The 57671-nt window shown below is 42.4% G+C and carries 49 protein-coding genes and 1 pseudogene (1 of these 50 only partly in view); 13 read left to right on the top strand and 37 right to left on the bottom strand.

The annotated features are described in order from the left end of the window. The 6 genes and pseudogenes from E2R31_RS03365 to E2R31_RS03395 all read right to left on the bottom strand — a co-directional run. A pseudogene (locus tag E2R31_RS03365) lies at positions 1–518 on the bottom strand (CPBP family glutamic-type intramembrane protease); the annotation flags it as partial. Between the two features lie 115 nt (positions 519–633). Further along, complete coding sequence (locus E2R31_RS03370; RefSeq protein WP_132972821.1) at positions 634–1497, bottom strand: Rgg/GadR/MutR family transcriptional regulator; 864 nt, start codon at positions 1495–1497, stop codon at positions 634–636. Between the two features lie 109 nt (positions 1498–1606). Continuing rightward, positions 1607–2617, bottom strand: a complete 1011-nt coding sequence (tsaD, locus tag E2R31_RS03375) for a tRNA (adenosine(37)-N6)-threonylcarbamoyltransferase complex transferase subunit TsaD (protein WP_132972823.1) — start codon at positions 2615–2617, stop codon at positions 1607–1609. Next, positions 2607–3044, bottom strand: a complete 438-nt coding sequence (rimI, locus tag E2R31_RS03380; protein WP_132972825.1) for a ribosomal protein S18-alanine N-acetyltransferase — start codon at positions 3042–3044, stop codon at positions 2607–2609. The genes tsaD and rimI overlap by 11 nt, the downstream gene beginning before the upstream one ends. Further along, complete coding sequence (tsaB, locus tag E2R31_RS03385) at positions 3041–3724, bottom strand: tRNA (adenosine(37)-N6)-threonylcarbamoyltransferase complex dimerization subunit type 1 TsaB (protein ID WP_132972827.1); 684 nt, start codon at positions 3722–3724, stop codon at positions 3041–3043. The genes rimI and tsaB overlap by 4 nt, the downstream gene beginning before the upstream one ends. Before the next feature lie 332 nt (positions 3725–4056). After that, the gene (locus E2R31_RS03395; RefSeq protein WP_061454149.1) at positions 4057–4272 is read right to left on the bottom strand and encodes a hypothetical protein; all 216 of its coding nucleotides are present in this window, start codon (positions 4270–4272) and stop codon (positions 4057–4059) included. A 289-nt stretch (positions 4273–4561) separates the two neighbouring features. Between E2R31_RS03395 and E2R31_RS03400 the strand changes: the two genes are divergently transcribed. Further along, positions 4562–4795 (top strand): DNA-dependent RNA polymerase subunit epsilon, encoded by a 234-nt coding sequence (locus tag E2R31_RS03400; RefSeq protein ID WP_000639582.1) that lies wholly within the window; start codon positions 4562–4564, stop codon positions 4793–4795. 1 nt (position 4796) lies between these two features. Further along, on the top strand, positions 4797–6479 hold the full coding sequence (rnjA, locus tag E2R31_RS03405) for a ribonuclease J1 (protein WP_132972829.1): 1683 nt from the start codon (positions 4797–4799) through the stop codon (positions 6477–6479). Between the two features lie 37 nt (positions 6480–6516). Here rnjA and mnmG read toward each other — a convergent pair whose 3' ends face one another. The 6 genes from mnmG to E2R31_RS03435 form a co-directional block, all read right to left on the bottom strand. Beyond that, a complete protein-coding gene (gene mnmG, locus E2R31_RS03410) occupies positions 6517–8430 on the bottom strand; it encodes a tRNA uridine-5-carboxymethylaminomethyl(34) synthesis enzyme MnmG (RefSeq protein ID WP_132972831.1) in 1914 nt (637 codons plus the stop codon). 8 nt (positions 8431–8438) lie between these two features. Then, positions 8439–8894: an NUDIX hydrolase gene (locus E2R31_RS03415; protein ID WP_165941782.1), complete on the bottom strand. Its 456-nt coding sequence runs from the start codon at positions 8892–8894 to the stop codon at positions 8439–8441. A gap of 140 nt (positions 8895–9034) precedes the next feature. Then, on the bottom strand, positions 9035–10156 hold the full coding sequence (gene mnmA / locus E2R31_RS03420) for a tRNA 2-thiouridine(34) synthase MnmA (protein WP_001282954.1): 1122 nt from the start codon (positions 10154–10156) through the stop codon (positions 9035–9037). A 164-nt stretch (positions 10157–10320) separates the two neighbouring features. Continuing rightward, entirely contained in the window at positions 10321–10527 is a 207-nt protein-coding gene (locus tag E2R31_RS09965; RefSeq protein ID WP_125827663.1) for a hypothetical protein, read from the bottom strand. A 501-nt stretch (positions 10528–11028) separates the two neighbouring features. Further along, positions 11029–11658 (bottom strand): ABC transporter ATP-binding protein, encoded by a 630-nt coding sequence (locus E2R31_RS03430; protein ID WP_132972835.1) that lies wholly within the window; start codon positions 11656–11658, stop codon positions 11029–11031. Next, positions 11655–13763, bottom strand: a complete 2109-nt coding sequence (locus E2R31_RS03435) for a bacteriocin-associated integral membrane family protein (protein ID WP_132972837.1) — start codon at positions 13761–13763, stop codon at positions 11655–11657. The genes E2R31_RS03430 and E2R31_RS03435 overlap by 4 nt, the downstream gene beginning before the upstream one ends. A 182-nt stretch (positions 13764–13945) precedes the next feature. Between E2R31_RS03435 and E2R31_RS03440 the strand changes: the two genes are divergently transcribed. After that, complete coding sequence (locus tag E2R31_RS03440; RefSeq protein WP_132972839.1) at positions 13946–14809, top strand: helix-turn-helix domain-containing protein; 864 nt, start codon at positions 13946–13948, stop codon at positions 14807–14809. 50 nt (positions 14810–14859) lie between these two features. On the opposite strand, the gene apf is transcribed toward E2R31_RS03440, so the two are convergent. Further along, entirely contained in the window at positions 14860–15504 is a 645-nt protein-coding gene (apf, locus tag E2R31_RS03445; protein WP_061454159.1) for an aggregation-promoting factor, read from the bottom strand. 240 nt (positions 15505–15744) lie between these two features. Here apf and sdaAB point away from each other — a divergent pair, with 240 nt between their 5' ends. Genes sdaAB through E2R31_RS03460 form a run of 3 tightly spaced genes read left to right on the top strand, consistent with a single transcriptional unit; the run spans position 15745 to position 17948 of the window. Next, positions 15745–16416 carry an L-serine ammonia-lyase, iron-sulfur-dependent subunit beta gene (gene sdaAB, locus E2R31_RS03450; RefSeq protein ID WP_125837440.1) on the top strand — a complete coding sequence of 224 codons (672 nt, stop codon included), beginning with the start codon at positions 15745–15747 and terminating at the stop codon, positions 16414–16416. A gap of 8 nt (positions 16417–16424) precedes the next feature. Beyond that, positions 16425–17297, top strand: a complete 873-nt coding sequence (sdaAA, locus tag E2R31_RS03455) for an L-serine ammonia-lyase, iron-sulfur-dependent, subunit alpha (RefSeq protein ID WP_038805886.1) — start codon at positions 16425–16427, stop codon at positions 17295–17297. 21 nt (positions 17298–17318) lie between these two features. Next, positions 17319–17948 (top strand): HAD hydrolase-like protein, encoded by a 630-nt coding sequence (locus E2R31_RS03460; protein ID WP_132972841.1) that lies wholly within the window; start codon positions 17319–17321, stop codon positions 17946–17948. A gap of 95 nt (positions 17949–18043) precedes the next feature. Here E2R31_RS03460 and E2R31_RS03465 read toward each other — a convergent pair whose 3' ends face one another. Beyond that, positions 18044–19894, bottom strand: coding sequence for a nucleoside-diphosphate sugar epimerase/dehydratase (locus E2R31_RS03465; protein WP_132972843.1), 1851 nt, complete (start codon positions 19892–19894; stop codon positions 18044–18046). Positions 19895–19972: 78 nt separating this feature from the next. Then, a complete protein-coding gene (locus E2R31_RS03470; RefSeq protein ID WP_132972845.1) occupies positions 19973–20803 on the bottom strand; it encodes a glycosyltransferase in 831 nt (276 codons plus the stop codon). A 208-nt stretch (positions 20804–21011) separates the two neighbouring features. On the opposite strand from E2R31_RS03470, the gene E2R31_RS03475 reads away from it, so the two are divergent. The 6 genes from E2R31_RS03475 to E2R31_RS03500 all read left to right on the top strand — a co-directional run bounded on the left by E2R31_RS03475 (position 21012) and on the right by E2R31_RS03500 (position 28288). After that, complete coding sequence (locus tag E2R31_RS03475; RefSeq protein ID WP_132972847.1) at positions 21012–22178, top strand: CynX/NimT family MFS transporter; 1167 nt, start codon at positions 21012–21014, stop codon at positions 22176–22178. A gap of 203 nt (positions 22179–22381) precedes the next feature. Next, complete coding sequence (locus tag E2R31_RS03480; RefSeq protein WP_243701285.1) at positions 22382–25276, top strand: DUF2971 domain-containing protein; 2895 nt, start codon at positions 22382–22384, stop codon at positions 25274–25276. A gap of 155 nt (positions 25277–25431) precedes the next feature. Beyond that, positions 25432–25758, top strand: coding sequence for a PadR family transcriptional regulator (locus tag E2R31_RS03485; protein WP_084852814.1), 327 nt, complete (start codon positions 25432–25434; stop codon positions 25756–25758). Beyond that, positions 25745–26338: a DUF1700 domain-containing protein gene (locus E2R31_RS03490; RefSeq protein WP_132972849.1), complete on the top strand. Its 594-nt coding sequence runs from the start codon at positions 25745–25747 to the stop codon at positions 26336–26338. Before E2R31_RS03485 ends, E2R31_RS03490 begins: the two co-directional genes overlap by 14 nt. Further along, the gene (locus E2R31_RS03495; protein ID WP_132972851.1) at positions 26331–27263 is read left to right on the top strand and encodes a DUF4097 family beta strand repeat-containing protein; all 933 of its coding nucleotides are present in this window, start codon (positions 26331–26333) and stop codon (positions 27261–27263) included. The genes E2R31_RS03490 and E2R31_RS03495 overlap by 8 nt, the downstream gene beginning before the upstream one ends. Positions 27264–27325: 62 nt before the next feature. Beyond that, a complete protein-coding gene (locus E2R31_RS03500) occupies positions 27326–28288 on the top strand; it encodes a DUF6574 domain-containing protein (RefSeq protein ID WP_000191323.1) in 963 nt (320 codons plus the stop codon). A 62-nt stretch (positions 28289–28350) separates the two neighbouring features. Here E2R31_RS03500 and E2R31_RS03505 read toward each other — a convergent pair whose 3' ends face one another. From E2R31_RS03505 to E2R31_RS03560, 12 genes are all read right to left on the bottom strand, one after another. Beyond that, positions 28351–29211 carry a DUF4299 family protein gene (locus tag E2R31_RS03505; RefSeq protein ID WP_132972853.1) on the bottom strand — a complete coding sequence of 287 codons (861 nt, stop codon included), beginning with the start codon at positions 29209–29211 and terminating at the stop codon, positions 28351–28353. 121 nt (positions 29212–29332) lie between these two features. Next, positions 29333–30319, bottom strand: a complete 987-nt coding sequence (gene trhO, locus E2R31_RS03510; RefSeq protein ID WP_038805892.1) for an oxygen-dependent tRNA uridine(34) hydroxylase TrhO — start codon at positions 30317–30319, stop codon at positions 29333–29335. A gap of 132 nt (positions 30320–30451) precedes the next feature. Then, positions 30452–30748 carry a bacteriocin immunity family protein gene (locus E2R31_RS03515; protein WP_165941783.1) on the bottom strand — a complete coding sequence of 99 codons (297 nt, stop codon included), beginning with the start codon at positions 30746–30748 and terminating at the stop codon, positions 30452–30454. A 56-nt stretch (positions 30749–30804) separates the two neighbouring features. Next, positions 30805–31494, bottom strand: a complete 690-nt coding sequence (locus tag E2R31_RS03520) for a CPBP family intramembrane glutamic endopeptidase (RefSeq protein WP_132972857.1) — start codon at positions 31492–31494, stop codon at positions 30805–30807. 160 nt (positions 31495–31654) lie between these two features. Beyond that, on the bottom strand, positions 31655–33139 hold the full coding sequence (locus E2R31_RS03525; protein WP_132972859.1) for an ABC transporter substrate-binding protein: 1485 nt from the start codon (positions 33137–33139) through the stop codon (positions 31655–31657). Positions 33140–33247: 108 nt separating this feature from the next. Further along, positions 33248–34171: a carbohydrate ABC transporter permease gene (locus E2R31_RS03530; RefSeq protein ID WP_000818344.1), complete on the bottom strand. Its 924-nt coding sequence runs from the start codon at positions 34169–34171 to the stop codon at positions 33248–33250. Between the two features lie 13 nt (positions 34172–34184). Further along, entirely contained in the window at positions 34185–35114 is a 930-nt protein-coding gene (locus E2R31_RS03535) for an ABC transporter permease (protein ID WP_084925398.1), read from the bottom strand. A gap of 206 nt (positions 35115–35320) precedes the next feature. Further along, positions 35321–36439 (bottom strand): DUF4767 domain-containing protein, encoded by a 1119-nt coding sequence (locus E2R31_RS03540; RefSeq protein ID WP_132972861.1) that lies wholly within the window; start codon positions 36437–36439, stop codon positions 35321–35323. A 112-nt stretch (positions 36440–36551) separates the two neighbouring features. After that, entirely contained in the window at positions 36552–38432 is a 1881-nt protein-coding gene (locus E2R31_RS03545) for a beta-N-acetylhexosaminidase (RefSeq protein ID WP_125453736.1), read from the bottom strand. Further along, on the bottom strand, positions 38426–39295 hold the full coding sequence (locus E2R31_RS03550) for an ROK family protein (protein ID WP_165941784.1): 870 nt from the start codon (positions 39293–39295) through the stop codon (positions 38426–38428). The genes E2R31_RS03545 and E2R31_RS03550 overlap by 7 nt, the downstream gene beginning before the upstream one ends. A gap of 98 nt (positions 39296–39393) precedes the next feature. After that, complete coding sequence (locus E2R31_RS03555) at positions 39394–42039, bottom strand: alpha-mannosidase (RefSeq protein WP_132972865.1); 2646 nt, start codon at positions 42037–42039, stop codon at positions 39394–39396. A 55-nt stretch (positions 42040–42094) separates the two neighbouring features. Then, positions 42095–43375, bottom strand: coding sequence for a glycoside hydrolase family 125 protein (locus E2R31_RS03560; RefSeq protein ID WP_132972867.1), 1281 nt, complete (start codon positions 43373–43375; stop codon positions 42095–42097). Between the two features lie 170 nt (positions 43376–43545). Between E2R31_RS03560 and E2R31_RS03565 the strand changes: the two genes are divergently transcribed. Beyond that, positions 43546–45633, top strand: a complete 2088-nt coding sequence (locus tag E2R31_RS03565) for a GH92 family glycosyl hydrolase (protein ID WP_132972869.1) — start codon at positions 43546–43548, stop codon at positions 45631–45633. A gap of 36 nt (positions 45634–45669) precedes the next feature. Here the strand turns inward: E2R31_RS03565 and E2R31_RS03570 are convergent, their stop codons facing one another. From E2R31_RS03570 to dltA, 10 genes are all read right to left on the bottom strand, one after another. Continuing rightward, positions 45670–47349 (bottom strand): alpha-L-fucosidase, encoded by a 1680-nt coding sequence (locus E2R31_RS03570; protein WP_165941786.1) that lies wholly within the window; start codon positions 47347–47349, stop codon positions 45670–45672. A 530-nt stretch (positions 47350–47879) separates the two neighbouring features. After that, positions 47880–49385, bottom strand: coding sequence for a zinc ABC transporter substrate-binding lipoprotein AdcA (gene adcA, locus E2R31_RS03575; protein ID WP_132972873.1), 1506 nt, complete (start codon positions 49383–49385; stop codon positions 47880–47882). 9 nt (positions 49386–49394) lie between these two features. Continuing rightward, positions 49395–50201 (bottom strand): metal ABC transporter permease, encoded by an 807-nt coding sequence (locus E2R31_RS03580; protein ID WP_000950023.1) that lies wholly within the window; start codon positions 50199–50201, stop codon positions 49395–49397. Next, positions 50194–50898: a metal ABC transporter ATP-binding protein gene (locus E2R31_RS03585; protein ID WP_001269483.1), complete on the bottom strand. Its 705-nt coding sequence runs from the start codon at positions 50896–50898 to the stop codon at positions 50194–50196. The genes E2R31_RS03580 and E2R31_RS03585 overlap by 8 nt, the downstream gene beginning before the upstream one ends. Beyond that, on the bottom strand, positions 50898–51338 hold the full coding sequence (gene adcR, locus E2R31_RS03590) for a zinc-dependent transcriptional regulator AdcR (RefSeq protein ID WP_001249324.1): 441 nt from the start codon (positions 51336–51338) through the stop codon (positions 50898–50900). The genes E2R31_RS03585 and adcR overlap by 1 nt, the downstream gene beginning before the upstream one ends. A 148-nt stretch (positions 51339–51486) precedes the next feature. Further along, the gene (gene nt5e / locus E2R31_RS03595; protein ID WP_132972875.1) at positions 51487–53538 is read right to left on the bottom strand and encodes a cell surface ecto-5'-nucleotidase Nt5e; all 2052 of its coding nucleotides are present in this window, start codon (positions 53536–53538) and stop codon (positions 51487–51489) included. Between the two features lie 142 nt (positions 53539–53680). After that, positions 53681–54949 (bottom strand): D-alanyl-lipoteichoic acid biosynthesis protein DltD, encoded by a 1269-nt coding sequence (dltD, locus tag E2R31_RS03600; RefSeq protein WP_038804739.1) that lies wholly within the window; start codon positions 54947–54949, stop codon positions 53681–53683. Next, complete coding sequence (gene dltC / locus E2R31_RS03605) at positions 54942–55181, bottom strand: D-alanine--poly(phosphoribitol) ligase subunit DltC (protein ID WP_000351970.1); 240 nt, start codon at positions 55179–55181, stop codon at positions 54942–54944. The genes dltD and dltC overlap by 8 nt, the downstream gene beginning before the upstream one ends. 13 nt (positions 55182–55194) lie before the next feature. Continuing rightward, complete coding sequence (dltB, locus tag E2R31_RS03610; protein WP_132972877.1) at positions 55195–56439, bottom strand: D-alanyl-lipoteichoic acid biosynthesis protein DltB; 1245 nt, start codon at positions 56437–56439, stop codon at positions 55195–55197. Continuing rightward, positions 56436–57671 carry the 3' portion of a D-alanine--poly(phosphoribitol) ligase subunit DltA gene (gene dltA, locus E2R31_RS03615; RefSeq protein ID WP_132972879.1) on the bottom strand. The gene runs 315 nt beyond the window's last position, so only the last 1236 of its 1551 coding nucleotides appear in the window; its start codon lies off the right edge, out of view; it ends in the stop codon at positions 56436–56438. Before dltA ends, dltB begins: the two co-directional genes overlap by 4 nt.

A 57671-nucleotide genomic window follows, 5' to 3' on the forward strand; every position in this document is an offset into this window, starting at 1 on the left:
CTACTAATGTGCAAGATTCCAAATAATATAGCTGATCCGAGTACATCCAGTCCCCATTTCTTACCTTTTTCCAGAGCAGTCATCACCAACCCACGATAAATCATCTCTTCAAAAACGGGACCTGCAATTACAGGATAGAAAAAATACATCAAAAATGCCGTAGCTCCTGTAAAAGTCGGAATGGCGAGTTGATAAGAAATTTCATTTTTGGTAGGTGGGAAAAGATAAAATGTGATGAAATTCCAAATAACAAAAGCAAGAAGAGCTAAAAAGGAATAGAAAAGATAGGAGCCTCTAAATTTTCGACTGTTAATTTTCTGCCATTTACCTGACCAAACCATAACAATAAAAGCAAGCAGAACCACAAGAAAATTCAACATCATATCCGACAAATAATAGGCAAAGTTAGATAGATCAGCAGCAAGGTCGCTATGTAAAAGCAAACGAATGAAGAACTGGTCAGCAATGACAAGTAGAATAGCTATAAACAAGTAATAGTGTGAGATTATCTTTTTCATTTTATTTTCTCCTATACTATGAAATAAGGACAGTATAACACGAAAACTGCCCTATTTTAGAAAATCGCATATTTGACATTTTTTCTTATAGAAATCTCTCATTTGCGATAGTGGATTAATCGATAAGGTCTTTGTATTGCTGTAATCGTAGTTCAAAAAGGGCTGTTAATTGTGGATTTTCTAATATTTGCAGAGATTGGATAAAGTGTTCAATCTCTTTTTGATTACTTCCCTTAGTTTGAAGGAAAACACTCAATTTCTTTAAAAATTGCCACAATAATTTCTCAAAAACATCATACGGACGAAGCATGCTCTCCAACTCAGACTCAAAGATTGGGATGTAAGAGAAAAGCTTACGCTCCATGAGCTCTGATATGATATTCAGATAGCCACTTTTCATATACAGTCTATTGTGTGCCAATTCTTTAAATTCCTTGGATTTTTCGAGTAAGGAGGTTGATAAAAAGATCAGATCTTGATTACTCAAGAAGGGCATGGTGTTACAAAATATATAGAGTTCAAACCAGGTCCAAGACTCGATAGCATAAAGGTAGGTGGTCAAACACTCACGATCCTCCTCTTCAAGCAGATAGCTTTTATCCAAGGAATGGATAGCATTTTTAATCACGACGGCATTCAAACGACGATAGGTATGCGCTATCTGTTCCTGCTCGATTTCCTCCAACAGTTGCTCTAAGCCAGCCATATCCTGATGGGCAAAGCGATCGACAACCATTCTACCAATTCGCATATGTGGAGATTCCTGATAATTATTAAGCTTGTGTCCAAACTCGTCGAAGGTTACATTTATCCCTTGGATAGCTAGGATCAGCTTATCCGCAGACAACATAGACTGCCCCAGTTCAAACTTGGATAGCTGGGATGCTGTCAGCCCATCACAAGCCACATCTGACTGCTTGAGTTTTCTCGCCAGGCGCAGTTCCTTGTAAAATTCTCCCAATTCTTGTTTTTCAATCATGGCCAAACTCCCCTTTAAAGATTCCCTTTACTATTCTATTCGTAAAAAATTTTACTTTTTTACATATTATAAAATATTTTAGCAAAAAAGCCAGCCCTAAGCTGACTCTTTATTCCATAGTATCAAAAGCGAGACTTGGTTTGGCATTGAGGTCCAAGCTTGCAAAGTTCTCCTTATTCCACTCGCTGACGCTGGCATAGGCGATCATACCCGCATTATCTCCGCAAAGACGCAGAGGCGGGATGATGACCTTGACATCTGTGATTTCGGCTGCTAGGCGTTCTCTGAGGCCTTTATTAGCTGCCACGCCACCTGCCACGACCAGAGTTTTAACAGGATATTTTTCCAAAGCCTTCTTGGTTTTAGCCATGAGAATGTCCATAACTGCAGCTTGGAAGGACGCACACAAATCCTCTGTAGACAGGCTTTCTCCCTTTTGCTCGGCATTATGGTGAAGATTGATAAAGGCAGACTTCAAACCTGAGAATGAAAACTCCAGATTGTCTTCCTTGATCATAGCACGTGGGAAATCATAAACATCCTGACCTTGATGGGCCAACTCGTCAATCTCGCGACCTGCTGGATAGGTCAAGCCCATGACACGGCCGACCTTGTCATAAGCCTCCCCAACTGCATCGTCTCGTGTCTCCCCAACAATCTTGTAATCGCCAGCCTCAGAAACATAAACCAACTCTGTGTGGCCACCGCTGACCAAGAGTGCCAACAAAGGAAACTCCAAAGGCTCCACACTCTGAGCTGCCATGAGGTGACCAGCCATGTGATTAACGGGGATAAGCGGAAGGCCGTGAGCCCAAGCAAAGGCCTTGGCAGCTGACAAACCAACTAGCAAGGCACCGACCAAGCCTGGTCCATAAGTAACTGCAACAGCTGTCACGTCCTCTTCGGTAATTCCTGCTTCTGCCAGTGCCTCCTCGATACAGGCTGTAATAACCTCAACATGGTGACGACTGGCTACTTCTGGCACTACGCCACCAAAACGTTTGTGACTCTCAATTTGACTAGCAATGACATTGGACAAGAGCTGATCGTCGTTTTTCAGTACGGCGACACTGGTCTCATCACAAGATGTCTCAAATGCTAAAATATATCTATCCTTCATCTATTTCTCTCTTCATGATGATGGCGTCCTCGACTGGGTCATGGTAGTAGGTCTTTCGCTCAGCGATGACCGCCATCTTTTCTTTCTTGTAAAATGCTTGCGCTCGTTGGTTTGACTTTCTGACTTCGAGGAAAATCTCCTTGTCTGTCGGCAATGTTGCAAACAAGGCTGACGCAATTCCCTGAGCCTGATAGGTCCCTTTGACAGCGATTTGCAGGACTTCTGCCTCAAATAGATTCTCCTGAACGGCTAGAAAGCCAATCACTTCTGTCCCATCATAAGCCAGAGCGTACCAAGTCTGGTCTTGGGACAGGTCTGCTTGGATTTGTTCCAGTGTCCAAGGACTGACTGGATAAACAGCTGCCATGACAGCGTAGATGGCTTGAGCTAGTTCAGGCTGTTTTTGGATTCGTTTGATTTCTATCATAGGCGTTTAATGTAGGACTCGCCAGACTCGGTGTGGTTCTTGAGCCAATTTTCCTCGGCTTCAACACGTTTGAGGTAATTTGGTACAAAGTCGTGCAAGGAGTCTGCTTCCTTGTCCCATGCCCACAAAGCTAGATTAGCTGCATTTGGCAAGGTTTCTTGGTAGCTAGCTTGTGGTAGCTGTTCTTGGATCTGCTCCACAAAGGCACCAACTTCTCCGACGAAGGTCACCTGTTCAGCATCCGTGACCTTTTCTAGCACTTCCGCAAAGGATAGGTGTGCTTCTGCCGTGACAGGTTTGGCATTTTCATAAAATCCTGCATAAACATTGTTGCGACGCGCATCCATCAAGGGAACAAGTAAGCCTTCTTGTTGGCGCGGTACCAGAGCCAAGAGACTAGACATGCCAACTAACTCGATGTTCAGGGTATGAGCCAAGGTCTTGGCAGTTGCTACCGCAATTCGCAAGCCCGTGTAGCTACCTGGGCCCTCTGCCACCACGATTCGATCCAAATCCTTGGGTGTCCAATCTAAACTGACCATCAAAAAATCGATGGCAGGCATGAGGGTAATACTGTGATTCTTCTTAATATTAATCGTCGTCTCGGCAAGAACCTGCTTGTCCTCTAAAATAGCGAGAGAAAGAGCCTTGCTGGACGTATCAAAAGCTAATACTTTCATAACACATTCCTATCTTTTGGTCTGTTTACTATTATACTACAAAAGCTGACGCATGGGAATTTTCTTTGCCCCAAACAAAAAGCCCTGCCACTTAAACAAAGAGGAAGGCAAAAAAAGTTGTAGTTTTTTCCTATCTTTTCCAAATATATAAGTGAACAAGGAATTTGAAAGGATCTTCATAAGAAATTTGGATAAGTCATATATGTTGCAACTCGATTTTCGATGCGAGAGATCATCATCGTAAACATAAGGATATCATCTGAAAATAGAAAAGTCCGCCCCTCTATCAATACGGGGTGGATTTTCTGTATACTTAGATGAATAACTGGAGCTTAAGCATTTAAACCGAAGTAAAAAACAAACCAGACAACATAGGTTACAAGAAGGAGAAAAATTGAATAGAGCGTCACAAAAGCAAGCTTCCAAAGGAATTTTGTTTTGCGGTGTTCTAGATACGTAAAAATAAGATTTCCACCATAGACACAGGCTACAAAAATTACAAACATCAAGAGGCGAACCCCTACTGCAAATTCAAACAAACTAAACATTCTTAATCCTCCTTGTTTAAAAGCTATAGGGAATATTCCCATCCATAAACTTCCCTTTCTCTTTCCATTATAACACCTAAGCGCTCTCCGACCAAATCCTACCTATCTTTTTGTTCCTTCTTTCCCTCCCGACTTTCTCCATTTCCGTCTTTTACTAATTTTTCATTTTGTGGTATAATTGAAATAATTGTAACGAATCAAGGTCAATCTAGACACAAAATGGAATGAAATCAAGCAAATCTCTACTAAAAGTTTGGAATAAGTTGACCTATAAATAGAAAGGAACTATATGATTTACAAAGTTTTTTATCAAGAAACAAAAGAACGTAGCCCACGTCGTGAAACAACACGCTCACTTTACCTAGACATCGATGCCAACTCAGAACTTGAGGGCCGTATCGCTGCTCGTCAACTTGTCGAAGAAAATCGCCCAGAGTACAACATCGAGTATATCGAACTCTTGTCTGACAAATTGCTAGATTACGAAAAAGAAACTGGCGCTTTCGAAATCACGGAGTTCTAATATGGCCTACACTCTTAAACCTGAAGAAGTCGGCGTTTTTGCCATCGGTGGTCTGGGAGAAATCGGGAAAAACACTTACGGAATTGAATACCAAGACGAGATTATCATCGTCGATGCTGGGATTAAATTTCCAGAAGATGACTTGCTTGGTATCGACTACGTCATTCCTGATTACTCTTACATCGTAGACAATATCGACCGCATCAAGGCTGTTTTGATTACACACGGACACGAGGACCACATCGGTGGAATTCCTTTCCTGCTCAAGCAAGCAAATGTCCCTATCTACGCTGGACCACTTGCCCTGGCTTTGATCCGTGGAAAACTCGAAGAACACGGCCTCCTGCGCAACGCCAAACTTTACGAAATCAACCACAACACTGAGTTGACCTTTAAAAATCTCAAGGCAACTTTCTTTAGAACGACTCACTCTATTCCAGAGCCTTTGGGGATTGTTATTCATACTCCTCAAGGTAAAATCGTCTGTACGGGTGACTTCAAGTTCGACTTCACGCCAGTTGGAGAGCCTGCAGACTTGCACCGTATGGCTGCCCTTGGTGAAGAAGGAGTGCTCTGTCTCCTCTCTGACTCGACAAATGCGGAAGTGCCAACTTTTACCAACTCTGAAAAAGTCGTTGGCCAGTCTATCATGAAGATCATCCAAGGCATTGAAGGACGTATCATCTTTGCATCCTTTGCCTCAAATATCTTCCGTCTCCAACAAGCAACAGATGCTGCTGTTAAGACTGGACGCAAGATTGCGGTCTTTGGTCGTTCTATGGAAAAGGCTATAGTCAACGGAATTGAGCTTGGCTACATCAAAGCTCCCAAGGGAACCTTTATCGAGCCAAATGAAATCAAGGACTACCCTGCAGGCGAGGTTCTGATCCTTTGTACAGGTAGTCAGGGTGAGCCGATGGCAGCCCTCTCTCGTATCGCTAACGGAACACACCGTCAGGTGCAACTCCAACCCGGCGATACCGTTATCTTCTCTTCTAGCCCAATCCCTGGAAATACTACTAGCGTCAACAAACTGATTAATATTATCTCAGAAGCTGGTGTCGAAGTCATCCATGGTAAAATCAACAATATCCACACCTCTGGACACGGTGGTCAGCAAGAGCAAAAACTCATGCTCCGCTTGATCAAGCCCAAATACTTCATGCCTGTTCATGGTGAATACCGTATGCAGAAAGTCCATGCTGGACTAGCGGTGGATACTGGTGTCGAGAAGGACAATATCTTTATCATGAGCAATGGTGATGTGCTTGCCCTTACTGCTAACTCTGCTCGTATCGCAGGTCACTTCAATGCCCAAGACATTTATGTCGATGGCAATCGTATCGGTGAAATCGGCGCTGCTGTCCTCAAAGACCGTCGTGATCTATCTGAAGACGGTGTCGTACTTGCAGTCGCAACTGTTGACTTCAAATCTAAAATGATTCTGTCTGGTCCAGACATCCTCAGCCGAGGCTTTGTCTACATGCGAGAGTCTGGTGACTTGATTCGCCAAAGCCAGCGCATCCTCTTTAATGCCATTCGTATCGCGTTGAAAAATAAGGATGCTAGCATCCAATCTGTCAATGGTGCCATTGTCAACGCTATTCGTCCCTTCCTTTATGAAAATACGGAACGTGAACCGATCATTATCCCTATGATCCTCACACCAGACGAAGAAGAATAAATCAACAAAACAGCCCCGTCTTCGGAGCTGTTTTTCTCTATGCTTTCTTTTCTTGATTCTTCGAAATACTACGATTTTTACCTTCCAGATAGACCATGAGAATGGAAATATCTGCTGGGTTTACTCCCGAAATACGGCTAGCTTGGCCAATGGTTTCTGGATTGATGAGTTTGAACTTCTGGCGAGCTTCAGTCGCAATCGAGTCAATGTCATCCCAGTCAATATTGGCCGGAATGCGTTTTTCTTCCATGCGTTTCATCTTGGCAACCTGATCCATGGCTTTAGAAATATAACCCTCGTACTTGATCTCTGTTTCAATCAATTCAATGACCTTGTCATCCAAGTCCTCTGCAGCTGGCCCGATAAAGGCCACCACATCTTGATAAGAAACTTCTGGACGGCGAAGGAATTCCTTGGCTGTCACCGCATCTGTCAATGGTTTGAATCCCATCTCTTCAACCTTAGCATTGGTTTCCTTGACTGGCTTGAGTTTGATGCTGTCTAGGCGTTTCATCTCATTATCAAATTGATTTTTCTTGATTTCAAAACGAGCCCAGCGTTCATCGTCAACAAGCCCAATCTCACGTCCCATCTCGGTCAAACGCATATCTGCATTATCATGACGGAGGATGAGGCGGTATTCAGCACGACTAGTCAAGAGACGGTAGGGTTCAATGGTACCCTTGGTCACCAAGTCATCAATCATCACTCCAATATAGCCGTCACTACGCTTCAAAATCAACTCAGGCTTGCCTTGGATTTTCAGAGCGGCGTTGATACCAGCGATAATCCCTTGACCTGCTGCCTCTTCGTAACCTGATGTTCCATTGGTCTGACCAGCAGTGAAGAGTCCTGAGATTTTCTTGGTTTCCAGAGTTGCACGCAACTGATGAGGCAAGACCATGTCGTACTCAATAGCATAACCCGTTCGCATCATTTCTGCATTTTCCAACCCTTTGATGGAATGAACTAGCTCGCGCTGGACATCCTCAGGAAGACTGGTTGAAAGTCCTTGGACATAGACTTCCTCTGTATTGCGTCCTTCTGGCTCAAGGAAGAGCTGATGGCGTTCCTTATCCGCAAAGCGCACAATCTTATCCTCAATCGATGGACAGTAACGAGGTCCTACTCCCTTGACCACACCTGTAAACATAGGCGCACGGTGGAGGTTGTTTTGGATAATCTCATGACTGGTACCATTAGTGTAGGTCAACCAGCATGGCACCTGGTCCTTGACATAGTCCTCATCACGTGAAGTATAAGAAAAGTGATTTGGCGCTTCATCCCCTGGTTGAATCTCTGTCACATCGTAGTTGATAGAAGAAGCCTTGACACGGGGAGGCGTTCCTGTCTTGAAACGACCGATTTCGAGTCCCAGTTCCTTGAGATTATCAGCTAGATTAATCGAAGCTAGGCTGTGGTTTGGACCTGACGAATACTTGAGATCTCCGATGATAATTTCCCCACGAAGGGCAGTCCCTGTCGTCACGATAACAGCCTTGGCAGCATACTCTTGATGGGTCGCTGTACGAACACCGACAACCTTGCCATCTTCCACCAAAATCTCATCAATCATGGTTTGACGAAGGGTGAGATTCTCTTGATTTTCAACTGTCTTGCGCATTTCCTTAGAGTAAAGTTCCTTGTCAGCCTGCGCACGAAGGGCACGGACAGCTGGCCCCTTCCCTGTGTTGAGCATCTTCATCTGTATGTAAGTCTTGTCAATATTCTTGGCCATTTCCCCACCGAGGGCATCCACTTCACGCACGACAATCCCCTTGGCAGAACCACCGATTGAAGGGTTACAAGGCATGAAAGCCAACATTTCGATGTTGATGGTCGCAAGCAAAACCTTACAGCCTATACGGCTGGCTGCTAGAGATGCTTCCACCCCAGCGTGCCCCGCACCGATTACAATAATATCGTATTCTTCCGTAAAATTATAAGTCATTTTCTCTCCTATTCCTCAAGATGAATGTGTATTAGTTGGCCGTCCCAATCTGGTAGGGCTGTTTTTAGAAAGGCTGGAACTAGATTGATCCCCTGAAGCTTATCTAAGTCAATCCACTCACAGGGCTGCATTTTCTCATCTTCCTGCATGGTTAAAGGAGCGTCCTCCAGTAGATCAACTAGATAATGAAATTCGATGTTGTGATAGGAAACACCGTCCTGTTCAAAACGATTCTCAACTACAAAGGCTAGTCGCCCAGCCTCAGCTTTGACACCTAGTTCTTCCCTCACTTCACGGACTACCGCTTCTTCCGTTCTTTCATTGGCTTGGATGGCACCACCGATAGTGTAATACTTGCCCTTGTCTTTTGTAACCAAAAGCTGATTATTTTGGACAATCAAGGCTGTCGCCCGAACTCCAAAAACCGTATTTCCCACTTTGGTCCGAAAATCCACTTGAGTCATCTCTTTCCTTTCCTCAAAACGACACAAAAACAGTCAAAACTCCAAAGAAGTGCAGGACAAAAAGACCTGCAACATCCATGAGCTTTGACCATCATTTCTATTGCTTTTATTATTGTAGCAAATTGAGAAAATTTGTCAATCTATATGTACTGACAAACTTGTCCATCGCGGTAAGCATTGTCAATCAAACCGCCACCGAGACATTCTTCACCGTCGTAAAAGACAACTGCCTGTCCTGGTGTAATCGCGCGTTGTGGCTCCGCAAAGATGACCTCCGCCTTGTCACCTTTGACATGAACTGTCACCTTAGAGTCAGGCTGACGGTAGCGGAATTTAGCTGTGCATTCTAGCGTAAATTCCTCTGGCATCTCACGAGTAAAGTGAACTTGACTGGCCTCTAGGCTGGTTGACATGAGCGAATCATGGTAGAAGCCTTGACCTACATAAAGGATATTCTTGCTGAGGTCTTTTCCGACAACGAACCACGGCGCATTGTCACCACCGTGTTGGCCACCGATACCCAGTCCGCCACGCTGACCGATTGTATAGTACATAAGGCCTGCATGCTCACCCATATCACGTCCATCCACTGTCATCATGCGACCTGGCTGGGCTGGTAGGTAGTTGCTGAGAAAGTTTTTAAAGTTCTTTTCGCCGATAAAGCAAATCCCTGTCGAGTCTTTCTTCTTAGCAGTCGCAAGGCCTGCTTCTTCTGCTAGTCTGCGTACTTCAGGCTTTTCTAAATGTCCCAATGGGAACATAGTCTTTTGGAGTTGTTCTTGCGAAAGTTGACTGAGGAAATAGGTCTGGTCCTTGCCATTGTCCACGCCGCGAAGCATGTGAACTGTCCCGTCCTCATCACGCGCCACTCGGGCATAGTGCCCAGTCGCTACATAGTCTGCCCCCAAGGTCATGGCATAGTCCAAAAAGGCCTTGAACTTGATTTCCTTGTTGCACATAACATCTGGATTTGGCGTGCGCCCTGCACGGTATTCCGCTAGGAAATACTCAAAAACGCGGTCCCAATACTCTTTTTCAAAATTGACAGAGTAGTAAGGAATGCCGATCTGATCTGCCACCGCAGCCACATCCTTGTAATCTTCGGTCGCCGTACAGACGCCGTTTTCATCTGTGTCATCCCAGTTCTTCATGAAGATACCAATCACATCGTAGCCCTGCTCCTTGAGCAAGAGAGCCGTCACCGACGAATCAACACCACCACTCATCCCCACAACAACACGTGTTTTAGAGTTATCACTCATGGTAAGTCTCCCATCTATTCGTTTATTCACGATTGAAGGTCGTGTGTGCTTTAACGATTGAAGGTCGCTTGAGCAGTATTCATTATAACACGCTTGGTTGGAGAAGACAAGAAAGAAGTTGATACTCTACCAACCTCTGGCTTTAGACACAGTTCAAATCCAAACTATTCTTTATAGAAAAAAGTCCTATAAATTCGAGCAATAGTTAAAATACAAACAAATATAATACCCAAAATAGATAATACTATTTTCACAAAACTCAGTTCCGAACCTATTACATAGATATGAAAAAGAGGGGCTAGTCCTACACATAGAGACAATAGATAACTAATAAATCTTATCTCACCAATTCCTGCAAAAAAATGTTTCATGTAACGATTCTCCATTTGCTCCATTAAATCAGTTTTATTTTAGACTATCATAAAACAATCAATCCTTCAACAAAAATCATTGGCGAAATACTATTCTAAAGCATTGATAGCTCAGATTTCTCAGAATAGAGCTGTCCTAACTATCGAATAGCTTGAATACATATATATCAATGCAATTCTAAGCTTAGAATTACTATAAAATAAATGTTTTGCGATTGTTCTAAGTCTTTGACTGCTTAAAATTTTACATTCTGAAGGATTCTAAAGCTAGAATAGCTCAAAACCATGAGAACTTAAGTATTCGAAACTTCAGAGTCATACGATCTCCATAGGAATTATCGTTTTTAGTAAGTGTGGTTAGGAGGTAATTTTAGGGAATCTCCTAAAAACAACCGCTTTTCTATTTTTATCAATCAAAAAATGTTAATAAATTCGTGCTTTAAAATTAAATTTTAAAGGTGCCCTTAAGTTTAAATATTTTTGATAAAATTTCTGTATTTTTCACAATTCAATGACTCGATGGCATTGTTGAGCCACATAGATATCGTGGGTAACGATAATGACCGTTTTCCCTTCCTTGTTCATATCTAAGAGAAAGTTTAAAACCAAATCTCGATTTTCAGGGTCTAGAGAGCCGGTTGGTTCATCTGCTAAAAGGAGCTGACTCGGTTTTAAAATGGCTCTAGCAACTGCGATTCGTTGCTGTTCCCCTCCAGATAACTCTGAAACCTTCTGATGTAGGGTTGATGACAATCCCACTCTCTCTAAAATTTCTTCTATCTTTTTAACTTTATCTTTCTTGGGCAATTTCACATACTTTAGAGCAAGCATGAGATTATACTCCACTGTTTCATTATCAATCAGAGCAAAATTTTGAAAAAGATAGGAAATGTGTTCGCGGATAATCGCTTGCGACTTAGCAGAATTGACAAGTACATTTTTCTGGCCGAAAATTTCATAATGCCCACTATAATCACCATCTATCAAACCCAATAGATTTAACAAGGTTGACTTGCCACTACCACTCTTTCCAACTATCGCAACTAAGTCCCCTTGGTTAATCTTTAGAGATAAGTTCTCCAAAATAACTTTTTTCCCAATAGTTTTCGTAATATTTTCCAACTTTATCATAAGATATCCCCTTTCAATAACTGCGCCACATTTCGTTTTTCCATCTTAGATGCCAAGAAAAGTACAAACAGAATATCTACGCATGTAAATCCTGCAAAAAGCAAGGGTGGAAAAAGAGCGTGAGCCAAGAATACCAGGGCTACAAAAGGAAGGCTATAGACAGCTAATAGAAGACCCAGCAAGGAACGATACCGATCTATCAATTTCCAGCCCATAAACTTCTTGGTGATGATATCTGTTCGCTTCAACAAGAAAGTTATTACTAGTAAGAAGTAGGAAATCATCATACTAAGGAGACCAAACAAAGCAAAGAGTAGGTTAAAATTCCGAACAGCATCTCGATAACTATCCACCTTCTCTTGTTGAATGGCTTGAATAGATGAAAATTTTAAATGATTTCCATCTGACAATTTCTCAACTAACTCTGTAATCTCTTTTTGATGTTGAATCGTATTTTCGATTTTAATGGGATTATTTAAACCTGTTGTTGACAGGGAGGCTTTTTCATCCCACATCATATCAGAATCATTGACCAAGTTAATAATTGGATTGTAGAGATTTTCCTTTCGCTTATCACTATATGGAAAAAATGACCAATCACCTTCATAGTAAGCAATCTCGATATCCATCTCCTCTATAGTTCGTTTTTGCTGCTCTTCATACTTCATAGAAAGATAGGCAATTAATTTCCCCAAGAGCTGATTTTTATCTTCTTCACCTTTTGTACTTACTGGCATCAAAATAACTTTTTTAGTGCCGGTATCTGGTAGCTTGAATCCCTTGCTCTTTAGAAAATTGCTATTAGCATAGTAAACATCCACCGTATCTGTTAACTGATATTGCTGAATCTGTTCTGATTTGACAAAATTTTTTACAGGAAGACTGCTACTTCGCACATAACCTGCCTGCGTTTTTTCTACCAAGTCTTGATACAATCGATAGAAATAATCCACTGCTTGCCCTGAGCCTGCCAACTGCTCTTGCCACAGGTTATCATTGAGTTGGAAGGTTTCTAAGGTCAGATAATTTCCTTGACTGATCCACTGTTTCTGGTAATCCAACTCTTTGTTTCCTTGCTCCAAACTTTTCCCCACCCCAACTAGCAAGACTGTCAGTAAAATGGTGGTTCCAATTTTCATCAAATAATTAAAGAGTAGACCAAATTTGAAAGATGAAAAACCTTTCAGCAGAGAGCTGATTGTCATTTTTTGAATTAAGAGATAAGTCAACCAACTGATAAAGAGATAAAGCTGCAAAAGCAAAAAATGAGACAACCACAGCATAGGGAACAAATCTTTCGGCTTATAATCAAGCAAGAAAAACACCCCTAGATTGATCACAAGCGCCCCACCTAGGAGGAGGTAGAGGTTGCCTTTCACAACATCAGCTAAAACAGCCCGATCCTGAAAACCAAGTAATTTTTGTACCCCAACTCTTTTCATCTCCATCATTGGCTGATACACTGTTACTAAGACAAGAAGCAAAATAGCCAAGGCAAAAACAATAGCAGATAAAAGCAAGTCTCGATTTATGACTTCCACTGCACTTTTGTAGATCGGCTCTAGCAAGGTAGTCTGGTCGGTCTTGAAAAAATCACTCCACTTCTGTAAAATCTGATCTCTATCCATCTCTTGAGTCGAACTAATCGTGTAGCGACCATTTAAACTACGAGATGTATCTTTGATATAGGTTTGAAAAGTCATAAGCTGAATAGGCTTGGCTTTTAGAAAGGTCGGAATCGTACCAAGTTTATTAGAAAGGTCTTTATTACTATAGACTCCCTCGCCATTTTCTGTAAAATCAAGGGAAGAAATCCCGAACTCTTGGTAGGGGAAGGTATCTTTATCAAAAACACCAGACTTGATCACCTCATCACCACTGTCTGTTTTGATGATGGAGACTTTGTATTCCTTTGATACATCCTCAAAAAATCGAAGAACAGACGCTGCAGGTTCATTGACATCTTTTAAGTATACATCCAAAGAACTCGCTGTCTTTCCCATTTCCTGAATCCGAACTACTTCTCGTGTGTAGTTTACATTAAAAACAAAAAAAGTGGTACACAGAAGCAGGAGTAACATACAGAAATTACTGATTTTTTTCATAAAGATACCTCCTCAGCACTTTATCATCTTGAATATAAAATACAATATACCTTGTCGTAGAATTTGTTAACCTTTTTCACAAATTATTTTAGCTTTCTTTTTTACTTTTTATACTACTATGATACAATATTTTTAATCAATTTCTATTTTTGTTAACTTTTTTCACAAATAAGGAGGAAAGCATGCGCTACGATTTTGGAAATGTTTATAAAGAAATCCGTGAGTCAAAAGGGTTAACTCAAGAGGAGGTCTGTGGGGATATTCTCTCAAGAACCAGCCTATCAAAAATCGAAAGTGGCAAGACAACCCCTAAATATGAGAATATGGAATTTCTTCTCCAGCAAATTAATATGACCTTTGAAGAGTTTGACTATATTTGCCATCTCTACCAACCTAGCCAACGAGCGGAAATCATGCAGACCTATCTCAATATGAGCTCAATCTTAGGGACTAGTGAACTTATCAATTTATTTCAAAAATGCCAAGACTACCTCAAGACCCACCACGACCTCCCTATAGAGGAAATCAGCGACATGCTTGAAGTTGTTATTTATATCCGTCAACATGGGACAGGGGAATTATCAGACCACGCAGAACAGGTTGTCAAGAAACTTTGGAGAAAAATTGAAAAACAAGATACGTGGTATGAGAGTGACCTAAAAATCCTCAATACCATCCTTTTCAGATTTCCCATTGAACACCTCCATCTCATCACTGGAAAAATCTTGCAACGCTTAGAAGTCTATAAAAACTATCAACATTTATATGACTTGCGAATGGCAATCCTACTCAACCTCTCTACCATTTACTTATACAATCAAGATAGAAACATGTGCCAACAAATCTGCTACACTTTACTGGAGGATGCCAAGAACAAGAAAAGCTACGATAGGCTTGCTATCTGCTATGTCCGTATTGGAATTTGTACGTATGATTCTAAACTTATTCAAAAAGGATTCTCCCTTCTGGAACTAACCGATGAGACCTCTATGCTATCTCATCTCCAAAAAGAAGTAGAAAACTATTATCAACCGAAAGAAATATAAAAAAGTCGAGGAAATTCCTCGACTTTTTATACTATTCTGTTCATTAGTTCTTAATACCAACCGTTGTTAAGCCAGAAGTTCTTGGCAGCTGTCCATGAACCGTAACGTCCTGCAACGTAAGCATCTGCTACACGTTCTTGGTTTTCAGCTGAGTAGTCACCGTTCAAGTATGAATCTGTCAATTGGTAACGTCCGATGTAACGTCCGTTTGTAGCTGTGTAGCTACCGCCTGATTCTTTTTGAGCGATCCATTCTTTGGCTTCTGCTTCAGATCCGCTAACAGTTGCTGCTGGTGCAGTGTAGCTTTCTTCTGCTACTGGAGCTGCTGGTGCTTCGTAAGTTGTTGTTTCAGCAACTTCTTCATAAGTTGTAGCTTCGCTTGTTTCCTCTGTAGCAACTGGTGCTTCATAGGTTGTCGCAGAAGCTGCATCTGTTGCAGTTGCTGTCGATGGAGCTGTTCCTTCGATGACCAAAACTTGATCCACAAAGATTAAGTGGATGTTTTCAATCTTATTTTTTTCTGCCAATTTTTCAACAGTAGTGTTGTACTTCTCAGCGATTTCTGAAAGAGTGTCACCTGGTTTAACTGTGTAAGTTACCGTTTCTTGCGCAGAAGCAAGTGCTGGTACAAAGAACGTAAGCAAGGCTGCTGCCCCTGCAAGAGTTGATTTGATTTTTTTAGTTGTTAATGTCATTTCTAAAAATTCTCCTTTTTACTATGCTTCTATCATACCGTTTGAATATTACCGTTTCTTGACGGTTTCGTGTAGAAATATTACAAAAATATTTTATATTTACTGAAACATTGATATTTTTGTCATAAAAGACAAGATTTTATACTATTTTTATCCATTTTTTCAGTTTTATAAGGGAAATAAGCACAGAACTTCATTCTTTGATATAATAGAAACAAGAATCTTTGTAAGGGGAAACAGATGCAATCACTTCGTTTTCAATCTGTCTTTGATATTATCGGCCCTGTCATGATTGGCCCATCAAGTAGCCATACAGCTGGTGCGGTTCGTATCGGAAAAATTGTCTCTTCCATCTTTAACGATACACCAACAGAAGTCGAATTCCAATTATTTAATTCATTTGCCAAGACCTATCGTGGCCACGGGACTGACCTAGCTCTCGTTGCTGGAATTTTAGGTATGGATACGGATGATCCTGACATTCCAAATAGCCTTGAGATTGCTCATAAGCGTGGTATCAAGATCGTCTGGACCATTCAGAAAGACAGCAACGCTCCTCACCCTAACACCACTAAAATTACTGTGAAGAATGAACACAAATCCATTAGTGTGACGGGGATTTCTATTGGTGGGGGAAATATCCAAGTTACGGAACTTAATGGTTTTGCCGTTTCTCTCAATATGAATACCCCGACCATCATCATCGTGCATCAGGATGTTCCGGGGATGATTGCCCATGTTACTGAAGCCCTCTCTCGTTTCGATATCAACATCGCTCAGATGAATGTGACTCGGGAAAAAGCTGGAGAAAAAGCCATTATGATTATCGAAGTCGATAGTCGAAGTTGCGAAGAGGCGATTGAAGAAATCCGAAAAATCCCTCATCTCCACAATGTCAATTTCTTTAAGTAGGAGGAAACATGTTTTATTCTATCAAAGAATTGGTTGAGCAAGCAGATCTAGACTTCCAAGGAAATGTCGCAGAACTCATGATCGCGACAGAATATGAACTGACCGGCCGGGAACGTGCAGAAGTTCTCCTCCTCATGGAGCGCAATCTAGAAGTCATGAAAGCCTCTGTCGAGCTCGGTCTCAGTGAAAATAAATCCCGTAGTGGCTTAACGGGAGGAGATGCGGCCAAATTAGACCGCCATCTCAAAAGTGGCAAGGCCTTGTCGGACTTTACCATCCTATCAGCAGCCCGAAATGCCATCGCGGTCAACGAACACAACGCTAAAATGGGCTTAGTCTGCGCCACTCCAACCGCAGGAAGTGCTGGCTGTCTGCCTGCCGTTCTTACTGCAGCTATTCAAAAACTTGACCTCAGCCACGAAGAACAGCTGGATTTCCTCTTTGCTGCGGGTGCCTTTGGCTTGGTTATCGCAAACAACGCTTCTATTTCAGGTGCTGAAGGTGGCTGCCAGGCCGAAGTTGGCTCTGCCTCTGCCATGAGTGCCGCAGCCTTGACCTTGGCTGCAGGTGGAACTCCCTATCAAGCCAGTCAAGCCATCGCTTTTGTCATTAAAAATATGCTAGGTCTCATCTGTGACCCCGTCGCTGGTTTGGTCGAGGTTCCCTGTGTCAAGCGCAATGCCATGGGAGCCAGCTTTGCCTTTATCGCGGCAGATATGGCCTTGGCAGGTATCGAGTCTAAGATCCCTGTTGACGAAGTCATCGATGCCATGTACCAAGTCGGATCCAGCCTCCCAACTGCCTTCCGAGAAACGGCTGAAGGTGGACTCGCAGCCACCCCTACTGGCCGTCGCCTACAAAAAGAAATCTTCGGAGAATAACCTTATCTAATAGGAGAAACTATGTCATCAATCTCAGCCATCTTTTTCGATCTAGACGGAACCCTCGTTGACAGTTCCATCGGAATCCACAATTCCTTTACTCATACCTTTGAACAACTGGGAGTTCCGACTCCTGATGCTAAAACAATTCGTGGTTTCATGGGTCCACCGCTTGAAACTAGTTTTGCAACTTGTCTCCCAAAGGAGCAAATCTCGGAAGCTGTTCAAACCTACCGTTCTTACTACAAGAAAAAAGGGATCCACGAAGCGCAGCTCTTCCCTCGAATGACGGAATTGCTTCAAGAACTCTCGCAAACCTATCCTCTCTATATCACCACAACAAAGAATACTCCTACTGCTCATGATATGACTAAAAATCTGGGAATTCATCATTTCTTTGACGGCATTTACGGTTCTAGTCCTGAAACACCACACAAGGCGGATGTCATCCGTTATGCCTTGCAAACGCATCAACTCCCTGCAGACCAAGTCCTCATCATTGGCGACACCAAGTTTGATATGATCGGAGCCCAAGAAACTGGCATTAAAAAGTTTGCTGTCACTTGGGGATTTGGAGAAGAGGCTGATTTACTCAGCTATCAACCCGACTGGATTGCCCATACAATCGATGATATCATCAGTCAGCTATAACAAGCTAATATCTTCAAACTACAGAGTAAAAAGACCAAGGTTCTGTCTATACAAAACCTTGGTCTTTGATTTATGATTAATTGTATGAGTCACTCTTACTCAATATGAGTTGTTTCATTTGCAAAGGAAATGATCGCTTCTTTTAGCTCATTTCCGCTGAGTGAACGGAACTCTTCAATTTTCTGATTGATGGCTTCTAGTGGCATGACATTTACCTTACCAACGAAAATCTTGTCCATAACTTGGTTATCAACCAATTCGGTCGAAACCAAAAGTTCTTCATAGAGTTTTTCACCTGGGCGAATACCTACTTCAACAATTGGAATTTCACTTTCTGTGTGCCCGCTTAGAAGCACCATTTTCTTGGCTAAGTCATAGATCTTGACTGGTTTGCCCATATCAAGGATAAAGACTTCTCCGTCCTTGGCATAAGCCCCTGCATGGATTACCAGACGGCTAGCCTCTGGAATGGTCATGAAGTAACGTGTCATACGGAAGTCTGTCACCGTTACAGGACCGCCTTCAGCAATCTGACGTTCAAAGACAGGAATCACGCTACCACGGCTACCGAGAACATTCCCAAAACGGACTGCACAGTAGGTTGATTTGCTACGTTGGTTAAAGCCAGTGACAATCAATTCTGCCACGCGCTTGGTTGCGCCCATAACATTCGGTGGATTGACCGCCTTGTCTGTCGAAATCATGACCATCTTAGGTACTTTGGCTGCATCAACAGCCTTGGCAACATTGTAGGTTCCAAGGATATTGTTCTTGAAGGCTTCTTTTGGATTGCGCTCCATCATCGGAACGTGTTTGTGAGCAGCAGCATGGTAAACGATAGCCGGTTTGTACTGTTCAAATACCTGTAGAAGGCGATCATAGTCCTGAATATCTGCAATAACAGGAACATAATCAATCCCTTGGAATGTACGGATCAATTCATGATAAACGAGGTAGATGGAATTTTCGCCATGTCCCAGCAAAATCACGCGTTCAGGATTGAAGCGACTGACCTGACGACAAATCTCTGAACCAATCGAACCGCCGGCTCCTGTCACCAGGATGGTCTTGCCTGTAAGCTCTGCACCAAGACGGGATTCGTCAAGACGGATTTCCTGACGACCCAAAAGGTCTGTAATGTCAATCTTCTGGAAACCACTACCTGGTTGGTGAAGCCCTTGAACAACTGTCTCAACCTTGGGCATCTTGTAACATTTGATACCGAGTTTATTACACATCTGCAGGATACGTTCGTACTCTGACGGATCAAGCGAAGGGATGGCTACGATGACGCGCTCGATTTGGTGACGTTTGGCCAATTCAGGCAGATTATCATAAGAACCCAAAACGGAAATTCCACCTAGTTTTTGTCCCTTTTTCTTCTCATCATTATCCAAAATTCCCACTAACTCAAGGTCACTAGTTGGGTGTTGGTAGCTGTTCATAAAGAGGGCCCCACCATCACCAGCACCAATCAAGAAGGTACGGCGGTGTTCTCCCTCCCCACTACCCTGCTTGCGCTTAGAATAAATCAGCTGCCAAGTGATACGAGGAAGCAAGATCAGGAAGGTACTCAATAAGATAAAGAGTATGATGAACCGGATAGAAAACAGAGGAAGAAAAGCGTAGCAAATTCCATAGGAAAATACACTACTGAGCATCACTCCGAAAAAGATTTTCATAAAATCCGTAATCTTGCTGTAACGACTAATACTCGCATTGAGCCCCCAAAATCCAATCATGATTTGATAGAGGAGAAAAGCCAAACCAGTATAGATAACATAATCCACAGGCGCTGGGTTAATCAAGCCATAAAAGAGAATGTAAGACACGATGATGGAAACCACCATACTAATAATGTCAAATACACCCCAGAACACCTGCTTTTGCTGTTTATTTAAAATTTCAACCAGATCAATCACATAATCTGTTAGTTTTTTATTCATAGGAATTTACTCTTTCTTAAAAGAATTTAAATATATATTGTTATTATAACATTTTTGAGCTATTTATCTTTTACAATACTATTTATTTTTTCTTAATAATTTCACAAAAATAAACTGACGTACAAAGCCTGGACAAAGTGCCACAATCGCCTGAATGGCAATGCTTTTCGCATATTCCATGTAGGAAATTTGCCCTCTTTCAAGCATGCGCTGACGAGCTTGGCGATAGAGTCTGAGGTAGCGCAGACCGCCTCGACGTTCAAACATCCCTGCACCGACACGAACCTGACACAAGATCTGATCGAGGTTTCCAGTCTTGGCACCTGCGGCAATCATATTGAGCCAGAGGAGATCATCCTCCATATAAAGCCCATCTTCATAGTTGCCTGCCTTGAGAACCATATCCTTCTTGAACATGACTGTCATGTGGTTAAAGGCGCTTCTCATTCTCTGATAAGCCACAATGTCTGCGTGCTGAGTTGGAACACGACGGTAAGAAACAATCTCGTCAGGATTGTCAATAAACTCTGCGATATGCCCGCCTAAGAGATCGAGATCTTCTTTCTCCATTAGCTGAAGCTGTTTCTCAAAACGATCCGGAACAGCTATATCATCTGTATCCATGCGAGCGATGATATCGTACTGACACTGTAAAACACCGTATCGAAGAGCCAAACCCAAACCTTGATTTTCTTCTAAGGGGCAACGCTTAACTGGAATCTCTGACTGCGCTTCCACTTCATCTAGCACCTGATAGAGTTCGGGCGTGAGCGGCCCGTCCTCAACAAGAACAAGCTCACTTGGTTTCAAGGTCTGGTTTTGAATACTCTTGATAGCATCTCTCAAAAACGTCGGATTTTCCTTTACATAGACCGACATCAAGACGCTGATTTTTTGCTTTTCAGACACAGTTTTTCTCCAATTTATAGATTTCCTTCCACTATTTTATCACAAAATTTCCTAGTTTCCTATTTTTATTTTAATTCTATGAAAAACTTAGTAAAAGAGTCTGTATATTTTCAAGCAAGATGGGCTGGACTTTCTAGTCCTCTCCTTGACATTATAAGGAAAAAACCTTAAAATAAGCTGTTATTAAAATCATCTTATCGAGGTTTTCATGAAAAAACAATCACTCTTTTTTGTTCTAGGAATTGTCTTAATCGGGACTGTTTTGCGCTCTCCTTTTACTGCTCTTCCAACCATTTTAGGAGATATCGCTCAGGGGCTAGGAGTCGAGGTTAGTTCTCTCGGTATTTTAACCAGTCTCCCTCTCTTAATGTTTGCTCTTTTCTCTGCTTTTGCAAGTCGCTTGGCGCAAAAGATTGGACTAGAGCATCTCTTTACCTACTGTCTCCTTCTCTTAACTATTAGTTCTGTCATTCGTATCTTTAATCTTCCCCTTCTCTATCTAGGAACCCTGATTGTCGGAGCGAGCATTGCTATTTTTAATGTTCTTCTCCCAAGTATGATTCAGGCAAATCAGCCTCAAAAAATCAGTCTCCTAACGACACTCTATGTCACTTCTATGGGGATTTCCACAGCTATTGCCTCCTATCTATCTGTCCCTATCATCCAAGCTAGTTCTTGGAAGGGCTTGATCCTTGTTCTCAGCCTCCTCTGCTTGGTCACTCTGCTAGTCTGGTTGCCAAATCATCGCCACAACCACTATCTAGAAGGCCAGCAAGAAAAGAAATCGAAAGAAAATACTCTAAAAAGCAAATCTGTCTGGGCCATCATTGTCTTTGGCGGTCTTCAGTCCTTGCTCTTTTATACAAGTATGACCTGGTTGCCGACTATGGCTATTAGTGCTGGTCTTTCTAATAGCGATGCGGCTCTTCTTGCTTCTATCTTTTCGCTGATTAGCATTCCTTTTTCCATGACCATCCCAAGTCTGACGACTCGTTTGTCAGACAGCCACCGTCAAATCATGCTGGCAATTATCTCTATCGCTGGTATGATAGGAATTGCCATGCTCTTGTATCCAAGCGACAACTTCCTCTACTGGCTAGTCGCTCACCTCTTGATTGGAACAGCCTGTAGTGCTCTCTTTCCTTATCTCATGGTTTGCTTCTCACTTAAGACCAGCTCGCCTGAAAAGACTGCGAAACTCTCAGGTCTAGCGCAAACAGGGGGCTACATCTTGGCAGCCTTTGGCCCTACCTTGTTTGGTTATAGTTTTGAACTTTTCCAGTCTTGGATCCCAGCGGTTCTTGCCCTTCTAGCCATCGATATCATCATGACTATCTCACTCTTTATGGTAGATCGGACAGATAAAATCCTTTAATTATTCTAAAATACTTCTCAGATATAAACAATGCAAAGCCAGACAGAGTCTGGTTTTTTAGGCGTTTCTATCAAGAAAAAGCACCATCCATCTGTTAGCAGAAAGGTAGTATTTTTGATATAATAAGATGTATAGAAACTAATTGTCATGCGAAAAATAAATTAGTTTATAAGATAGCTACTATTTCAAGTGAGGTGCATAGAATGGATGAACAGAAATACAATTTGGATCAAAGTATAGCAGAGTTAGATAAGCTCGTTGAGATAGCGACTAAAGAAGCAGACTCCCCTGACTTTACACTTATTACGGAAAAACTTAAAGCATTACAGGAGAATTTTCCAGAATCTGAAAATCTTGCAGAGGCATGTGCTAGAGTTTTAGTGAAACTATCAACGATGCAAACTACCGAAAAGGATCAAATGTTTATCATTGAAAAAGTACGAACTTTAAATAAAGAATTTCCTGATTCTCAGGATATTGCTTTATCGTATGCTACGGCTTTAGCTAATTTATCAATTAAACAGACTGAATTAGAAGAAGTTACTGAAACTACTCAAAAAATTAAAGATATTTACAAAAAGTTCAATGAGGCACAAGGTATTGCTTTACAGTATGCTAGAGCTTTAGTTACTCTATCTGCTAAAAAGACTGAAGCTGATGAAATCGCTGGGATCACTCAAGAAATTAAAGATATTTGCAAAAAGTTCAATAAGGCACAAAAGATTGCTTTGTCGTATGCTATGGCTTTATTCAATCTTTCAAACAACCAAAATGATATCAACGATCGTAAAGAAACTATATCTACATTAGAAGACTTATCATTAGAGTTTCAAAATTCTCAAGACATTGCTTTACAGTATGCTAACGCTTTATTCAATCTTTCAAACGCCCAAAATGACATCAAACAACGTAATGAAACTATATCTAAACTAAAAGACTTATCATTAAGGTTTCAAAATTCCCAAGACATTGCTTTACGGTATGCTAACGCTTTATTCAATCTTTCAAACAACCAAAATGACATCAAACAACGTAATGAAACTATATCTAAACTAGAAGACTTAACATTAAGGTTTCAAAATTCTCAAGACATTGTTTTACGGTATGCTATGACTTTGGCTAATTTATCAATTAAACAGACTGAATTAGAAGAAGTTGCTGAAACTGCTCAGAAAATTAAAGATATTTATATAAAGTTCAACGAGCCTCAAGATATTGCTTTACAGTATGCTTCAGCTTTAGTCAGTTTATCAAATAAACAGTCTAAAGCTGGAGAGATTGTTGGAACTACTCAGGAAATTAAAGATATTTACAAAAAATTTAATGAGCCTCAAAGCATTGCTTTACGGTATGCTATGGCTTTAGTCTACCTATCTGATAAACAGACTAAATCTGATGAAATCGCTAAAACTACTCAGAAAATTCAGGTCATATACGAAAAGTTCGAGAAGCCTGAGAACATCGCTTTATCGTATGCTACAGCTTTAGTCAATTTATCACTGAAACAAACCAACTTAGATAAATTGAATGATACGGTTTCTAAACTAAAGAAATTAGCTTATAATTTTGAAAAAAATGAAGATATCACTTTATGCTACGCTGAAGCTCTTGCCAAAATTATCACTAAACAACAAAATGAAGAGGAAAAACTTGAAATCATAGATAAATTAAAAAGATTACACGATAGATTCGTACAATCTGAAGAAATTACTGTTCAATATCTTACAGCACGGATGGATTTGGTAAAAAATAATCAAATAGAACAATCAAATCTCCTAAAGGATATCTATCAGTCACTAGAATCTATTCCGAGTATTAAAATTTTAAATATGCTCATCGAGATACTCGAAAACGAAGAACAATTTAAGCAAGATCAAGTTCAGATTTCCACTACTAATATCGTAAAAGCTCTGGATAAACTTTGTTTTGATTCATCTATTGAAGAAGGGAAAGATGAAAAAGAGAAAAATTTGCTTATTCGCACCTTAAAACTTGGTATCATCTCTGATACAAAATATGATATTTTAAAAGATTGGATAGAGCATTACGGAGAAGACTCAACAAAAATCAATAAACTAATTAAAATTTACACGCTTGTCCAACAACTCAAGTATGAGCTTGGATTGAAGGCTGAGGAAAAAAATAGAAAACTAAACTTCGGTCACTATACTTCAGGAGAAGCACTCCAAAGCATACTAGGAAAGAGGGAGGTGGCTCCATTCTCCATCTCAGGAAAGACTCGTCTGAATAACGCCAACTACATGAACGATCCTGAAGAAGGCGTCATTCTCGAAGACATTTTAAAATTAGAAAAACGCAATCCTTTGGAGCCTAGCTCTTGGTTCTTAATGAGTTTCACTACCAAAGTAGATGACCTAGCTATGTGGTCACAATATGGTAATAATGCAGAAGGAGTTTGCATTGTACTTAAAGAGGATAATTTTGCTCGTTATCATTCACTTAGTGACCTTCCTTGGTATCAAAAAATCTCAGATAAACAAGTCGGCCATAAAATAAACTCAAGTGTTGAAATCCAAAACGATAACTCTCTAAATGAATCCGACAAAGATATAGCTATTAAAGGCAATGAAAATGTACAAAATTCTGAAGACAAATATTCTACACTGAATACTAATATGGATTATTTATATCGCGTAGCTTATGTTCATTACTCCAATGACCAATTCAACATCGAAGAAAGTGAACTATTCACAAATGAAGAAGTAACACGATTAAAAGGACTGTTAGAGGATTTAAAATCAGAATTAAGGGACTATAAAAATTCTGGGGATCCATTCTATAAAAAAGCCATTGGTGACTGTATAGAAGAAATCCGCTACTTGTTCAAATCGGTCGATTACAAGTATGAGGAAGAATTACGTATTTTGCAATTTGCTAATTTAAAACCAGATAATGATGATATAAAAATTGATTACTCTCCTGAATTCGGTAAACTTTATCTGGAGAGAAAAGAAAAGATTCAAATCGATGAAGTCATTTTCGGTCCTAAGTTTCCAAATCCTGAGTACGTAACTCCTCTATTAAAACTTTTAGATAAGGAAATTAAGTATAAGAAATCTACGATAAAATTTAGATAAAGGCTGGCAACATCCTCTAAACTTCTAGTTTTTACTAGGAGTTTTTTATATATAAAATTTTTACACATATTTCTTGACAGGGCTTTCAACTTGAGATACAATATATTTGAAAAGAGTATATATAAAATTTTTATATAATGAAAAGGAGGTTTCCCATGTACTTCCCAACATCCTCTGCCTTGATTGAGTTTCTCATCTTGGCTGTACTGGAGCAGGGGGATTCTTATGGTTATGAGATTAGCCAAACCATTAAGCTCATTGCCAATATCAAAGAATCTACGCTCTATCCCATTCTCAAAAAATTGGAAGCCAGTGGCTTTCTGACCACCTACTCTAGAGAGTTTCAGGGGCGTATGCGCAAATACTACTCCTTGACTAATCGGGGCGTAGAGCAGCTCATTACTCTAAAGGAAGAGTGGACGCTCTATACCGACACCGTCAACGGCATCATAGAAGGGAGTATCCGCCATGACAAGAACTGACTATCTGACTCAGTTAGAAACCTATCTCCATAAACTACCTGAAGCTGACCGCATCGAAGCTATGGACTACTTTAAGGAACTATTTGACGATGCAGGTACAGAGGGAGAAGAGGAACTCATTGCCAGTCTGGGAACACCAAAAGAAGCGGCCCATGATATCCTCTCTGATCTTCTCGATAAAAAGGTCAATGAGGCACCTGCTCAAAAGAATGACCGTCAACTGCTACACATTGCCCTACTTGCCTTACTAGCAGCCCCTATCGGAATTCCTGTTGGAATTGCAATTATCTTAACCATTATCGGGCTTTTTATCGCAGCTGCCTCCGTCATTCTAGCCTTCTTTACTGTCTCTGTGACAGGGATCCTACTGGGCGGACTCTTTATCGTAGAGAGTTTTAGTGTCCTAGTCGAAGCCAAATCTGCCTTTATCTTGATTTTCGGGGCTGGTTTGCTTGCTATCGGTGCTTCTTCTCTTGTTCTACTGGGCATATCCTATGTAGCTCGTTTCTTTGGGCTCCTGGTCGTTCGCTTGGTGCAATGGATTCTTAAAAAAGGAAAGAGAGGTGACAGACATGCGTAAATTGACAAAAGGATTTCTCATCTTTGGTGTGATTGCTACGATCCTTGGTTTTATCATGATCATTGTAGGCGCCCAGTCCAATGGTATTCAAAGTTTGCTTGCCATGTCAAAAGATCCCGTCTATGACAATCGTATCGAAGAAGTGACCTTTGGAAATGAAGTGGAAAAACTTGATCTAGCCCTTGAAGAACATAGCCTGACCATCACAGAGTCTGTAGATGACAAGATCCATATCACCTATCATCCGTCAGTGTCTGGCCGTCACGATCTGACTACTGGCATGAGTGACAAAACACTGACCGTCACTGACAAACAAGCCTCCCAACATCGCTTTCTAGGTTCAGGAATCGAAGGCCTACTTCGTATTGCCAGCAGTTATTCTAATCGTTTTGACGAAGTTGTTCTCTCCCTACCTAAAGGAAGAAAGCTGCAAGCTATCACCGTCTCAGCCAATCGTGGACAAACTAATATTCGTCAAGCCAACCTTGAAAATGCGACAATCAAAACAAAAGGCTACCACTTAAGAATAACAGAAAGCTCCATCAAGAACAGCACACTAACGACACCTCATATCATCAATATCTTTGATACAGAATTGACAGATAGTCAAGTCAAGACGGAAGGGGAACACATCTATGCTGAGAATATCAAGGTCCACGGCAAGGTTGAGCTAGAAGCCCATTCCACTCTAAAACTCATTCTCTCCCAGAAAGAGACTGACCGTATCAATCTAGATCTTTCTTCTCAGCATGGTGGTATCTATCGTCAACCCAAAGAAGAACATCGTGGACAAAAAGAGAATGAACTTGCCAACCCTTATAAAACGGAAAAAGCAAATGTCAAGGACCTGCTCATCATAAAAGCCAATCAGGATATCTACCTCCCCAAGGAAGAAGAGTACTCTGCCCCACCTAGCAACCATTGATAAAAACGCTTTCATCTGCTAATCTAAAAATAGAAAATAACCATAAAAAAGGAGGTTCCACCATGACACAAGAATGGTTTGAAAGTGCCGATCTTGAGAAGAAATCGCCTCAGTCGAAATCGGAAATCCAGCCCGACGAGCCTGAGACTTCGGAAACCGTGGAGACTGAACCACAAGCAAGCGAAGAAATACCTGTCTCACCTGAAGAGTCGGAAACGCATGAGGAGGAAGCTCCCGAAACGATAGAAGAAACCCAAACCGAGGAAGAGGGAGAAGGGAAAGCTGAAGAGGAACACAACCAAGAAAACTCTGTAAAAGAGAAAAGCATCCTCAGCAAGGCTTTAGAAAGCCCCTATATCCCAGATATTGACCCTCGTAAAACTGCCCGATTAAAAGAAGAAATCGCACTATTTTGGACTTGGCTACTGGATGCTATCCAAGAACCAACTGCTAGCAAAACTACAGATCAAAAGCATCGTTACAGTGTCTTTGCCCTGCTCACTCTTCTGTCCTCGATTAACCTTTTCTTTAGTATCTATCATATCAAGCGCCTCTACTATGGCTATATGATTTCTATTGCTAATGGTTCTCCTAATCAGCTCCCACCTTTAGATCTCTTTGCTGGGCTTTCGATTCTGGTCGCTAGCGCTCTATTTTACTTTTCCATCATTTTGGGAGGCTTTACTGTCCGACGTGTACTGGACCAGGAGAGCGACTTTACATTCCAAGAAGCCTTTGATCGTTACAGCAGACTCTTTGCTATCCCACTTGTCCTAACAGCTCTAGCAAGTTTCTTTGCACTCTTTGGTGGCTTGCGATTTGCTGGCATCCTCACTCTTCTAAGCATGGCCATCTTTGCCCTTGGCAATCTCTTTGTGATTAGCAAGCCAAGTAAGACCAGTAGCCTCGACCCATTTTATCGATTCCTGCTAGCTGTCTTACTTGATGGCGCTATTCTCTTACCCTTCCTCATTGCAGAGTTAGCCCTGACAGTGGACTACCTTCGCATCCTGACATTCTTTTAACCAAAATCCCTGCCATTTATTAATGACAGGGATTTTTATACTTACTCTTTTTTGAACAAGGGCTACTCGATGCTTGCCAATTCCTCAAAATCTTTTCCCAAAATGGCTTGTACTTCTAGTTGATTGGCATCTAGTTGGTGGTAAAATGCTGTTGGTAGTGACTCTAGGAATTTTTCATAATCCAAGCGAGCGATGGATTCGTAGTCTTCGGCTTTTGAACCATCACCAGAAATCGCCACTAGGTCAATCTCCCAAACAAGTTCCTTGCCTGCCAGCTGTTCGGTGTAAGGCACTGGTACAAAGGGTTCCTTTGGCAAAATCGTCTTGACTCCCTGGGCTAGGTGATAGATACCGTGCACCTTACCTTGAGCATCTGGGTAAAATTTCACACTGGCAAGGTAGGCATCAGATCCTTGAACCTTCTTGACCAGCTCTTCAAAACGTACCAATCCATCCTCAGCCAAAAAGCTCTCGAGGTATTCCTTGTTGAGATAGATAGGTGACAAGAGTCCTTGGCAATATACTAGACGAGCTGCTTTGTCAGCTAGATAATGCTTGACCGTTTGTCGGAAATAAGCTTCAAAGTCAAATCCTTCTAGTCCTTCTACCGCTTGCCCCAACTTACTCGATAGGGCCTGGAGGAGAGTCTCTACAATCTCCCAGTCTGCTCTGGTAAGGAAGTCTGGAATCACCACTTGATAACCTTTTCGACTATCCGCATAGTTCACTTTAAAGAGAAATTGCGACTGGCCTACAATCCCACACTCCATGTACTCGAGACGATTGAGGGGCTGACGGAGATAGACCGCATCATAACTGTGTGACTCCAAGCCCTCCACCAAGGCCAAGATGGACTTGGCAGTCAAGACCTCCTGTTGTCCTAGAATGCTTTCTTTATTTGGGATAAAAAATGTTTTCGCCATAACTGGCCTCCTTTGAAATCGTTTACATACAGTATAATCCTATTTTCCTGAAAGATACAGAAACAAATTTTAGATTTTTAGATAAAAAGCATAGAAAAACAGCCCCTGAAGGCTGTTTGCTTTATACTGAAGCGACCTGATCCAAGCTTTCACCGATAGCAGCTAGGCGCTCCACCACTTCTGCTTGTGTCAATTCATTTTCTGAAACATAGCGGTTTCGTGGGTGAACACGACACTCGTGTGAGCATCCACGAAGGTACTTGTCTTCATTTTCTTCTGATGTCAAGATACGACGGTTACAGAAGGGATTGCCACAGTTGACATAGCGTTCACATGGTGTTCCATCAAACCAGTCTTTCCCTACGATGGTTGGATTGACATGGTTGACATCAACTGCGATACGCTCGTCAAAGACGTACATTTTCCCATCCCAAAGTTCACCTTGGACTTCTGGGTCTTTACCGTAAGTTGCGATTCCTCCGTGCAATTGGCCAACATCTTTGTAGCCTTCACGAACCATCCAACCTGAGAATTTCTCACAGCGAACGCCACCTGTACAGTAAACCACGACACGCTTGTCCATGAATTTTTCCTTGTTGTCACGAACCCATTGTGGTAACTCACGGAAGTTGCGGATGTCTGGGCGAATAGCCCCACGGAAGTGCCCTAGGTCGTACTCATAATCGTTACGTGTGTCAAGAACCACTGTATCTTCGTCAAGAAGGGCTTCTTTAAACTCTTTTGGAGACAAGTAAGCACCTGTTGTTTCAAGTGGGTTGATGTCATTATCAAAGTCGTTGTCTTCCAAACCAAGGTGGACAATTTCTTTCTTGTAGCGAACAAACATCTTCTTGAAGGCTTGTTCACTTTCTTCGTCAATCTTGAACCAGAGGTCTTCCATTCCTGGTAGGCTGTGAACGTAGTCCATGTATTTTTGAGTTGTTTCGTAGTCACCTGAAACGGTTCCGTTAATCCCCTCGTCAGCGACTAGGATACGGCCTTTGAGGCCGATTGATTTACAGAAAGCCAAGTGGTCTGCAGCAAATTGCTCTGCATTTTCAATTGGAGTATAAAGGTAGTAAAGTAAGACACGAATATCTTTTGCCATAAGATTTGTTCTCTTTTCTATTCTTAAATTTTCAGAATTTTTCATTCAACTATACTAGTATACCCACTTGGGAAAACGAATGCAATTTATTTGACCGGAAATTTATAGAAAACGCCCTGTCCCTGCACTTCATCAGTAACCATAGCGAATCGCAGATAATCCTCTCAATTTTTTAATCTGCTCAGCTTGACTTCCTGACAAAATCAGCTTATTGTCAATTAACACACGTGAGATGTCAACATTCATTTGACTCAGAACAAACGGAGTAGAGGTCCCATCATCCTTTAATCTCTTTTTATAAATCACTAACTGACTTTTCAAGGGAATCAGTTGAGGCGTATCCTTTATGTCTTCCAATAGGTGTTCTATGATAGTCATCGCTTCACAACGCCTTTCGCTTCCTCCTACAAACCATTTTAATGGTGTCATTCTTATTTTCCTCCTTAAATTGAAAAACTATCATTCCTAACTCTCGTACCAATATTTTACCCAAATACCCTGTGTAAAAAAGTCAGCAAAAATGGTAATGTCGCGACAATATTATTGATAACATGCACCGCATAGGATGGATAAATGCTCTTGGTATAGCGTGTCAAACCAGCAAAAATGATTCCAAATGTTGTAAAAACGAAAATATCTAACAGACTAGGCAGACTTGAAAAATGAGGAAGTGCAAATAAAATGGAAGGAAGGAGCAAATCAAGGCCAAATCGCGAATGTTTAAAGAAGGCGTGTTGAAGTAATCCTCTATAGAGCAACTCTTCCATCAATGGCCCCAGAAAGAACAAGGTTATATAGAGACCTAGCTCGGCAAAGTTAGTCCCACTATAACCGATCAATACGGCCCAACCTTCAGCAGTTGACTGAACGTGTTTAGCTGTTTGAATATTAAAAAATATATGAGCTACCGCTACTAGGGCTGTTAGGATTGAATACCAGAGCCATTTTTTTCTCGAAACGCGAAAGAGATAGCCATGGCCTGTCTTAACAAGAATCCCAATCATAACTCCACTAAATAGCAAACTCAAGATATTTCGAATCCAGAAGAAATTTCCTATCTGAGAAGAAAATTGCCAATAGTTTTGGACGATAAGAGTCAGCTGAGAAAGACCAAATACGAAAAATAGGTAAGAGAAGACAGCACTCATTTTGAAAAGAAGACGATACCTTTTCATGATAGACCTCCTGTAGATATATGTGTATCCCATCACCTAAACTCTCAGAATTGCTACTTTCATCTTTGCATCCTAAAAATCACTACCTCCCCTAGAGAACTAAGGAAGGCAGTGATCACATTTTTAGGAATTAGGAATGAATACACGAAATCAATCGATCTTATGATTTTTTGTTTTTCAAGAATTCGTCGTATTGTTTTTGCATTTCGTTCAATACTTTTTCGTAGGCACCTTCAGATTTCAATTTTTCCATCAATTCTGGGATTGCTTTATCTGGGTCTACAGTACCAGTGTTGATAGCTGTATCGAATTGTTGCATTGTGTTAGAGATTGCTGAAATTTCAGATTTGACACTGTCAGTGTTAAAGATGAATCCAAGCGCTGGAGATTCTTTAGCTTCTGCCAATTGTTTCTTAGAATCTTCGATTTGTTGGTCTGTAACGTTTTCGTTGATGTAAAGGATCCAGTTGTTACCAGTGTTCCAACCTGACATGTGAGTGTTTCCTTTGTATCCATCAAGGACGCGAACACGGTTTTCTTTACCTTCAACTTTTTCCCAGTTCTTGCCTTCTGGACCGTAAACAAGTCCGTTCAAGAGTTCTGGGTTTGTGTTCAAGAGATTCAACACTTCCATTGATTTTTCTTTGTTCTTAGAGTTGTTTGAGATGACAAAGTTAGCAACTTGTGTTGTTTGATTTTTCTTGATAAAGTTAGTGATTGGTTTGATTTGGATGTCTTTGTTAGCAACACGTGAAAGCAAGCTGTTACCATAGTCAGCTGGTCCTACTGTTTCTTCACGAACGAACCAAGTATCTTGTTGAAGGTCAAATGAAGTGTCGCTTGTTGCTACGTCTTTTGGAATATATCCTGCTTCATAGAATTTGTGAAGAGTCTTCAAGTGTTCTTTGAAACGAGGTACTTCGTAACGGTTTACGATCTTAGTAGTATCTCCTTCAAGGTCGATAACGAATGGAAGTCCATTTGGCACTGGGTAGTCAAAGTTATCAGATGGGATAAAGTTCTTCGTAACCGCAAATGGTACTACGTCTGGAGCTTTTTCTTTGATTTGTTTCAAGACTGGTTCAAGTGTTTCGTATGAAGTGACACCTGAAATGTCAATGCCATATTTGGCAAGAAGAGCGCCGTTAAAGGCAAAGTTTTGAGATGATGCAACGTTGGCTGCAACTGGAACAGCGTAAATCTTACCGTTTACAGTGTTCCCTTTGATGTAAGCTGGGTCAAGTGCTTTGTAAAGCTCTGCTCCTTCTTTCTTGTACAATTCTGTCAAGTCCGCATAAGCACCTTTTTGAGCATTTACGACATAGTTATCTGCAAAAGCGATATCGTAGTTTTCACCTGATGATGTGATAACTGACATTTTCTTACCGTAGTCACCCCATCCAAGGTATTGGATATCCAATTTAGCACCAACTTTTTCTTCGATGATTTTGTTAGCATTTTCTAGCAATTCATCCAAGTTGTCTGGTTTGTCACCGATTTGGTACATTTTAAGAACAGGTTTGTCACCTGAAGCTGAGTCAGCAGCTTTTTTGTTGTTACCTGAAAGGTTTCCACAAGCGGCAAGGCTTGCAGCCAAAGCGACTACGCTAGCAGATGCAAAAGCATATTTTTTCCAGTTTTTCATGATAAAAACTCCTTTTTTTATTTTTAAACTTATAAACGATTTAATGATTTGTAACTTCAGTCACTAAGATGAAGTTGGGAAGGGAGAAACGGTGTTTCTCAGCAAGTGCTACTCTTTCACACCACCGATGGTCAAACCTTTTACAAAGTAGCGTTGGAAGAATGGATACAGAATCGCGATTGGAAGGGTTGCAACCACAACCATGGCCATACGACCTGTTTCTTTTGGAAGAGCGACTCCCAGTTGGCCAGATAGGCCGACTGCTTTTGCAATGTAGTCCATATTTTGCTGGATTTGCATGAGCAAATATTGCAATGGATACAAGTTGTCACTCTTGATGTAAAGAAGGGCGTTGAACCAGTCGTTCCAGAAACCAAGAGCTGTCAAAAGCGTGATAGTTGCGATACCTGGAAGTGACAATGGTAAACAGATCTGGAAGAAGATCCGTGCTTCACTGGCACCATCGATACGAGCAGATTCTAGAATGGCTTCTGGAATGGTCTTCTTGAAGAAGGAACGCATCAAGATGATGTTGAATGGTGAGAGAAGCATTGGAACAATCAAGGCCCAAACCGTATCACCAAGTTGAAGCAAACGAGTCACCACGATATAGCCTGGTACCAAACCAGCATTGAACAACATACTGAGAAGGGCAAAGATTGTGAAGAATCTGCGGTACTTAAAGGTTGTCCGTGAGATGGCGTAGGCATAAGTGGTTGTAATGAAGACGTTGGTCACTGTTCCGACTACGGTTACAAAAACTGAGATAAAGAGCGCTTGGAGAATCTTATCTTTAAACTGAGCTAAGAACTGGAATCCATCTACACCAAATTTCGAAGGGAAAAAGCTATATCCATACTGGAGGATGCTCTTTTCGTCTGTCACCGAAATGATGATAACGAAGATAAAGGGCAATATACAAGAAAGAGCGATCAAACCAGAGATGATACTAAAGAAGATATCTGCTTTCTTACTGAAGGAGTGAATGCCGACATTATCGATTTTTTCTTTTTTAATTTTCTTTTCTGCCATATTCTCCTCCTTTCTAGAACAAAGCTGAGTTTGGATCGACTCGTCTTGCAAGCAAGTTTGATAGGATAACTAGAATCAAACCGACAACGGATTGGTAAAGACCGGCTGCTGAAGCCATACCGATATCTGCTGTCTGAGTCAAACCATTAAAGACATATACATCCAAAACGTTGGTTACATTGTAAAGCTGACCAGCATTGTGTGGGATTTGATAGAAGAGACCAAAGTCTGCACGGAAGATATTTCCGACTGCAAGGATGGTCAAGACTGTTACAAGCGGAGTCAACTGAGGAATGGTTACGTTGCGAATACGTTGCCACTTGCTAGCCCCGTCCACTGTTGCTGCTTCGTAATAAGTTGGGTCAATTCCCATGATCGTCGCATAGTACATGACACTGCTATATCCAAAGCCTTTCCAAATTCCTAGGAAAAGGAGAAGATATGGCCAAATACCTAAGTCAGCATAGAAGTTGATTTCCTTCATGCCAATGGATGTTAGGAAATGGTTGAAAACCCCTTTGTCAATGTTTAGGAAGGCATCTGTAAAGAAACTGATGATAACCCATGACAAGAAGTAAGGGAACAACATAGACGTTTGGAAAATCTTAACCATTCTCTTAGAGCGAAGCTCACTGAGGATAATGGCAATCCCTACTGATACAATCAAACCGATAAAGATGAAGCCGAGATTGTAAAGAACAGTATTTCGAGTGATGATAAAGGCATCTTTTGAACTAAACAAGAATCTGAAATTATCTAACCCGACCCATTTACTATTCACAATACTATCTATGAAACCATTACTGGTCATATGGTAGTCTTTAAAGGCGACCACATTCCCAAATACTGGAATGTAAAAGAATAGAATCAGCCAGAGAGCCCCTGGTAAAACCATCAAGAGAAAGATCCAGTTATCTCTCAAGGTCTTTGAAAACTTTTTCATAATTTCCTCCCTTTTTATTCCTAAAAACTGATTCTATCGAATTTTTAGGTTTGATAACGATTACATTATTAGTATACTCCTATTTGAAGGTCAGTTTAAACTACTAATTATAGAAAAAACTCCACAAATTATTTTATGTGGAGAAGTTTTTTATAAGAAATAGGTTTCACGAGAAACACTTTGCATACGATAAGTGTATTTCCGCTTTACTGATTGAAAACTTGTTCCAATATTGAGTGATGAAACTCGACAAAATGAACCTGTGCATTTATGATAGCCCCTGATTCGTTTTTCTCAATCTCTGGTCTTCCTTCGGTTTGTAAAAGAGCAGGATTGCCATCCTTGTAGCCAAAGAGAATCACCTCTGTCTCTGCTTCATTCACATAGCAAGCTAGGATATCAAACCGCCCAGAACCTGAACCTGCAATATAGCCATACCATTTAAAAGTATAATTCACCCCATCTACTTGCCCAAATTGCATTATCTGGTCTGGCACTGCAAGTCCATAGTAATTACCATAGGTGTCCAAATTAGTTGACTTGAATCCTTCACCTTTACTATCCGAATAGGATTCCATGGCTGTTTTTATCTTGTCTATTAAAGAACTATTATCTGTATCTGGCTCGCTCTCTGTAGTTACACTTGTTTTTAATAGAAATTCCTTAAAACGTTGCGCTAAATCTGTGTTTTCAGTCTCTTCAAAATTTGCAGTAGGGATAGTTTCCAGTGTCTTATCGGCATGCAAGACCTGTGCTTGCCCATCCTTCAGTGTAAATAGGTAGAAATGTTTGTCCTGATTGTCATAGTAGGCATCCAAAGCCAAGTAGTCATAAGCATTGTCACTCGATACTCCAAAAACATTCCATTTGACGCTTTTCTGAGAGACTGTTGTAGCTTCTAATTTTTTGATTAGTTCATTTTTTTCATCAAAGTTTGCATGCTCTAGTCTATGATAGGACTGCCCCATAGAAGAAGCCCAGCTTGCAAACTCTTCCTCCCACTTTTCAGTATTGTATTGAATTAGCTTCTGAAAATCCAAGTAATTCTTCATAATCAAGGCTTGATCAGTCGGATTAGATAACTCAAGTTCTTCCATGGCTGCAACTGTAGCAGCCATAGGTGACTGAACAGTTGTATCCTTGGATTCTTTTTCGTGCGAAAGAGCCTTTTGATAGGCATCTGCTAAATAGTGAAAATAGTTGGTTGTTTCCTTGGTTTGTTGCTCCCTTGGTATTGACGGACTAGTTGCTCCATCCTCTGTCATTTTATGGCAGGCAGATAAGACTAGCATGCTAGTAGCTAGGACTAGTAGTAGCTTTTTCATGGTCAGACCTCCAAACTATCTTTCTACCTTCATTATACTCCTTCCCTATCTCCAAATCAAAAAACATCTCCATGTATTTAAAAGGAGATGTTTAACTGTTTGTGATAAATGCCTATGTCGTATAAATCGTTGAAGCTGTCGCAATGGTGTGCCACTGATTAGCTGTAGTTGCTGCGAAATCCTTGTCTGCGTAGAAATCAGTAAATGGTAGGATTTCAACTTCTAGCTCATCGATGCGGTCAATCTGATCAGACAGATAAGCTTCGATACGGCTTTCTGCTCGTTTGATACGTTGCAAAAGTCCGCCCATACGGATATCGACTGTATCCAAGCCAAAGACCTTGTTTTCTTTCAACCATTGACGGCTAAAGAGGGCATGGAATTGTTCAATCTCGCTTCTGAGTTTTGGTAATTCTTGTCTGGCGATTTCTTGCAGACTTTCTTTATCGTTTGTTTGGTAGGCCTGACGAATGCGTCGTCCCACATCCACTTTACTGCTTAAAATCTGGTTCAACTGAGCCTGAGTTTCAAAGAGATAAGCATAGTTTCCAGCTTTTTCTTTGATTTCAGCAAGGATCACAGCAGCCTGAGCAAAGTGCGGTTTGTCCTGTTCAGGTGTCATGTGTTGGTCAAGAATTGGGCAGAGAACATCCTGATAAAAGACATAGCGGTTGGGATTGATACCACTGAGATTGTCCGGCAAGTCTGGCAAGAGGTTGGCTAGGTCGATCTGCATGAATTCCTCAACTGATAGACCCGTATTGGTCTTGAAGTGGGCAGACAAACGGTCGAGGTTATTGCGGTAGCTGAGTTCTGCCCAGATTTGCAAACTTGGCAGGATAGAAAACTGGGCAGTTTCCCCACCATTATCCCCCCAACCCGTTACAATGACTTCTTTGATGTCATTAGCACGACAGGCTTTGTTGGCTTCAAGAGCAATAAGACGGCTGAAATGGTTGTTGGGTGTGAAACCGATCCACTTCCAAGCACCACCTGCAAAGGCAAGGTCATGGCTAATCTTGTGATGGTTGCGGAAATTGCGGTTGTATTTTTCCTCGCTATCCTGATAATAATCCCAGTAAACCAAAGTTACACGGTCTTTGAGACGGTCTAGGTAGACACGAGTTTCCTCTGGAATTTCCACATCACGGTCGTACTGGCCATCCGCTGACATGAGTTTGAAGAACATATCACTCCACATCTGGCAGTGGAAACCATACTTGTCTGCAATATCTAGCACGCGCTCCAAGTGTTGACACATGAGGAGACTACGATCTACAACGCCGTTCAAGATAAGGTAGCGTCCCAAACCAACCAAGTGGGCTTCATCCATCCCGATATTGACCTTGCGAGTCTGCAGTTTAGATAGAGTGGCAAACATGCCATCAATCAGGTCATACACCTTTTCTTCGCCGATAAGGAGAATATCCTCCACATCACGGAGTTCTTGCACTTCCTTAACGCCCCATTTGACGAAGGCCGACAAGTGGGCCAAGGTCTGGATGCAAGGCACAAAGGTCATGTCAAACTGCTGGGCGTAGGCTTCTATTTCCTGCAACTCCTCTGCTGAATAGGCGCCACGGAAGTAACCAAAGTAAGGTTGCCCCTCAATCTGATAGGTGTCTTCCATGTAAAGTTCAAAGGTTGAGTAGCCCATGAGAGCCAAGACCTCAATCATCTGCTTGGCAGAAGCCACATTCAGAACCGCATTTCGAGAACAGTCTGCCATGTAGGCCAAATCTTCATAAGCTGCCTGCTCCTCAATCGCTACTTTATCACCTTCTACTAGAGCTGTTGCCAATAAGGACAAGGCGCGGTAAAGTTGGTGAGGTTTGTGATAAGTCAGTTGATAGTGGCCTCCCTCACCCTTGATAGAGATAGAGGCTTGGTCAGACTGAGCGACTGCAACTTCCACATCTGGTAAAGAGATATACTTTGTCAGTAAGTCGATTGCCTGAGTTTGTTTGGGACTAAGTCCTGTAAATGTCACCATTGGTTTTCCTCCTGTAGCCAGTTGACAAGGGCACCGTAGAGATTGGCATCTGCATGATAGGTGCAGGCTTGGATGACAGGTGCGACCGTGTATTCTTCGTAGGTTTCGACAAATTCATCGACAGCCTTTTTGACACCTTGGATGAAGTCTGGATTTTGGCTAATAGAGCCTCCCAGACTAATGACATCTGGGTCGATGAGATACTGAATATTGAGCAAACCTTGCGCCAGATTACGGTTCATGCGCAAAATAGCTTCTTGACAAAGAGCATTGCCAGCTGCGGCCTCTTGGTAAATCTTGCGTCCGTCCCAGTCAGTCTGACCAGACTTCTTAATTACGTAGCGCACCATATTTCCAGTTGACGCTAGTTGCGACCAGTTGTTGAGCTTTTCCGCAGGCTCGATAGTTGTCATGTAGCCAAACTCTCCTCCCAAGCCGTGGCGACCTCGGTGAAGCTTGCCATTGATAATCATGGCACCGCCGATTCCTGTCCCAATCACGACACAGGCTGCATTTTCAATCTCTGGATGAGCCAGCAGTTCACTAAGTCCAACACAGTTGGCATCATTTTCTAGATGGACAGGGAGTTGATGATGAGCAAGGGCCTCATACCAAGAAAAGCCGTGAATATAAGGTACGGCACTGATTCCCTCAATCACACCTGTTTCTTGATTGACCGCGCCTGGAACGCTCATGGCGATCCCACTATAATCTTGCTCTGACAAGCGTTGGTCTAGCCACGCCAGTAAAGACTCCAAGTTTTCTGGCGTCGGAGTACTTGTCTTATCTAGTATTTTTCCATCAGGAGTCAGACTGGCAAACTTAATCCCAGTCCCTCCGATATCAATGGTTGCAATGGTCATTGTTCTTCCCATAAAAAGGGGCGAAGCAGTAGTTAGTCCTTACTCTTTCGCCCCTCCTTTCTATCTCATAGTATTAGTTATCAAACACTTTAAAACTGTTAAATGTCTTCTTTTTTGATCAATTCTGTGCGAATTTCTTGTGGTGCTAAGAGTCCTGAATGAACTGGATATGGTCGCTCAAGCAAGTCAAGAATGGTTTGTTGCTGTTCTGATATACGCACATTTTCTTGACTCATATTGTAGTAACGAAGTACATACCCTTCTTCATTTTCAGCTACCTTAAAGGCTGTTGGGCAGACTTGTGGCAAGCTAAGCGCCGCATGGCTCAAGAGGTTGCCAGTCGCTGCAACACTTCCTTCTTGTTTAGCAAGCTGAAGACTAGTAAATGGTGTTTGGAAGGCTTTGGCACGACGGAAGGCGGAGAAGCGTTCCCCTGCTTGGTGGCATTCAAGTGCAAACTCGACTTCAAACTCGCGCAAGCACTGAGCCTCTGGTGTTGGGAAGTAACCCCAGTCACCTAGCTCACCTGAGGCACGAAGAATGGTCACGGCAATGGTATCATCTCCAAGGATTTCATACTCGTGCAATCCTTTATTGGCCACCGTCACCCCTTTTTCATCATCATACAGGCTGACAAAGGCTTGTTGGTGTTGAGGATTTTCAGGATTTTCCCATGAAGCTGCTGGTTTGTTTGGTCGTGTCACCACCTCATAAATGCTTTCCGAATCATTGCTTGGACGCGTATTATGAGTCTTGACCAAGAGACGGATACGGTGGTCCTTGGCTGTGTTAGTAAAGCGAGTCTTGAAGCGGATTTGTGGATTGTCAACAAAGACGGTCATCTCTGTTTCAAGAGGAAGGGTTGTCAATTCTTCTGAGCGTCCAGCTTCACGCGTCATAAACTCGATGATACCTCTTTGTTCTGCATCCAGTTTTTCATCTGCACTTACTGGAATTGTCAATTCATGCTTGAGCAAGATCTTGGCAAAACGAGCTGTATTTTCCAAGACCTCATAGCCTTTCAGCTCGGCGTAGATAGGTTCTGTTCCTTTTGGTTGGAAATAGATGTACTCATTTCCAATGTCACCACGGTCTTCAAAGCGAATAACATCCTCATACGCTTCATGAGTTGTCTTGTCGTAGACTGTGATATTCTCATCCACACTGACCGTCACAAATGGCGTATCAATCACTCCATTTTGGTAAATACCGTCACGGTGTTCTTGTTCTCCTTCGAGCAATTGAAAGGTTGTCCAAGAAAGTGGTGCCAGATGAACAGGTACTGTCACGCGCACTTGACGAGCGATACGAGCCTGACGGAACTTGTCTTTTGGTAAATCATACTCAAAATTAGCTCCCAGATCTTCGATTTTCGCTTCTACAGCATGTCCTTCCAAGTCTTCGACACGGTAGTTTGGCAAGGTCAAGGCTGCCATTTTCTTGTAGCCTTCTGTTGGGTGCAATTCTTTGAAATCACAAGTCGCTACATCAATCACGGTGCTGACTGTATCAACCTTGTCATGCAAGCCTGTGTTAATGACGGTAAAGAGATGGTCGCTTTGGGCTTCGTGGGTTGCGATTTTACCCTTCCATTCGTTGAGAAGGTTGGTCTTAACAAAGTTTCCGACTTGGCTGACCTTGGCAAAACGTGTCTCCATCTCACGGTGAACCTCGTCCACGCTACAGCCACAGATACTATCATGCGGAGCATTTTGTAGAAGAACTTTCCAAGCATAGGTCAACTGGTCCTTGTGGTTGTGGCCACCAGTGATGACAGTCAATGGCTCCACCACTTGCTCTAGGAGGTTGCTATTTTCTTGGAAGGCTTGTTTGAGGTAAATGCGTGATGAAGAAGTATTAGCAAGCGTGTACCAACCATCTGTTTCCTGACTTGTCAACTCACCTGTAACCGTTGATAGCTGCTCTGGTAGAGCACTTTCTACTGCGTGGACATAGTCATCAAAGGAACTATGAACAAAAGTCACATCTGGGAAGAGTTCATTGGCCACACGAATGGCCTCACTCAGATTTCGCTGTACAGGCTGGTGGTCACATCCGTTCATCATCAACCACTGGTTGGTCGAAGCATAGTCACGCACGTCTGACAATTTTTGTTTCCAGAAGGTTAGGGCCTCATCCTTATCAACAGGGATTTCATTTCCATTACTGTACCAGTTGGCAAAGAGGATACCGAGGACACGACTTCCATCAGCACCCTGCCAGTACATTTCTGAAAACTGGGAAGTAAACTGCTCATCTTCGAGGACTTGGTTGTCAAATCCAATCGGCTTGACACCACGACCAAAGGCCGCCACGTGAATACCTGATTTTTGAAGGATTTGGGGAGCTTGTCCCATATTTCCAAAGGTATCTGGGAAGTAACCAATCTGAGTGGATTTGCCCCATTTTGCACATTCAGCTTGACCAATCAAGGTATTACGGACGTTGGCTTCGCTGGAAATCAAGTAATCATCCTGCAAGATGTAAAAGGGACCAATTTTGAGTTTGCCTTCGTCAATGTAACGTTGGACTTTGTCGCGATTTTCAGGGCGAATTTCCAAATAGTCATCGAGGACAATGGTTTGTCCATCTAAGTGGAAACTCTTGAACTCAGGGTCATTTTCAAAGAGATCAAAAAGATTATCAAACAATTCCACCAACTGCATCCGGTGGCTTTCAAAAGGTAGATACCACTCACGGTCCCAGTGACTATGTGAGATAATATGTACAACAACATTTTCCATGAAGTAAAACCTCATTCTAACTTAAATTTTTATTTCTATCTAACTAAAGAACTGACTAGCGAATATCCAGATAATCCAAGACTAATTCACAGAACATCATGTTGGCCCAAGAGAACCATTCACGTGAGTAGAGAGTTGGATCGTCAACGTGGAAGCTTTCGTGCATAACACCTGTACCACCATCGCAGGCAACCAGCTGATCGAGCAAGAATTTCTTCTCTGCCTTATCTCTTGTTGTCAAGCCTTGGATAGATAGGGCAATCGGCCAGATATAGCGATAAAAGGTATGAGAACTTCCGAGACCACTAGCATATTCTCCTTGGTAGAAGTATGGATTTTCAGGGCTCAGAATGGTGCGACGAGTTGCTTGATAAACTTCGTCTTCAATGTCGCAATAGCCCAGATAAGGCGCCGCCAGCAGACTCGGTACATTTGGATCATCCATGATGCTAGCATTTCCTAAACCATCCACTTCAAAGGCGTAAATCTTTTCGCCCTTGCTGTTGGAGGTGTAGGCATAGTTTTCGATCCCTTCTTGGATCTCTGCTTGCAGACGTTTGGCATCTGCGATGATGCTTGAGCTATCAGCTAGATTCAATTCTGCAAAGATTTCTTGGACATAACCCAAGACAACGACTGCAAACATATTGGATGGAATCAAATAGCTATACTGACAGCAGTCATCACTCGGACGAAAAGCTGACCAGGTCATACCTGTCACTGCAAAGTCAGGTCCAAAACCATCATTTACCAGAGTGTCTTCCTTGCGGTCTGTATCCCGAACGAAACGATAAGGAGAGTTCTTGTGGTCTTGCTCTACTGTCCAGAGATGAAGTATTTCCTTGGTCGCTGCGACAAAAGTCTCATCAAACTGACTAGTCTCTCCAGTCTCTTTCCAGAGGAGATAAGCCAACTGCAAAGGATAGCAAAGCGAGTCCACCTCGTACTTGCGTTCCCAAATCCAGCCATTAAGGTCTGTATGGTCAGTTTCGTGGTGCCCCTTCCAGTTCTCCTCAATGTTAAAGGAGTTGGCATACGGATCTTTGAGTACTAAGGTCATTTGACGCTTGACCAAACCTGCAATGGTCTGACGCAGGAGGGTATCTCTTTTCGCCACATGAAGATAAGGTCGTAGCTGGGCTGTCGAATCCCGAAGCCACATGGCAGGAATATCCCCAGTCAAGACAAAAGTTGATCCATCTTCTAGAATCTCGACCGTATTGTCCAAGGTGTCTGTATAGCAACGCTCAAAGACATCTACCCACTCCGGATGGTCCTTAGCCCGCTCCGCTACTTCGTCTAGCCATTCTCTAACAATTTCTTTCGAATAAATCATCGTGCAGTTTCCTCTTTCAAACAAGTTTCATGTTCAGTATATAGTTTTTGAGACAGAAAATACATACACAAATGATAGTCATTTTTCTACAAAATTGCTTACTTTCGACCCCCATATCTAAAGGCCTCATTTTTCTGATATAATGTAGAAAAACAGCTAAAGGAAAGATTATGAAACCACTACTTGAAACCATCGATACCCGCTTTGGGACTGCTAGCAAGCATGCCTTTTCTCGAGGAAATACCCTGCCCTACACAGGCGTGCCTTTTGGGATGAATTATTTTGTGCCTCAGACCAGCGACCAGGAGGGAGCTTGGTTTTTCGATCCGCATCTGCCTATCTTTCAGGGGATTCGATTAACCCACCAACCCAGTCCTTGGATTGGCGACTACTCTTGGCTCCTTCTGACACCTGTCACCGGCCAGCTTGGGGGAGATAACCTCTTTCACCGTCAATCCTCCTATGATAGGGATAAAGCTTCCTTCCAACCTCATTATCTGAAGATTTTCTCCCTGCGCTATCAGATTGAAACCCAGCTTACACCGACTTGCTATGGCGCTTCTATTCGTTTGGAGCAAAAGCAAGGCAAATCCCTCTCCCTCTACCTTCACGCTGCAGATGATTTAACAATTGAGCAGGTAGATAAGCAGACTCTAGCCCTCAGACAAGAAGGCAAAACAGAGACCAATAAAAATCCACTGATACTCTTCACCGCCCTACAAATAAATACGGATATTCTTGCTGTCAACCAAGAAAGCGGAGACTGGCGAATTGACTTAGCAAGCAGTCATGCTGACATCCAGCTAGCAACTTCTTTCATCTCGCCTTCTCAAGCTCTGCTTAATCTACCTCAAAAGGACTTTGATAGCTGTAAAGCAAGTGCCCAAGCAGACTGGGAAAATCTCCTCCATCGTTTTGACATACTAGAGACAGGAGAGGCTGACCGGACCTTCTTTGATCACTGCCTCTACAGACTCTTCCTCTTCCCACAGACTTTTTATGAAGTGAACGAGTCAGGGCAAACCATCCATATGGACCTGACTACTGGTACTGTCAAGCCCGGTGTCCTCTTTAGCAACAATGGTTTCTGGGATACCTTCCGCACCACCTTCCCCCTCTTTGCCCTTGTCATACCGGAACACTATCACCTCTTTTTAGAAGGTTTCCTCAATAGCTACCGCGATACTGGGTTCCTTCCAAAATGGTTGGCTCCAGATGAACGTGGCATGATGCCTGGTACCCTGCTAGATGGCATTATCGCAGACAGCGCCTGCAAGGACATGGCCCCCGACCTAGAAAAAGAACTCCTTCAAGCCATGCTTGAAACAGCCACTAAGTCCGACCCTCTCGGCATCAATGGCCGCCACGGACTAGCCCAATACCAAGAACTGGGCTACCTCTCTACCGACCACCACGAAAGTGTCAGTCACACCCTTGACTACGCCTATAGCGATTTTTGTATCGCCAGCTGTGCCGAAAAGCTTGGTCAGAATGACATCGCGGAAACATATAGAACTGCGTCTCAAAATTACCGTCATCTATTTGATGCTGAAACAGGTTACATGCGAGCGCGAGATAGTCAAGGAAACTTCCGCCCTGACTTCTCTCCCTATAGTTGGGGACGCGACTACGCCGAATGCTCTGCCATTCAAGCGACTTTAGGCGTTCTCCACGACATCCCAGGTTTGCGTCAACTCATGGGTAGAAAAGAAGCCTTCAGCCACTATCTTTTGAAAGCCTGTCAGGACGCTCCTCTCTTTGAAACCACCGGCTATGGTTACGAGATTCACGAGATGAGCGAGATGGCTACCGCTCCTTTTGGGCAAATCGCCATTTCCAACCAACCGAGCTTCCACATCCCTTATCTCTTCCGCTACAGCGACTACCCTGACTACACTGCTCTACTCATCAAAACCTTGCGTCAGAAAGCCTTTCACCCCAGCTGGGAAGCCTATCCTGGCGATGAGGACAATGGCAGTCTCTCTGCTTGGTACATCTGGTCAGCTCTTGGATTCTACCCGATCTGTCCGGGCAAGCCAAGTTACGATCTCGGAATTCCTCTCTTTGACCACCTCCGTATCTACCTAGCCAAGGAAAATAAATGGCTGGATATCCATGCCGAGCAAAACCACAGCCATTTCAACTTTGTCAAAGAATGCCGATTGGACAAGGCTCCTGTATCTAGCATTCAACACCAAGACCTCTTGAAAGCTGAGCAACTGACCTTCACCCTCAGCTGGCTACCAAATCACTCCTAACCAAAAGAACCTTTGCATCGCGCAAAGGTTCTTCTTTTATGAAACTTGGACCTGAAGCTGGTCAACCAGCTGCCTATCTACCGTCAGATTTAGATAAAAATCTAAGTTTTTATCGCCTGCAAAATACAAGGTTGGTAGCGTCAGCCTTTTTTCAGTCTCGCCAACTTGAAACGCAAGGACTTGAATCTCGTCCCGATAAGCAACACCATGCACACCCGTCCCTGGTTGAATCGAAATCTTAGCTTCTAAAGGACTGCTAGATTCTCTTCGCTTCACTGTAAAGTGGACATTTTCTCCCTTGGTCACAACTAGACTTTTTTCTGAAAACTCTAACTGTTGAACAGCTTCTTTTTTCGACAAGGTAGGTGTTTTATAGAGTGAAATCTTGGTCAACAAAGGCAAAGCCTGTGCCTCTGTAATGATCACACGCACCTTCTGAGCCTCTACCATGGATCCTCGCAAAAGGCGTTTATAGCCAACAGTATAGCCGGATTCAAACTCCTGCCAGACACCATCCAACTCTACCTGAACACGGAAAGCAGCGATGCGTTGCCCCAAATTCAAATCTTCTCTTAACTCAATCACATCAAAAGCTTTAGGTGCACCTAAATCAAGCTCTAATTGGATTGGCAACTCTGCATCACTTGCCCATGAACTGGTCTCTAGCCCATCTGTCAGATGATGACAGGCATAGTCTGGTGATAGAGCAGGGCCAGATACCGTGGCTCCCAAAGCCAAATCTTCTTTATATAGCTCGTCACGGTAGGCAGCAAATTCATAGAGACGCTGGATATCCTTTTCATCAAAGAGGCCATCTTGGTTCGGTGGGATATTAAGCAAGAGTGGAGTTCCCCGCCCTACCGAGTGAAAGTAGATTTCGACCAACTCCTCCAGAGACTTAGGATCCTGATCCTCATGGTAAAACCAGCCCGGGCGAAGAGAAACATCTGCCTCACCGATTGAAAATAGCGTCCCAGAGGGGTCTCCGTGCTGTAGATAATCTAATTCCGCCTCTGTCCCCAACTGGTCTGGCTTGACTTTTTGCCACAAGGAATCCCCTGCATAGCCTCGTTCATTGCCAATCCAGCGAATACTAGTTCCCTCTGTTGAGAAAATCAAACAATCGCCCTGCAAGTCACGAATGGTTTCAAACCAAGTCTCAAACTCATAGTTGACCTGCTGGGCCCCTTCCCCTCTAGCACCATCCATCCAAACCTCAGCGAACTTACCAGCATTCCCATAGGCAGGATTTGATAAGATTTCCTTCAATTGAGCCAGATAATAGGCATTGTAGTCCGCTTCTCGGTCCACGTGATAGAGGGGACTGTGAGCATCCCAAGGAGACAAATACACTCCCATATCCATGTCAAACTCAGTTACAGCTTTGGAAACCTCAAGGAGCAAGTCCCCCTTTCCATCCCTCCAAGGGCTAGCCTTGACCGAATAATCTGTATGGGCTGTCGGGTAGAGGATAAAACCATCGTGGTGCTTAACCACCAAAATCAGCTTTTTAAAACCCGTTTCTTTGAGTACCCGAACCCATTCACGCGCATCTAACTTGGTCGGGTTAAAACGCTTGGGATCCTCTTGCCCACTTCCCCATTCTTGGTCATAAAAGGTATTGGGGCCAAAATGGATAAAGGCAGCTAGTTCATCCTCTAAATAAGCTAGCTGGGCCTGACTTGGTAATGGTCCATGTGGTTTTATGTTCGTCATCATCTCGTATCTCTTTCTCTTGTTCACAAAGTTATCCACAACTTGTGGATAAGAAAGCATACCTAAAAACTAGTTTCTCCAGAATCCAGCTCTTAGACTTTGGACCTATTCCTCTAAACAGACCTTTGCCAAATAGCTCTGTACTAGGGTTTCTACTAGCTCTCTAGCAAGTCACTAATATACGGAACTATTATCAGGATACTTCAACACCCTGAGTTTTATGTCATTTCCTCCAAGACTTATCCACAGACTGTGAATAAACTATTGTTCCAAACTGCTCTCTCTTTGACTATAACAAAAAGCGATAGCAGCGTCAATATGGCTAAGATGCCTTCCTAAATCTCCTGAAAAGATTCTATAATTTGTACAATCGTAGCGCTTTTGCATTCGCCAGCTAGTTAGAATCAGTCAGTAGAAAATGAACTTTATCACATTGTGAACAGTACAGCTGTAGTACTATTGCGCCCACAATCTACTCGGATAATCGTTTCTAGCAAAAAATCCCGCAGATTGCGGGATTTTCTCTTGCATCAATGCGCCAACATTTCTTGGGCGATTTCTTGACCAGATAGGTTATCTGGGTAGTAGGTTGGCCAGTTATCCATCTCTTCAAAGAGGGCTTCTTGGCTAGTACCTCCAAAGAAGATATGGAAATGTTCTGCCTTAACTGGGGCGATATTGTGGTCACTAAACTGAACATACTTGAACTGTCCAGCATCCGCATCTGTCGCTTCAAAGAGGAAGCGCACACCACGATTGCCTTTCTTATAAGTCAAGATTTTCTTGCCGACATACTTATAGGTGAATTTCTTGCTTTGGCCACCTTGAACAAATTCCATAGTGTTGTCCGTGATGTTGATTTTGGTCACATCTGTCTGATAGCCTTTTCTATAGTAGGCCTTGTACTCATCCTTGGTCATCTTGCCAGTCAACTTAGCCTTGTAGTCAAAGACTTGATCAAAGGTTCCATCTTCAAGGAAAGGATAGACTGACTGCCAGTTACCAGTATAGTCACTCAAGGTGCGGTCTTTGACATCTGCATCCTCAAAGTAACCATTTTGAACTGTCTTGGTATTTTCTTCCTTCTCGGGCTCGATTTCTGGTCCTTCTTGGTCTGTTGTTTGTTTCAAAGCCTTGAGGTTTTTCTCCATGATAGAGATGTAATTTTCTCCCGCCTTGGTGTCCTCTTCTGTCAGACTTTCTAAAGGATTGAGGACATCTGTTTTGACACCTGCCTCTTTTGAGAGTGTATTGGCTAGGGCTTGTGAGGCATTTTCTTCAAAATAGATATAGGCAATTTTATTTTTCTTGACGTACTCTGTCAATTCTGCCAAACGTGCTGCTGATGGCTCTGCATCTGGTGAGAGACCTGAGATGGATACTTGCTTGAGACCGTAGTCCAAGGCAAGGTAGTTAAAGGCAGCGTGCTGGGTCACAAAGCTCTTTTGTTTCGCTTGAGACAAGCCATCTGTGTAGGCCTTGTCCAAGGCTTGCAATTTTTCGATATAGGCAGCTGCATTCTTTTCAAAAGTCTCTTTTTTATCAGGATAATCTGCTGACAAGCTGTCACGGATATGCTCTACCAGTTTGATGGCGCGTGCTGGTGATAACCAAACGTGGGGATCGTAGTCGTGATGGTGACCCTCACCGCCATGATCATGCCCTTCCTCTTCTTCCTCACCACCTGGCAAGAGGAGCATATCACCTGTCGCCTTGATAGTTTTCACCTTTTTCTTATCCAAGGATTCTAGCAATTTTGGAACCCAAGTTTCCATATTTTCATTTTCATAGACAAAGGTATCTGCGTCTTGGATTTTGGCAACTGCCTTGGCAGACGGTTCATACTCATGGGGTTCTGTACCAGCACCGATTAGAAGTTCTACATTAGCAATATCTCCTGCGACTTGCTTGGTAAATTCGTAGACAGGGTAAAAGGTTGTCACGATATTTAGTTTCCCATCTGCCTGTTTTTGATTGGAACAAGCCACTAAAAACAGGGCACATAGACTAGCTAGTAGTAAGCTAATTTTTTTCATTTCATTCTCCTATTTGATAAAACGTTTCAGTAGGCTGACTAACAAAAAGACAGCTACAAAGATAATGGTGATACTAGCGCTGGCAGGGGTTTCTGCATAGTAGGAAATGTAAAGTCCTGCTACCATTCCCAAAAATCCAATAGCACTGGCAAGCAACATAACGGATTTAAAGTTTTTCCCCAGACGAAGGGCAATACTAGCTGGCAAGACCATAATGGTCGACACCAATAGGGCTCCTGCTGCTGGAATCATGAGAGCAATCGCCACCCCTGTCACCATGTTAAAGAGGATAGACATAGTACGAACGGGCAAACCATCCACAAAAGCCGTGTCTTCATCAAAAGTCAGGATATACATTGGTCGCAAGAACAAGAAAGTCAAGAGTAAAACGACCGCAGCAATGGCAAAGAGGAAAATTACCTGCTCCTGGCTAATGGTCACAATCGAACCAAAGAGATATTGGTCCAAACTCATGGAACTCGAACTTTTACCCTTACTCATGACGATAAGTGACACTGCAAGCCCTGTAGACATGAGGATGGCTGTCCCGATTTCCATAAAGTTCTTGTAAACCGTACGGAGATACTCCAGAAAGACCGCAGCAATCAAGACAATAGCAATGGTTGAAATAGTTGGAGAAATCCCCAAAACCAGACCAAAGGCTACACCTGATAGAGAAACGTGACTGAGGGTATCACTCATGAGACTCTGACGACGTAAGATAAGGAAGGTCCCAAGAACTGGAGAAAAGAGACTCATGGCAATGACCGCCAAGAAGGCACGCTGCATGAAGTCATAAGATAACAAACTAAGCATGTTCCACCTCCTGGTCGCTTTCGTGAACGTTGAAACAACGCCATGGCGAGTCTTGGTTACGGACTAGATGAATATTGCGATCTGCGTAGTCCTTGACCTCCTCAGGGTCATGGGTAATCATCAAAACAGCCTTGCCATGATGGTGGGCACTATGGTGCATGAGTTCGTAAAATTCATTTTTGCTTCCAGCATCCATCCCTGTCGTCGGCTCATCCAAGACAAAGATATCTGGGTCAGAAGCAAACATCCGGGCAATCACTGCTCGTTGCTTTTGCCCTCCCGAGAGGGAGCCAATTCGTTTGTCACGGTGTTCCCACATACCAACCGAGTCTAGACTGGCCTTGATATGTTCCTCATCATGAGCATTCAAGCGACGGAACCAGCCCTTTCGCGGATAGCGACCCGACTTGACAAATTCATAAACTGTACTTGGAAAACCAGCATTAAAACTGGCTATCTGCTGGGGAAGATAGGCTATCCTAAGTTTTTTCCCATGAGTATTTGTCTTTGAGATGGTTACCTTGCCAAATCTTGGCTGCAAGATGCCCAGACTCGCCTTGATAAGCGTCGTCTTGGCAGCTCCATTTTCACCAGTCAGGGTGACAAACTCCCCGCTATCAACACTGTAGTTGATGTGCTCGAGGACAGGCTCTTTGTCATAATAGAAAGACAAGTCCTCTACTGTAATATACCGCATTATTTGATTTCTCCTACTAAAGCAGTTAAAAACCGCTGGATAACTTCTTGTTCATTTGGAGTAAACTGACTTGCCACTTGTTCATAGGCTAAGAGCGTGTGTTCGTGATGGTGGTGGTGTTCTGCCGCTACTGGTCGAGCTAGCTCTGTCAGTTGATAAAAGATCACACGCGCATCCTTTGGATCTCTGGATGTCTCTAACATGCCTTCTTTGACTAAAGACTTGATGGCCTTGGTCACTGCTGCCTGACTGACATTGAGGCGACGGGCCAACTCCGAGTTGGTTAGGGATTCTTCCGACAAGAGCATGAGGATGTGTTCCTGAGTATTGGTCAAAGCTACATCACTGGTGCAATGTCCGATCAGAATTTCATGCTGGTTCTCAGATCTCAAGATTACCTCGTTTAAAAAGTTATCGATTTCCTGTGCAAGCTGTCTCATGTGTTACTCCTTCCCAAGCTATCTTTTTCGTAAAAAATAGAGATAACCACCGATTCTTTACTGGTTAATTATATCATAAACCAAAAAAGAGTCAAGGGAAAAAGGCGTAAAAACATTTCCCTAGACTCTTCTAGATGTAAAATTTAACCTATTTTTGCTTTGGTTTTCGACTCGATAAGATACCTGCCAAACCAGCTACCATTCCCATCAAGAGCAAGAAGATGGACTGTTCACTTCCTGTATTTGGGAGAGCTTTTTCTGAGACAACTGCCTTCTTGCTAAATTGACCTGCCACCTCATAAGTAAGTGGTACATTTGTAGTCGCATCGCTAGCAGCTGCATTCGTTTGAGGTGTTTCTACTGGTAGACTAAAAGTTGTAGAATCCACAGAAATCGTCCGTGAGTTCGGATTGATCTTTTCATACTGGGTCAAATCAGCGGTTTTCAGATACTCTTCAAAGGCTGCATCCATAGAAGGACCTTCTTCACGCGCGCCACCCAACATAGTGTAGCCATCACCACCCGCAGCTAAGAAATCATTGGTTGCAAGATAGTAGGTTTTTGCGAGGTCCAGTAGTTCATAACGACCTGTTGCACGGTTTTTAACCTGGATGGCCAAGACACGTTTGCCTGATGGTAGGTTGGTATCATAGTAGACCTTCACACCCGAAACTTGCAAGAAGCCACCACTTGGCTCTAACAATGGTTGCCCGTTCTCATCCAAGACTTTCTTGCCATCCTTATCGACCTGCAAGATAGATCCGAGTGATTTTTCAAACATATCCAAGACTTGTTGCCCAGTCACTTGGATTTGTGAGATGGTATTTCCAAACGGAAGAACGGCAATGACATTTCCTTTAGTAATTGGTTTGCCTTTTGCAATGGTTTCACGCAAGCCACCGCCATTTGTCACTGCGATGTCAGTCGGATGGCTAAATCCTGTTTGACCATACTGATAGAGCGAGTCCGCTACGACGTTTCCGAGGTTAGTTTCACGAACCCGAACATTTTCACGATCTCCGTTGAGTTCTACAGGGCTGTTTGAAACGACTTCAACAGCATTTTCAGCATCGTATTTTTGTTTAATGTCTTTGACTAGTTTTTCAACTGTTGGATTGGCTGGTAATTTTTTAGCATCAGCAGCCGGAATCTGAGTTGGATTGCCCAAAAGCTGACGTGATTTGTAGGTGATTTTTCCTACATTATGAAGGTAACTCCCTGTTTGGTTATAGGTAACATTGTCTCCATAGGTCGTTGATTCTACTGTATGAGAGTGACCATCGATTACTGTTACACGTTTCCCTTTCAAACGAGGATTTTTAGACAAGGCTTCTGCCAAGGTTGAACCACGCCACTCAACTGGGGTTGTGGTATCCACACCCAAGTGAGCCAGCACAACATAGTGTTTGTAGTCCTTACCTTCTGCACGAGCCTTAGCTTGAACTTCTTCGATGACCTTATTGACTTCAGAGATTGGATCTGTAAAAGTTACCCCTTTGACATTTTTAGGGTGAGTTTTGGTAGCTGTTTCAGGTGTTGTCACGCCGATTACAACAAACTCATCACCTTCCACAGTCTTATCTTTATCAACGATTGTAGAAGCTTCAAAGAGACGAGCACCATTGACGTAGGTATTTGAGCTAAGTAATGGGAATTTCAAGATTTCCTTGTATTTCTTAGCTTCGTCCAAACCAAAGTCAAACTCATGGTTTCCTACTGCCATGGCATCATACTGCATCTGATTGAGAATTTCAGCACGCGCTTCACCCTTCGTAGAGTTAGAAATCGGTAAACCTTGGAAAGCATCTCCCGCATCAACAACCAGAGTGTTTTGATTTGATTTCGCACGTTCCTGCTCAATAACTGTCGCTAACTTGGCATCTCCAATTACTCCCTTTTCCTCTACAATACGACCATGGACATCATTGGTGTGTAAGATAACGGTGTCCTTTTCTTCGCTTTTAGTAGATTCAGCAGGAGCTGTCGGAGCTTCTGTAGGTGCAACTGCTTCTGAAGTCGCCGAAGTTTCCGGTACCGCAGGGCTCTCAACAGGAGCTGGAGTCGCCGACGTAGCTGGAGTCGCTACAACAGCTGAACTTTCTGCAGGAGTCGTTGCTTCTTCAGCATAGACTTGTCCAGCTAAGAAGGCTGGAGCTAGCAGGGCTGTCGATAAGACAGGTAACAAAGAACGTTTGTTCATTTTAAAATCCCTTTCTTTTCTTTTTCTCTTTTATATTATACGCTATTTCTAAAAATTTTGAAACTTTTGACCTATTTGCATCTTAAATATTCGCCATTTAAACAAAAAAGTCTGGGTTCAAATCCCAAACTTTTAACTCTTTTTATTGGAAATCTTTGATATTCCCATCATAGGTCGCCCAGTCCTTGCTAAAGAAGCGGTCATTCATCTTGTAGTCTGGAGCTGGTTTTGGATCCGTCAAGAAGGGATTCACAACCTTATCAAAAGCCAACCAGCCCAACCAACCTAAGTGGATAGTATCCTTGATAAAGTAAGGTTCTCCTCCGTTTTTTGAAAAGTCAGCAATGTTGGTAAAGCCTTGACTTTCTAGCTGGTAACGAATTTTCTCCACTGCATGTTGATACATTTCTTCACTGAGCTCTGTATATTCCATCCATTTCTTGTTGACGGGCTGGATAACAAAGAGCACATTGACTTTTGATTTAGCAAATTGATTGAGAACCAGCTGCAAATCATTGTATTCAGACGACTTTAGGAAGTTATAATTTTTTTGATACCCTTCCCATTTTTTTAAATCTTTTTTGACCTCATACGTGTAGAAATGATTCTCCATCCCCATATCGTTATTGGTCGTATTTGCCTCTGCATCCTTACGGGCAATTTCTTCTAAAGCGTCATAGGAAAACTGATCAGGAAGATCTTTTAAATAGTTTTCTACATGTTCTTTGTACTTGAGTTTCCCCCGAATGGAAAATTGACCAAAAAGAGAGGACTGCTTTTCATTGAATCGTGCAAAGACGTTGATGATAAGTCGATCAGCATCTGACAAGTCCTCTCCTTTTGAAAGCTTTTGAAGGATGCCTTTCAATGCCACACTCGGGTTCTGCTTCAACAAACGCGTCGCAGCATGCTTAGCCGAGATGTCCCCAGATTGATTTTCTAAAAAAGCTGTCAACTGGTCGCTATTAAAGAATCTCTGAAACGCTGCTGGCTCGTAATCCGTCTCTGTAAACCACTGAGGAGAGATGACAAACACCGCCTGCTTTTCCTCAATTTCTGGCAGAATCTGCTGCAAACCGAAATATTGATTAAGCGAGGCCGCTCCTGCCTGACCCATAAAGTAAGGGCGATAGGGACGATTGTATTTTTCTGCTAAAACAGCTGGATGGACACTATCAAATCGAATCCATTCACTTGACCCTAGAAAAGGGACAAAACGCATATTGGGATCCGTTAGCGCCCTCACTTTTTGACTTCTCTCTTTAAAACTTTCTCTACTGATGGAAGCTGCAGAGTACTTCTCCTCCGTCAGATTATGGCTTGTTGTACTTGGATAAAAAAAGATGAGTAGAAGAACCAAAAATCCAGCGATGAAGATAGGCCCGAAGATCAGCCACAAGCGTTTAAGCATTCTTTAACTCCGCAATACCTTCTACAATTTTATTAGCTGTATTCCAGTCATCACGACCGAACTCTGTCACTGGAACACGAATGTCAAAACGGTTTTCAATCTCAACGATCAATTCAACCGTTCCCATACTATCCAAGACACCAGCGTCAAAAAGATCTTCATCCATCATGTCAGAAACATCTTCCATAAACAACTCATCAATAATTTCAATAACTTCTGATTTGATATCCATTTTTTATATCCTTTTATTTTTTAAACCATAAATCATTCAAAAATCCAGAAAAGATTAAGAATGAAACCATCACGACATGGAAGGTGACAACCATGCCAAGCAACTGAATCCAGCGATTCTCAGGTAAGGAACCCTTTCCAGCTTTTTTCCGTTCTTTATTGAGTGCTTTTTTCTTACGAACCCAAGCGTCATTGATGACCAGCCCAATCCCATGGAAAAGTCCATAGGCGATGTAGTACCAGGTCACACCATGCCAAAATCCCATAATCAGCATATTGAGAATGTAGGCTACACTTGAGGTCACATTGCGATTTTTAAAGACCTTCTTTCTGGTCAACACCATGACCATCCGCATAAAGACAAAGTCACGGAACCAGAAAGACAGACTCATGTGCCAGCGATTCCAAAACTCTTTTAAATCCCTTGACAAAAAGGGCTTGTTAAAGTTGATAGGACTATGAATACCCATCAAGTTTGAAATGGCTAAGGCAAACATAGAGTAGCCCGCAAAGTCAAAGAAGAGCTCCAGACCAAAGGTGTACATGACCGCTAAAGCGTAGAGGTTAAAGAAACCACCTGTCTGCAAGGCCAAATTTTTCAACGGAGGCAATAATGTCTCTCCTAAAATGTGAGCCAAGATAAACTTGTAGAGGAAGCCCAGCATGATATATTTGACAGCCTCTTCTAGCATGTCCATCAACTCATCCCGCTCAGGAATGGTCTCGTAATTTTCATTGAAGCGTTTAAAACGATCAATGGGACCACTTGAGAAAGTCGGCATAAAAAGAAGAAAACGCAAGAATTGCCAGATTGTTAAATCCTTGATGACACCATCTCTCAACTCAACGATAACCCCAACTGCACGAAAGGTTAAGTAAGAAATCCCTAAAAAGCCAAACAAAGATTGAGGGCCATGAATAGCAGGAGATACTTTCACAAAGACGATTGGCAATAGAGATAAAAAGCTAACCAGGTAAAATATCCATTTACTATCCCGTCGCTTCCTGTACCCTTTGTAGAAAAATACAAGCAGTACTTGCCAGATAACATAAAGGATAAGAGCGCTTATTTGATCGGTCTTTCCACCTGTCAACATGGTGACGATAAAGAAGAGACTGACGAGCACTTCATACCAAGCAAAGCGTTTCTTGAAAAAGAGCCCGATAAATATCGGTAGGGTCGCAGCAATCACATACAAAAAATAATAAAGATTGCCATAAGGTTCCAAATGAGGTAGCTGTTTGTAAAGCTCCATCATCTATTGTTTACCTCATTAATCAAGCCCTTAATATCAATTTTACCATTAGGCGTTAGTGGTAAACTATCTCGATAGAGGAATTTCGATGGCATCATATAAGACATCATGATATCTGCTAGGTCTTCCTTAATAGCCTTGGTAATATCGATATCACGTTCAAACTGCTCGCGGACACCGTCCTTTAGGATAACATAGGCCAGTAGATTTTGCACCTTGTGGTCCTTGTTATAGCGTGGTACTGCGACAGCAGACTCGATAAAGCGAGACTTGTTGAGGTTTTGAGAGACATCTTCTAACTCAATGCGGTAACCGTTGAACTTAATCTGGAAGTCCATCCGTCCACCGTAGAGAAGCAAGCCCTCATCTGTCATAGTTCCCACATCTCCTGTGTGGTAGGCCGGAAGACCTTCAAACTCAAAGAAGGCTTCTGCCGTTTTTTCAGGATTGTTCATATAGCCTTTTGAAACAGCTGGTCCAGAAACAATGATTTCTCCCTGTTCCCCATTTGGCAGTTTCTTGCCTTCCTCATCAATGATAAAGGTTGGAGAATCCGCCTTAGTATAGCCGATTGGCAGGCGTTTGAGAGTCGTCAACATCTCGTCTGTTACAGCAACTGCTGACAAAGCCACTGTCGCTTCTGTTGGGCCGTAAGCATTGATGATACGGGCATTTGGGAAACGCTCGCGCAGTTTTTGAGCTGTTTTGACAGTCAATTCTTCACCATCAAAGTAGAAATGCGTGATTCCAGGCATTTTCTCACCATTGAAATCTTCTGACAACATAGCCATATCTGCAAAGGAAGGCGTTGAAGTCCAGATAGCGATTGGCAATGAAAAGATCGTCGCAAAGAGCTTTTTGAAATCCTGAGTAATGTCTGAAGGAAGAGCGAAAAGCGTACCACCAAGTGCCAAGGTTGGCGCCCAGTACATGACAGATAGGTCAAAAGAATAAGGTGGCTGAGCCAACATTTGTGGACGACTTGGCGTCGCAAATTCCTTGTCCGTAATCATCCAGTTGGTAAAGCTGAGGAGATTATCATGGGAAATCTGCACTCCCTTTGGCTTACCAGTTGTACCAGAAGTAAAGATAATGTAGTAGTTATCATCTCCCTTGACTGAATGCGTGATCTCGTAGCTAGAAGCTTGAGCAAAGGCTTCTTGAACCTGAGCTAGATTCAACATCGGTGTAGAAACCTGCTCCAACGGAAAATCTGAGATAGCAATAATCAAGCT

This window comes from Streptococcus downii (assembly GCF_004353325.1).
Lineage (GTDB): Bacteria > Bacillota > Bacilli > Lactobacillales > Streptococcaceae > Streptococcus > Streptococcus downii.

Coding starts and splice junctions, on each gene's coding strand:
- E2R31_RS03520 (WP_132972857.1), bottom strand. CDS start 31,494: ATGAAAAGGTATCGTCTTCTTTTCAAAATGAGTGCTGTCTTCTCTTAC.
- rnjA (WP_132972829.1), top strand. CDS start 4,797: ATGGCCTACACTCTTAAACCTGAAGAAGTCGGCGTTTTTGCCATCGGT.
- E2R31_RS03545 (WP_125453736.1), bottom strand. CDS start 38,432: ATGGTGACATTTACAGGACTTAGTCCCAAACAAACTCAGGCAATCGAC.
- E2R31_RS03430 (WP_132972835.1), bottom strand. CDS start 11,658: ATGATAAAGTTGGAAAATATTACGAAAACTATTGGGAAAAAAGTTATT.
- E2R31_RS09965 (WP_125827663.1), bottom strand. CDS start 10,527: ATGAAACATTTTTTTGCAGGAATTGGTGAGATAAGATTTATTAGTTAT.
- E2R31_RS03550 (WP_165941784.1), bottom strand. CDS start 39,295: ATGACCATTGCAACCATTGATATCGGAGGGACTGGGATTAAGTTTGCC.
- E2R31_RS03400 (WP_000639582.1), top strand. CDS start 4,562: ATGATTTACAAAGTTTTTTATCAAGAAACAAAAGAACGTAGCCCACGT.
- E2R31_RS03480 (WP_243701285.1), top strand. CDS start 22,382: ATGGATGAACAGAAATACAATTTGGATCAAAGTATAGCAGAGTTAGAT.
- tsaB (WP_132972827.1), bottom strand. CDS start 3,724: ATGAAAGTATTAGCTTTTGATACGTCCAGCAAGGCTCTTTCTCTCGCT.
- dltB (WP_132972877.1), bottom strand. CDS start 56,439: ATGATGGAGCTTTACAAACAGCTACCTCATTTGGAACCTTATGGCAAT.
- E2R31_RS03440 (WP_132972839.1), top strand. CDS start 13,946: ATGCGCTACGATTTTGGAAATGTTTATAAAGAAATCCGTGAGTCAAAA.
- E2R31_RS03555 (WP_132972865.1), bottom strand. CDS start 42,039: ATGGAAAATGTTGTTGTACATATTATCTCACATAGTCACTGGGACCGT.
- tsaD (WP_132972823.1), bottom strand. CDS start 2,617: ATGAAGGATAGATATATTTTAGCATTTGAGACATCTTGTGATGAGACC.
- E2R31_RS03370 (WP_132972821.1), bottom strand. CDS start 1,497: ATGATTGAAAAACAAGAATTGGGAGAATTTTACAAGGAACTGCGCCTG.
- E2R31_RS03500 (WP_000191323.1), top strand. CDS start 27,326: ATGACACAAGAATGGTTTGAAAGTGCCGATCTTGAGAAGAAATCGCCT.
- E2R31_RS03505 (WP_132972853.1), bottom strand. CDS start 29,211: ATGGCGAAAACATTTTTTATCCCAAATAAAGAAAGCATTCTAGGACAA.
- mnmA (WP_001282954.1), bottom strand. CDS start 10,156: ATGAGTGATAACTCTAAAACACGTGTTGTTGTGGGGATGAGTGGTGGT.
- sdaAB (WP_125837440.1), top strand. CDS start 15,745: ATGCAATCACTTCGTTTTCAATCTGTCTTTGATATTATCGGCCCTGTC.
- E2R31_RS03395 (WP_061454149.1), bottom strand. CDS start 4,272: ATGTTTAGTTTGTTTGAATTTGCAGTAGGGGTTCGCCTCTTGATGTTT.
- E2R31_RS03515 (WP_165941783.1), bottom strand. CDS start 30,748: ATGACACCATTAAAATGGTTTGTAGGAGGAAGCGAAAGGCGTTGTGAA.
- apf (WP_061454159.1), bottom strand. CDS start 15,504: ATGACATTAACAACTAAAAAAATCAAATCAACTCTTGCAGGGGCAGCA.
- E2R31_RS03465 (WP_132972843.1), bottom strand. CDS start 19,894: ATGAATAAAAAACTAACAGATTATGTGATTGATCTGGTTGAAATTTTA.
- E2R31_RS03490 (WP_132972849.1), top strand. CDS start 25,745: ATGACAAGAACTGACTATCTGACTCAGTTAGAAACCTATCTCCATAAA.
- nt5e (WP_132972875.1), bottom strand. CDS start 53,538: ATGAACAAACGTTCTTTGTTACCTGTCTTATCGACAGCCCTGCTAGCT.
- E2R31_RS03585 (WP_001269483.1), bottom strand. CDS start 50,898: ATGCGGTATATTACAGTAGAGGACTTGTCTTTCTATTATGACAAAGAG.
- E2R31_RS03530 (WP_000818344.1), bottom strand. CDS start 34,171: ATGGCAGAAAAGAAAATTAAAAAAGAAAAAATCGATAATGTCGGCATT.
- dltD (WP_038804739.1), bottom strand. CDS start 54,949: ATGCTTAAACGCTTGTGGCTGATCTTCGGGCCTATCTTCATCGCTGGA.
- E2R31_RS03525 (WP_132972859.1), bottom strand. CDS start 33,139: ATGAAAAACTGGAAAAAATATGCTTTTGCATCTGCTAGCGTAGTCGCT.
- adcR (WP_001249324.1), bottom strand. CDS start 51,338: ATGAGACAGCTTGCACAGGAAATCGATAACTTTTTAAACGAGGTAATC.
- sdaAA (WP_038805886.1), top strand. CDS start 16,425: ATGTTTTATTCTATCAAAGAATTGGTTGAGCAAGCAGATCTAGACTTC.
- E2R31_RS03485 (WP_084852814.1), top strand. CDS start 25,432: ATGTACTTCCCAACATCCTCTGCCTTGATTGAGTTTCTCATCTTGGCT.
- E2R31_RS03565 (WP_132972869.1), top strand. CDS start 43,546: ATGAAACCACTACTTGAAACCATCGATACCCGCTTTGGGACTGCTAGC.
- E2R31_RS03580 (WP_000950023.1), bottom strand. CDS start 50,201: ATGCTTAGTTTGTTATCTTATGACTTCATGCAGCGTGCCTTCTTGGCG.
- rimI (WP_132972825.1), bottom strand. CDS start 3,044: ATGATAGAAATCAAACGAATCCAAAAACAGCCTGAACTAGCTCAAGCC.
- E2R31_RS03460 (WP_132972841.1), top strand. CDS start 17,319: ATGTCATCAATCTCAGCCATCTTTTTCGATCTAGACGGAACCCTCGTT.
- E2R31_RS03570 (WP_165941786.1), bottom strand. CDS start 47,349: ATGACGAACATAAAACCACATGGACCATTACCAAGTCAGGCCCAGCTA.
- E2R31_RS03540 (WP_132972861.1), bottom strand. CDS start 36,439: ATGAAAAAGCTACTACTAGTCCTAGCTACTAGCATGCTAGTCTTATCT.
- E2R31_RS03435 (WP_132972837.1), bottom strand. CDS start 13,763: ATGAAAAAAATCAGTAATTTCTGTATGTTACTCCTGCTTCTGTGTACC.
- E2R31_RS03475 (WP_132972847.1), top strand. CDS start 21,012: ATGAAAAAACAATCACTCTTTTTTGTTCTAGGAATTGTCTTAATCGGG.
- E2R31_RS03560 (WP_132972867.1), bottom strand. CDS start 43,375: ATGATTTATTCGAAAGAAATTGTTAGAGAATGGCTAGACGAAGTAGCG.
- E2R31_RS03535 (WP_084925398.1), bottom strand. CDS start 35,114: ATGAAAAAGTTTTCAAAGACCTTGAGAGATAACTGGATCTTTCTCTTG.
- mnmG (WP_132972831.1), bottom strand. CDS start 8,430: ATGACTTATAATTTTACGGAAGAATACGATATTATTGTAATCGGTGCG.
- E2R31_RS03415 (WP_165941782.1), bottom strand. CDS start 8,894: ATGACTCAAGTGGATTTTCGGACCAAAGTGGGAAATACGGTTTTTGGA.
- dltC (WP_000351970.1), bottom strand. CDS start 55,181: ATGGATATCAAATCAGAAGTTATTGAAATTATTGATGAGTTGTTTATG.
- E2R31_RS03495 (WP_132972851.1), top strand. CDS start 26,331: ATGCGTAAATTGACAAAAGGATTTCTCATCTTTGGTGTGATTGCTACG.
- adcA (WP_132972873.1), bottom strand. CDS start 49,385: ATGAAAAAAATTAGCTTACTACTAGCTAGTCTATGTGCCCTGTTTTTA.
- trhO (WP_038805892.1), bottom strand. CDS start 30,319: ATGGCAAAAGATATTCGTGTCTTACTTTACTACCTTTATACTCCAATT.